Here is a 57,671-nt window from a genome sequence, read left to right as displayed (position 1 = left end):
AATAAATTCGTCTACCAAACTTTTCATTTATTAGCAGTATATCCTGAATTGAGCAGATAGCTAGTTGTTCGTCAGTTTGCCTATTAGTTATAAGCGTTTGTCTTGATGCCTGTTGCCAAATCCAATTGAGTTTAATTATGTAGGATTGTTAATAATTCGTCTTGTGTTTACGGTGCCAATGTGGGGATTTGAACCCCAGACCTACGCATTACGAATGCGCCGCTCTACCAGCTGAGCTACATCGGCAAAAATTTAAAATAAGAAAATTATTTTGAAAGTATCATTATGGAAGTACTAGGCTCTGTAAAGGAAAATTAATTTAATTTTTTGGTATTACTAACTAATTATAGATATCGTCATAAGCTATACGACTGCAAGAATCACGGCAATCCAGGAAAAATAATAAAAATACTATGTATTTTACTAGATTGCTTCATCAAAACTTATAGTTTTTCCTTGCAATGACGATATCTATAATTAGTTAGTAATACCAATTTTTCTTCACGAAACTAACAATGCGTCCTTAATATAGTTTTCGCATGGCATTATTGTGGTTCGTTTTCATAGCTGTACTATACCGTGGCAGCATGTTGTATGGTTTCGATGTCATTCCCGCATAAGGCTTGTCTGCGTAGATCAAAAAACGTGGTCGTGTCATCTAGTTGCTTGGGAACTAAATCCAGAAAAACAACTAAAAATATCAATATTATTGATATTTTTCACTGAATTCCGTAAATAAATCACGGTAGGCATTGCCTGCGTGGATCGAAAAATGTCCTATATGTCATTCTTAGCTAAAAGCAGGAATCTAGCATAAAGCAAGATAACCTACGCTTTTAATTTTAAAAATTTGCTGCTTTTATGTTTTTTTCCTGGATTCCTGCGATCAACGGAAGGCATTGTTGCGTGGATCGAAAAACACCCTCGGTGTCATACCGCGGCTTGTCCACGGTATCCAGAAAATAATAAAAAATACTAATTTTATTAGTATTTTTAACTGGATCCCGTGAATAAATCACGGGATGACAGAAAGAAATGATCCATGCGGGCAATGCTCCCGCGGGAATGACATATAAGGTCACCTACACCCGAAAAAAATATAACATTTTTTTAAAGCTCTCCGGTACTATTGGTCAAGCAACTAGATGACCAAAGGAAAAGCTGCTTCACGCAAACACAACGACCGTTTTAGAATGACATTTTACACTTTTTTCAGCTATGCAATAAAGCATAAAGCAAATTAGATTATAATACCACTAAAGATGTGTAGAAAATCTTAAATGGAAATGCTGCGTATCGTCGTATTTCTTCTTCTTAACCGCAAAACCCCAGTCCATTCTAATTGGTACAAAGCGTGTTACCCAAATAAACCCGAAACCAACTGAAGCTCTAAGTGATTTATCATTATAGATACCATTTGGGCTTTGATATTTCGCTTTATTTAATCCTACTCCCCATAAGCTTCCTAAATCCATAAATACCGCACCAGTTAAATTAAATTCTTCAGGTACTGGAGTTGGAAAGTTAAGTTCAGTAGAAAATGTATAATATCTTTTACCGCCTAAACCTTCATTAGTAACTTTTTCACGTGGTCCAACACCACCACTAGCAAAACCTCTTAAGCTATAATCACCTAAATTAAAGCGATCTGAAATTCTAATAACTCGTCCGCCAAGTGCTGCAATATCACCTCCAGAAGCAGATAGTTTTAAAGTAAGCTTATTTTGTATGAAAGATTTATAATATTTACCATCAACTTCATGTTTCAGATATTTATTATCACCTCCAATACCCGCATATTCTTGACTAACGCTTACTAAATAACCATTCTTCGCAATAATTTTACTATCTCTTTGATCATAAGCAATGGTGTGACCAATAGCAGAAGTAATAAACTTACCCATTTGTTCCTGTAAAAATATCGAGCTTGATGGAGATGGAGCACTCAAGGTATCACGTTTAATTAAATAATCTATTTCGTGACTTAAATCTTCCTTGATTTCATAACCTAAGGAAGTTTTACCACCTACAGAATGTTGTCTATATTTTTGATCTGTGTTAGAAAGTACACTCTGACCACGACCACTTTTATTGATAAAACCACTTACTCCTAAAGATAAATCACGATCTAAGAAATGTGGATCTGTAATACCACCATAATAGCTGGCAGTATTTTTACTCACTTGCACACCAGCATTAAGTATTTTACCTGTACCTACTAAGTTACGCTCTAAGAAAGAGAAGCGACCAAATACACCGCCTGTGGTGTTATATCCTAAATCAAAACCAACAGAAGAAGTAGATTTTTCATCAACCTCAACATTTAAGTCATATTTATCTTTAGTTTTCGCTTGAGCAAAAGTAATTCCTATCTTCTCAAAATAATCTAAATTTCTAAGATTACGTTCTCCTTTTTCAATATAAGAGCGGTTAAGTATGTCATCTTCTTCAGACTTAAACTCTCTTCTTATGACATGATCTTCAGTTTTAAGATTATTAATAATATTAATTTTATTGATATAAATCTTATCGGCTTTCTCTATAATAAATTTAATATTAATAGTACGATCAGGATTTTTTACAATATCAGGATAAACATTTACCGCTGGATAGCCTGCTGCTGTAAAATATTCTCCAATTTTATCAGCAATATTTTTAACTGTTTTCATATTGAAAACACTGCCTTGCTTAATATTGACAATCTTATTAACAGGAGTTATATCGATATTGGTTAATTTGCTCTCTATAGTAACATCACCAAAATTATATTTTTCTCCCTCTTCAAGAGAATATGTAAGAACGAAATATTCTTTAGTATTATTTAATTCAGCCGATACTGAAATTACTCTAAAATCTGCAAAACCCACTGATTGATAGAATTCTTTTAATAATTCTTTATCATATTCAATACAATCAGGTTCATAAGTATCATTACTATCTAAGAAACGAAACCAACGAGATTCTTTAGTTAAAACAATCGATTTAAGCTCTGAATCGCTATAATTCTCATTACCACTAAAATAAATATATTTAATACCGGTTTTTGGTCCTTCTGCGATATCAAAAATAACCTTAACTCTATAATTTTCTAAATCTTCAATTTTAGGCGTTACTATAGTAGCAAAACGCCCGCTACGTTTATAAATTTCTGATATTTTTTTTACATCTAATTCAATTTTAGCTTGGCTTAAAGACTCACCTGCAATTGTATAAATCTCTTTAGATAGCATATTAGCTTTTATTTTAGAGTTACCTCTAAACACTACGCTACTTATAAATGGAGTTTCAGTAACGCTAACAATTAAATTACCATCACTTGACATATTCATTTTGATGTTTCTAAAAAGTGAAGTAGCATATAAACGCTTTATTGCTTCGTCTTCTTTTACACTATTATAACTTTCTCCCGCTTTTAGCTTTAAATAGCTCTCAATAGTAGAGCGTTCAATTCTATGATTACCTTCTATAGTTATTTTACGAATAACTGAGTCTGCTAGGGAAATGTTATAATAAAAAATTGTTACTGTTAAAATTGCTAATTTAATAATTGACCTGATTATCACCTAAAACCTTCTTATAAGATTATTTAAAATTTTTACGTTAAACGTACACTATAGTAAATTATATTATCTAGAGCAAGTAAATCTACCCACTTAAGAGAATAAATTTTTTATATCGTTAGAAAAAGAAATTACAGTTAGAAAAATTATTATCATTATTCCTATTTGTAATAAAATATTTCTAGCTTTGATATTCGGTAATTTACCCGTCACGGCTTCATATAATATGAATACTAAATGACCACCATCAAGTACTGGTATAGGTAGTAGGTTAAGTAGTCCTAAATTTACTGAAAGCATTGCTATAAATAGTAAATACATCTCTATACTATGTTCTAAAGTTCTCCCTGATTCTTTTGCAATAGCTACCGGACCTCCTATTTCGCTTACTGATCGCTTTCCTACAATCATTTGTGATGCTGCTTTTAAAGTTACAGCCGATATATCTATAGTATCAGATATAGCCTCTGATAAGCTCGATAATATACCTACTTTAGTATGAACTGGTTCATTTTTAGCCATAATACCAATACGCAGTATTTTTCTAGCTTTTTCTACCACTACTTCTTCAGGCATTATACTAGCAGTAAATTCTTCACCTTTTCGCTCTATTAATAAAGTAGAAGAATTTAAACCGCCAATTAGTATTTCTTTTTGTACATCACTAAAATCTTTAACTAATTTATTATTAACTTTAATAATCCTATCACCCTCTCGTAAATTAGCTTTTTCTGCTGGTGATTCAGCTATTACCTCTCCTATTACAGGCTGAATTTCTACTTTACCAAGGCAAAAATAAAATCCGGCAAATATTATTATGGCAAGTAAATAATTAATTAAAGGTCCTGCTGCAACTATTAAAAAACGCTCAAAACAGGATTTAGCATAAAACGTTACTTTTTCATTTATTTCTTGCATTTTATCCATAATGTTTCGATCATAACCATAAATCTTAACATATCCCCCAAGGGGCAATAAACAAATTTTCCACCTAACCCCTTTTGAGTCTGTAATACCGATTAAATCTTTGCCGAAGCCTATCGAAAATTCTTCGATTTTTACATTAAAGAATCTTGCAACTGCATAATGCCCTAGCTCGTGGATAAACACCAAGATACTAATTGTTATAATAAATCCGACTATAGATAACATAATTTTTTATTATTAATATGTAGGTAGACAAAGTTTAATTTGGAAAAGAGAAAGGAGTCCATAAGTGCTAGGCACGAAGCATATACTTAATACACAAGTACCGCAGTACTTACAGAATGACGTGGTCAATTTTCCAAATTAAACGAGTATACAAATAAGTAGTTTTAAAGTATAGTATACTAAATTTAAAACTTTATTTCTTTTTATGAGTTCAAATAAAATCAATAAGAAGTCGATTGCACGTATTGCAGCAATACAAGCTATATATCAACATATGTTACGGAACAATGACAATATAGATGATATAATAGAAAATGTACTTTCTTTTTATCGCAACGATACTTCTATGACTGATTCACCAGTAAAAATATCACTAACTATAAGTCATTTTAAAATGTTGGTAAAGTTGGTATTTGAAAATATTGATAAAATAGATGAAATTATAAGTAATCATCTGGTAAATGATAAAAACCAAAATCATATACCTATTTTGCTACAAGCTTTATTACGCAGTGGTATATGTGAATTATTATTTTTTCCAGATATACCTGCTAAAGTAGTAATTAATGAATACACAGATATAGCAAATGATATGCTAAATGATCACGAAATAGGCTTTGTTAATTCTGTATTAGATAAAATAGCACACGAAAATAAAAGATTTTATGACAAATAATTTAAGCGGCTATAGGAATAAGTTTGTTAGAGTTAAAACTTCTAAAAAACGTACTGTTTCTTCTAGTAACTGGCTAAAGCGTCAGCTAAATGATCCTTATGTTGCAAAAGCACGTATTGAAGGCTTTAGATCAAGAGCTGCATATAAACTTCTTGAAATTCATGAAAAATTTAAAATTTTTACCCCAAATATGAAAGTAGTAGATTTAGGAGCAGCCCCAGGAGGATGGAGTCAAGTAGCTTCTAAACTTATTAAAGCCACTGATGGTAATTTAAAAAATAAAATAATTTCAGTTGATTTACTTGAAATTGAGCCAATTCCTGGAGTAGAGTCTTTTCAAAAAGATTTCTTTGAAAAAGATACTGAAGAATTGATTATACAAGCTTTAAAAGGCAAAGCTGATATAGTACTGAGTGACATGGCATCAAATACTATAGGTCATAAAGCTACCGATCATATAAGAACTTTACTTTTATGCGAGCAAGCTTTTGAGTTTGCTTTAAAAGTCTTAAACCCTTCCGGTCATTTTATTGCCAAAATCTTTCGTGGCGGAGCTGAAAATGAGCTTTTAAATAAAGTTAAACGTGAATTTTCTACCGTCAAACATTTCAAACCATCATCTAGTCGCAAAGAATCAACAGAAATTTACTTAGTTGCTTTAAATAAGAAATAAATTATTAACAATATTTAACTTAATAATTGACATTTATTTACTTATACTTTATGGTAGTTTTTACTCAAACTTTGAAAACCATGAAATATGGTAATTTAACTTAACAATGGAGAGAGTTAATGTTTTCTAAAATGTTTAATTATTTTGCTAGTAGCAGTGAAACACACCTTTATAATACTCAAGAATCAGCTATAAATTGTGGTCAGCATTTTGCTGAAGCAGCAGGTTATGCCGTAAAAACTTTACCACAAATTCTTTTAGGCCTTATTACTTTTAAAGAAATATCTGGGTCAGTAATGACAGGATATGCTTTTGGGTTTGCTTTACCAGAATTTGCAAAGGTAATAGTAAAAAGCCTTGCTAGTACAATATTTTTCCATCCTACAGCTAGTATGGTGGGTACTGTAGCGGTTACAGTAGCTGCTAATTCGGAAAATGTAATAGAGTGCATAAAAAATACTGCTCATGCATTATATGATGCAGGATCTACAGTTTATGAAGGTGCTTTATGTGCAGTAAACGGAGCAGCTGCAGCTGCAACTTTTGTTTATGATAATGTTTATAGCACCGACGTGCAATTATCAGGAAATGCTATAGAAGCTGTATTATAAGTTTTCTATCAATTAAGTAAGGTAAAATTAAAGTTTCTTTACCTTACTTAATAATTCCTCTCGCCCTTTCTTCAAAAGCTGTAATCATTTTTTCGGTTACTTTAATAAAATAGCTACCAACTAATTTCTCAAGCATTCTAGACTTCATTTCGAAATTAATAAAAAATTTTAGCTCAGTCCCTATAGGATGAGAAGTAAATTGCCAAGTACTTTTTAAATACTTAAAAGGACCCGAAATAGCCAACGTATTAATCAAATATTCTTTATCATCTATTATTTTATTAGTAACATGAGAACGATAACTTTCTGAAAAACCTTTCAGCTGAATCACAAGATCCGCAATGACTTCCTCGCTATTTTCTGAAATCACTCTGCTAGCTACACACCAAGGTAGAAATTTAGGATAAGATTTTATATCCCAAACTAAATTAAATAATTCTTGAGGTTTATAAGGTAAGATTTTTGTTTGTTCGAATGATGGCATTATAAAGTTCTTTTCTTTTAAAATAACAATTTTATACCACTTTTAAAAGAAAAGAGTAAAAGGAAATGATGACATAAATTTTAGAAAAAAATATTAATTGACTAATATTTTTTTTCTTGGTGGGATATATACAGTTTCATCATCTTCTGCATGTGAAATTTTTTCCAAAAGACCAATAAAACGTCCCTTATTAGGCACTAGTTTTACTATTGCCCAACCTTCTTCTATTGCTTGTTTTATTCGCTCTATATCAGCTTTGTGTTCTGAAAAAGATATAAATTTTTGTGTCTGATTTTCCATCTTGATCAATTAATATGTTAATAAAAATTAATAGTATAATAAATTTTTCTTAATAAATCAAATTAATTTTATTATTAGTTTGATTATAAATGAAATAAGAGCATGTTATTATGATTTAGTCAAGATAATCTAGTTGAAAATTAAAAGTTGCAGCATTAATTTTGTATTGTAATCAAATTTTATTGACTTTTGATCGAAAAAACCCTAAATATTTACATCTAAAATTAGAATTAGCAAAGATTATAAAAAAATATATTACTGACTATTATACTCTTAATTAGTAAGAATATATTCGCAAGGGAACAAATATCTAATCTTGTTACACCTGTTAGCTATTTTATAAATCATACATCACAAGTAAAAAAGATTAAAAGTAACTTAATCAAATAACCAAAGTTTTTCAAAAGAATTTTTAAATTGTATCACCTCGGATAAGGCTCATTTAGATGATGATATTTATAATATTTCCAAATTTGCTTTAATCACTAATATTGAGCCAAATGAAGATAACCCCACATTTGAAATATATTATGTTATAGCTGAGAAATATTAAAAATTAATGGATATACTAATAATTAAAGAATCTATTGACCAAGTTGCTAATAACTATATAAGTTCTGTACTTTCAAGCGTGGTAAAGTCACGCATTTTTAGGAACGCTAAAACAATATTAGGTAATATGGATATAATTACAAAAAACGCAGAAAAGTATATGACGAAATTTTATTTTTATTACATTAATATCATAATAGTAGCAAAATAAAGCATGTAATTAAACTTTTTATATAACTTTACATTTAAAAATTGACTTTTAGTAGAAAAACTATAAAATTTTTCCCTAAAATAGATGCACTGTTGTATGATTTTGGTTTTTCCTTTATCATTAAAGGATTTGGACGGCTTTGTTAAAAAACATCTATATCATTTTTAACTAGATTTTATTGCATGAATCAGTAGAGAAATGCGTCATACCATGACAATATTGCGTTATGATACCCAATCATCATGGGCTTGGCGAACAAAATGAGTCAATCCAGTCAAATATAATGTCATCTAATTGCTTGAGCAACCTTGTTGCATGATTCTAAAAAAGTTTTTATACATTCTTAGCAACGACGGAAAACAATTAAATAACATCTAGGATGCTTTTCTATCCACATAACAACAATGCACTAAAATAGATAAAGGTATTTAGTGAAACATACTATTATTAAGATAGTTTCTTGTATTATAGCATTTTGATTTTTCTTATTTTTAATATTTCAACCTATTATTGTTTAATATATTATCAGAAAAAAGAATATAAAGTGTTACTCAAAGCTTATGCAAGTAGTATATCAAGTTTACTTACACAAGACCTAGAGAATGCTCTTAATAGCTCTATACCAAATAAAGAATTCTTCCTATTTAAAGGTTTTGAAGTTATTCCCAAATTCAAGACTACTGTAAATTTAATTATAGTAAGTGCCGATTCTATAAAAGTAAGAAATAAAAAAGAAGAATACATATTTAATCTACACAAATTAAAAGAGATCATAAATAAAATATTTCCCCCTTTCATAATTTATAAATTAAGCTTGAATAATTACGACATATTTTCTGAAAGAATAACCATAGAAGATTATCTGACTGAAAGTAAACTTATAGAAGCAAATAACATTTTAAATTTAAAATTAGGTATTAAGAAAGATTCAAAATTTTATTTAGATGGAACATATTTATTACGGAGAAATATGTTAATTTGTATTATCAGCTCATTTTTAGTTCTTTCAATATTAGTATCTATATATTTTAAAATATATAATACCTTGCAACAAAATTTTAGGGTTTTACATCAAGAAATATATGAAGAAACAGAAATAAATACAGCATTGATAAATAACAATAAAGCCGATCATGACTTAAGAAAGCTTTTTATAAAAAAATTAACAGAAATATATTTAAAACAAGAATTAGGAGATACATACAATCCAAATGATTTTCCTTTTAAAAATCAACTTTTTCCTATAAACCTGACTGATTTGTCCCTTACTAAAATTAATATTGAAAATTTAATCAAGCTATTACAAGAATATTTTGCTCCTTATTTCGCTAAAATTGGTATTAGAACTACTAACGATATAAAAGACATTGAAATTAATTGCTCTCTTGAAGTTTTTTATCAATTAATATTTAGCTTGGTATTTAACTTGGTAAAATTTATAGATAGACAAAGCAATATTCCTCAAATAATTAAGATAGATTTTAACCAAGATAAAATTACTATTACTAACGATTGTTTTTCATTAGATGAAAGGAAAATGATTAAATTATCTGATATTATAATAGAAGAATATACAGATCTTTTTATTTTAAATTGCTATAAGATATTTAAATCGTTAAATGAACATAAATTTAAATATAATATCTTCTCGCATGATGACTCACACTTAATAGAAATAGTGTATCCTCCATTAAATAACTCTAATTTAAATACAGGGAAGATATTAGATTTCACTAAATATTTAAACAATAAAAACTAAATATCATATTGAATATTTTTCTTGGACACGCTGATGTAATATCCATTCAATAATTTTATTATCAATAGATTCATCAGGTGTAGGGCGGTAGTAATTAAATACTTCATTTAAGATTTGAGAAAATTCTGTTCAGAAACTATTAGATTTAATTTTTTTATTGTTTTTATTATCTCAGGCAATATTTTTTGAAATAAGATATAATCATCTTGACCAAGATAATCATTAACTTTAATATTAGGATTATATAAATCTTTAATTGAAACACCTAAAGTATCAGCTATTGTTTGTAGAATTTCCGCAGAAGGTTTTCTAGATATACCTTTAACAATATTATAAACACTATTTTTCTTTATAGCTTAATGCGATAAGATAGTGACTTAGAGTATGAGTTAGATTATACTAAATGAAAAACTTATGGCAAAGGCATATTCATACGATTTAAGAATACGAGTAATAAAAAGTTTAACAGATGGTAAAACAATAAAAGAGACTTCTGAGATATACTCTATTAGTAGGAAGACTATAATAGAATGGAAAAAATTAAAGAAACAAACCGGCGATATCAAAGCAAAAAGTGGTTATCATACAGGACATCGTAGAATAATAAGAGACATAGAAGGATTTAAAAAATTTATAGAATTAAATTTTGATAAAACCACCATGGAACTAGCTAACAACTGGAGTCAAAAAGTATCTGCAAGTACGATATCAAGATTGCTTAATAAATTAGGTTATAGTTATAAAAAAAACTTTTCTTCATCCCAAAAGAGATGTTGGTCTAAGGAATGAGTTTATATTGAAACTAAAAACTATAGACAAACAAGATTTAGTATTTATCGATGAATCTGGGATAGAAGATAATAGCTGTAGAGAACACGGGTGGAGCATTATCGGTCAAAGATGTTATGGTGAAAGGGGCTATCAATATAAATCACGGATTAGTATGATTGCTGGGGTGTCTGCCAAAGATATTATTGCCCCAATAATATTTGATGGGACATGTAATAAGGACATTTTTGAAACTTATGTACAAGAGATATTGATCAAAGAGTTAAAGCCTGGTCAGATAGTAGTAATGGATAATATTAATTTTCATAAAAGTACAAAAGTGAAAACGTTAATTGAATCTGTTGGTTGCAGTATTTTATTTTTACCAACTTACTCTCCTGATTTAAATCCTATTGAGCATTACTGGTTTAAAATCAAGAACGAAATAAGAAAAACTGTTTATAATTTTGAGCACTTTTTTGATGCGGTTTACTATGCTCTTGAAAAAGTCACTACCTTATCGCATTAAGCTATAACTCTGCCTTTCTCTCAAGTTCTGTAATTTGAATATTACGTTCCTTTATGAATTTATATAAATTCTTTTGCAATACTGTATCTGACATGAGTTTCAAATTATAGTTGTATTTTTATAACAAATTAAAATTTTCTTTGTAAAAATTAAAGAAATATTATAGTTGATATTTTATTTTAAACGTGGTTATTATAATTACATGTATATAATTAAGAAACATTATTGCTAAACCATAATCAGTTTAAATAAGTAAAAGCTAGCAACAACTTATCTTATAAATCCATATAAATTGATTATAAAACTAACAATACTATCCAGTTGAATACAAATGTAATATAAAAACATAAATTCATTATTTTTAAATATATTTTAGTCTTTGAAAAAAGCAAGAAGATAATCATACCCAAATATACCCTAGGTATAAATATATTGCATTTTGTTACGAGAATATAGAAAAACAGAATATCTATATATCAAAATTCACCTCAACTTAATTACTCACTATTTTTTTATGCCTTAGTAATTTAAGCTCTTACTTTAAAGGCACCAAATATAGACAATAAGGAGAATATTTTTGTGAATTCTATAAGAAATAATTTTCTTGGGGTTGGAAAAAATATAGACATAAATTTAAAAAATATTTTTAGACAAGTAAATGAAACAACCGAAATATTTAATACATTTCTTATAGATAAAAATTTTACTGATGAGTGGGATGATGAAGATGATTTTGATTATGGTGTATGGATAGAAGTTCCATTAATAGAATTAAAAGAAATCTAAATCAATATATTATCATGTCACTAGTTAATTTAATTTTTAAAGTAAATTTTTGAAAATTCCTTATACGTTAATGATAATTAATAATATAATTTAGTTAAACTATATTATTTAATTATGTCAAACGATAATTCTCAGGTTACCCCTCCTCTTTCTAAGCAACAATTATTTGCTTTTTTTGGTATGGTTGTCGGTATGTTTATGTCAGTGCTTGATATCCAAATTGTTGCAAGCTCATTATCCGTAATAGCAGCAGGACTTGCCGCTTCAAGTGATGAACTTTCTTGGGTTCAAACCTCTTATTTAATAGCTGAGGTTATCATAATTCCGATTACGGGATTCTTAGCAAGATTACTTTCCACTAGAATCTCTTACTTTGTTGCAGCTCTTGGGTTTACGATTATGAGCGTATTATGCTCACTTGCAACGAATATTGAATCAATGATTATCTTTAGAGCGTTACAAGGATTTTTTGGCGGTGCTATGATACCAACAGTTTTTAGCACTGTTTTTATAATTTTTCCGCCATCACAACGTCCTAAAATTACTATATTAATTGGGCTTGTTGTAACTGTTGCACCAACTTTAGGTCCAACACTTGGAGGGTATATTACAGAAATTTTATCATGGCATTTTATGTTTTTGCTGAATGTTATACCTGGTATTTTTGTATGTAGCGTAGTTTTTTTATATGGTCATTTTGACAAACCAAATTACAATTTACTGAAAAATTTTGATTTCCTTGGCATAGCTATTATGGCTTTGACTCTTGGTTTACTACAATACGTTTTAGAGGAAGGTAATAAAAAAGGCTGGCTTGAGGATAATTTAATATTATTTTTAAGTATTGCTGTAGCCTTAGGCTTTATTTTATTAATAATCAGAGAACTAACTTTTATAAACCCAATTTTAGATTTAAAAACATTTCTCTATAAAGATTTTACGTTTGGCTGTCTCTATTCTTTTGTTATGGGTATAGGATTATATGGAGCAGTATATATATTACCATTATTCTTATTTACCATAGCAGGTTATGATACTCTGCAAATTGGTGCTACTATGATGGTAACGGGAATAGCACAATTTTTATCAGCACCACTAGCTGGAAGAATGCTAGGAGCGGGCGTAGATTTACGGCTAATGCTGATTATAGGGCTTGGAGGTTTTGCCCTTGGATGTCACCTAAATAGCTTTCTGACACCTGATTCTAAATTTGCCGAATTTATATTACCACAATTCGTTAGAGGGCTTTCTTTGATGTTTTGTTTTATACCAACGAATAACATAGCTCTTGGCAATATGCCAAGGGATAAAGTAGGGAATGCAAGCGGTCTTTATAACCTCACTCGTAACCTTGGAGGAGCAGTAGGACTAGCAGTAATTAGTACTATACTAACTAATGATACTAAAATTTTTATGCAATATCTATCGGAAAACATCCCCTCCACTTCTATAATTGCAATGGAGCAATTAGATTCATACAACGCATTATTAAGCGGAAAAGTATTTAATCCAGAAAAAGCCTCATATTTATTATTGGCTAATAAAATAAATATGGATGCATTTGTAATTGCAATAAATAATATATTTAATATGATAGCGTTATTATTTATACTTATAATGTTGCTAATTCCTTTTACTTCAAATATCAAGCTATCAGGAAACACCAATGCCCACTAAAATTTCAATTATATTATATTTTACTTGGTTATTTTGGGAAATATGTAAGTCAGCTTTTTCAGTTATTAAAATAATTTGGCAAAGGAATATAGTTATAGAACCGGTTTTTGAATGGGTTGACGCAGAAGGATTAGAAGATATAGGTGAAATAATATATGGCAACTCAATTATTTTAACTCCTGGTACAGTGACGTTAGATATAAATAATAATATGTTATTAGTTCATGCACTCGATAAATCATCAATTGATGATTTACATAATGGTAAAATGATTAAAAGAATTTTGAGGATATGACATCAAATTTAAAATATAAACGGGTTTTGTTGAAAGTTTCAGGTGAAGCTTTAATGGGCGATAAGCAATTTGGTCATGATTATGATACAATAAAAAAGATTGCCGGAGATATTAAAGAGCTTATTGATTTAGGTGTAGAAGTTGCCATCGTAGTTGGCGGCGGAAATATTTATCGTGGAATTAATGCAGCATTGGTTGGTATGGATAGAGCATCAGCAGATTATATAGGTATGCTTGCAACTGTTATTAATGCTTTAACACTGCAAAATGTTATGGAAAGCCTAAACATCTATACAAGAGTTTTATCGGCTATTCCTATGATGAGCGTATGTGAACCTTATATTCGCCGCAGAGCTAAGAGACATATGGAAAAAAAACGAGTAGTAATTTTTGCTGGTGGTACTGGTAATCCATTTTGTACAACCGATAGTGCAGCAGTACTACGTGCAATAGAAATGAATTGTGATGTTTTGCTAAAAGCAACGCAAGTTGATGGTGTATATGATTCTGATCCGAAAAAAAATCCGAATGCTAAAAAATATTTCACTATTAACTATAAAGATGTTATAACTAACAACCTGCAAGTTATGGACATAGCAGCCATAGCAGTTGCTAGAGAAAATAACTTACCGATAAAGGTATTTTCAATAAAAGAAAAAGGTAATATTGCCAAAGTAGTTCAAGGGCAAGGTGAATATACATTAATCGAGGGATAATGTTTATCTTTTAAAAATTATTTTTTCATTTTATCGGGGATTCGTATCCTCACCTATTAGTATAGGCTGCGAGTAGTCACCCCTCAAAATAAAATCTAATTCTTAAAATACTTCACATTATATTAAAACATATGGATGAAAAATTATGGATAAAGTAACTCTTAAAAAAAATTTACAAGATAAGATGGATAAGGCTTTAAAGGTTTTAGATCATGAGCTTAAAGGGCTTCGTACCGGCAGAGCCTCAGTTAATTTACTTGATAGCGTAACTGTAGAAGCTTATGGTGATAGAATGCCACTTTCACAAGTTGCTTCTCTAACAACTCCAGATGCGCGAACAATTAATGTGCAGGTTTGGGATAAATCTATGGTATCATCAGTAGAAAAAGCAATCACAGTAGCAAATCTTGGTTTAACTCCATCATCAGATGGGCAATTAATTAGGCTACCTATACCTGCTTTAACAGAAGAAAGACGTAAAGAGCTTGCAAAACTTGCTCATAAATATGGTGAAGATACTAAAATTTCATTACGTAATATTAGAAGAGACGGAAATGAAGAGCTCAAAAAAATGGAAAAGGATAATATCATAGCAAAAGATGAACATCATAGTTTAGCAGAACAGGTGCAAAAACTAACTGACGAATATAGCAGCAAAGTTGATTTGGCGATAAAGCAGAAAGAGCAAGAAATAATGACTGTGTGATAATTCAATTGTCATAAGCTACGCGACTGCAAGGAGCGTGGCAATCTCATAAAGCAAACTCCTGAGATTGCCTCCGCCTTCTTCTGCGAATCTCCTCGCAATGACGATTTGGTATCAATGAAACAACCGAATAAAGAAAACAAAATAAATTATGATTACAAGAGAAGAAGTAAAAAAAATAGCAAAGCTTGCAAGGCTTAAATTTGAAGAAGATAAGGTAGAGGAATTCTCTAGCAGGCTTAGCTCTATAATGGATATGATTGATATTTTAAATGAAGTAGATTGCACCGATGTTAAGCCTTTAACTTCTGTTTGTGACATGCAAGCAAGAATGCGACCTGATGAAGTTACAAGCAAAGACCATTCAAATGAATTATTTGATAATGTTCAAGGTGCTAGCTGGCAGCTTGCTAAAGAAGTGAAATATTTTATTACTCCAAAGGTTGTTGAATAATATGACGGAATTAAATAAGTTAAGTGTAGCAGATAGCCTAAAAGGCTTAAAGAATAAAGAATTTACAAGTAAAGAATTAGTTAATGCTCATATTAAGCAAATAGAAAAACATAAAAACCTAAATGCTTATGTTACTGAGACTTTTGATTTAGCTTTAAAGCAAGCAGAGGCAGCTGATCAAAATTATGCCAAAAATCAGTCAAGAACTCTTGAGGGGATACCTTTTGCTGCTAAAGATCTTTTTTGCACAAAAGGGATTAGAACAACCGCTTGTTCTAATATATTAAGAGAGTTCATTCCTAATTACGAATCAGGTGTTACGCAGAATATTTTTAATAAAGGCGGGGTAATGCTCGGTAAAACCAATATGGACGAGTTTGCTATGGGATCAGCAAATATTACTAGCTGTTTTGGTAATGTAATTAGCCCATGGAAAGCAAGCGACGATAATGCTGATTTAGTTCCAGGCGGTTCCTCGGGCGGATCAGCTGCCGCAGTAAGCGGCTTTATGGCTACTGCTGCTCTTGGTAGTGATACAGGTGGTTCGGTACGTCAACCGGCAAGCTTTACCGGTTTGGTTGGATTCAAGCCTACATATGGATGCTGCTCAAGATACGGTATGGTATCGTTTGCAAGTTCTCTTGATCAAGCTGGTATATTTACCCGAAGCGTTTTAGATAGCACTATTATGCTTGAAGCGATGATGGGTTTTGATGAAAGAGATTCTACTTCTATTAAGGCGGAAGTACCGCAGCTACAACCAGCTGTCGGCAGTTCTATAAAAGGCATGAAAATAGGTGTACCTTTAAGCCTTGGAGAAGGCGGAATTATCGAACCTGATATTATGAAAATGTGGCACTCTACTATAGAGCTACTTAAGAATGCTGGTGCTGAGATAGTTGATATTTCTCTACCACATGCTAAATATGGTGTGGCTGTTTATTATGTTATAGCACCCGCTGAAGCTTCTTCAAACTTATCTAGATATGACGGCGTAAGATATGGGCTTAGAGTAGAGAAAGAAAATATGAGCCTAGATGAGATGTATGAAATAACAAGATCTTCCGGATTTGGTGATGAAGTAAAACGTCGTATCATGATCGGGACATATGTACTTTCTTCTAGCTTTATGGATGCATATTATTTAAAAGCACAAAAAGTGCGTAGGCTTGTTGCTGATGATTTTAATAATGCTTTTGCAAAAGTAGATGCTATTTTATTACCATCTGCTCCAACAGAAGCATTTAGAATCGGTGAAAAGCAAAATGACCCAACTATTATGTATTTAAATGATTTATTTACTATTCCTGCAAGTTTAGCAGGGCTGCCTTGTGTTTCAGTACCAGCAGGCTTATCAAATAGAGGACTACCACTCGGTATGCAAGTTATAGGTAAGCAATTAGATGAATATAATGTTTTAAGAGTAGCATCTGCCATAGAAACAGGTGTTAAACATATCAAATTTGAGCCGGTAGGGTTTTAGTTATGGCATATATTGAAGGTAATAGTGGAAAATGGGAGTATGTAATTGGGCTTGAAATTCATGCTCAAATTTCCTCAAAATCTAAGCTTTTTTCAGGCAGCAGTACAACATTTGCAGCAAGCCCAAATTCACAAGTATCCTATGTTGATGCGGCAATGCCAGGTATGCTACCAGTGCTTAATGAGTATTGTGTTCATCAAGCAATTAAAACAGGTCTTGGGCTTAAAGCAAAGGTAAATAAATATTCGGTATTTGATCGTAAGAATTATTTTTATGCCGATCTGCCGCAAGGTTACCAAATCTCTCAATTTTACTATCCGATAGTGCAGGATGGTACTATGGAAATACCAACAAGTACTGGTGAGCTGAAAACTATCCGTATTAATCGCCTGCATCTAGAGCAAGATGCTGGTAAGTCTATGCATGATCAATCACCGCATTATAGCTTTATAGATTTAAACCGTGCAGGTATTGGGCTTATGGAAATCGTAACTGAACCTGATATATCTTCACCCGATGAAGCAGCAGAATTTGTTAAGAAGCTAAGAAGCTTGCTTCGTTATGTTGGTAGCTGTGATGGGGATATGGAAAAAGGTTCGATGCGTTGTGATGCTAATGTGTCAGTAAGGCGTGCAGGTGAACCACTCGGGACAAGATGCGAAATTAAGAATATTAACTCAATTCGTAATATTGTCAGAGCTATAGAGTTTGAAGCTAAAAGGCAAGTAGATTTGATTGAAAATGGTGAATCTGTAATTCAGGAAACACGTTTATTTAATGCTGATAGCGGTGAAACAAGAACTATGCGTTCGAAAGAAGAAGCAGCTGATTATCGCTATTTCCCTGATCCGGATTTATTACCGGTTATTCTTTCTGATGAGCTAATAAATGAATTAAAAGAAAGTTTACCTGAGCTACCGGATGAGAAGATAGATAAATATATAACCAAATTCGGTTTAAGCAAATATGATACTGAAGTAATCGTAGCTGATGAGTCGGCTGCTAAATATTTTGAAGAAGCAGCAAATGAATGCGATCCTAAATTGCTTGCCAATTGGTTAATTAATGAATTATTTGGACAACTTAATAAAGCCTCAGCCGAAATAAGCGAGTGTAAAATTACGCCTAACGATTTTGCGAAATTAATCAAGTTGATAGAAGATAATACCATATCCGGTAAAATTGCTAAGACTGTTTTTGAAATTATGTTTGAAACCGGTAAAGCAGCTGATAAAATTGTAGAAGAGCAAGGGCTAGTACAAGTTTCAGACTCTAATGTACTAAATACTGTAATTGATGAAGTAATAAGCAAAAATCCTGATTCGGTTGAAGGATATAGAAATGGTAAAGATAAATTATTTGGCTTTTTCGTTGGTCAGGTGATGAAGAAAACTGGCGGCAAGGCAAACCCTGGACTTGTAAATCAGCTTTTGAAAGAGAAGCTTGGTTAGCATCATTGCAAGGATATGTACAGATCGAAAGATGTCATCTCGTGGCTTGCCCTTGGGATGACATACAATAAAAACCATTCAAATTTAAAATATTACTTTTTATGAAGTTTCTTAAAGTACTTTTATTATCTTTATTATTAATTTCTTGTGAAAAAAAAGAGCAAGAAGCAACTTTGATTGTTGGAACTTCAGCAGATAACCCACCCTATGAATTTATTCAAAATGGTGAAATTGTTGGGATTGATATAGATATTATCAACGCAATAGGCGAGCGTTTAAATAAAAAAGTTATCATAAAGAACTTTGACTTTAATGGCTTACTTGCAGCTTTGGTAAGCGAAAATATCGATATTGCAGTTGCAGAACTTTCAGTAACACCAGAACGTGCAGAATATATTAGTTTTTCCGATAATTATGCTACAGCAAAATTTGCTGTATTATACAGGTTAGAGGACAATGTACAAAGTATTGCTGATCTAGATAATAAAATAATCGGTGTACAATTAGGTAGTGTATTAGAAAAAAAAGCTGAAGAGCTTTCTAAAACAATGAATATTAAAGTTCATTCCTTAGCAAATAGTTTAATGTTAGTTGAAGAATTAAAAGCTAAAGTCGTAGATGTTATTATTTCTGAAGAGTTTCAAAATAAAAAGTTGCAAGAAGCAAATCCAAATTTAGCAAGCTATACTTTAGAAGAATTTTCTTCAGAATTTGCTCTAGGTTTGTCTAAAAACTCAGGATTAATTAAAGAAATTAATGAAACAATAGATTCATTAAAAAAAGATGGCACTATCAATAAAATTATGAAAAAATGGCTGGGACAGTAACAGAAAATCAATTTAAAGATGCTATGAGCTGTTTTCCTGCCGGAGTGACAATCATAACTACTAATTTAAACAATAAATTTTTTGGCTTTACTGCTAGTTCTTTTACTTCCGTATCTTTAAAACCACCATTAATATTATTTTGTCTTAATAAAAATTCTTTCAGCATAAAAAGTTTTGAAAAAAGTAGTAAATTTGCCATTAGTATTTTAGCAGACAATCAAGTTGATATTTCAGAACATTTTGCTAGGTCGCATACTGATAAATTTACAGATATTTCTTATGAGCTTGGTTCTGCTACTTCTTGTCCTTTGATAAATGGAGCTGTTTGTCATATAGAATGCCTAAAACATGCCACCTATGATGGTGGTGATCATATAATTTTTGTTGGGGAAGTAATAAATACTGCTATTAAAAACGATTTAAAACCTCTAATATATCATCATAAATCTTATACAAATTTAGAATAAAATTAACATGATAAATATAGGACTTAGCGGTGCTACCGGTAAAATGGGCAGAACTATCTTAGAAAGAATGGCGAATTTTAAAGATTGTAAAATCTCAGCAAAATTTAATAGCACCCATGATTTACACGAGCTAAATGATTTGTGTAAAAATTCTGATATAGTTATTGATTTTTCTACTCCTGAAATATTAGAAAAATTGGTTGATGGTGCTTTAAAATATGATACTAAATTAGTAATTGGAACTACCGGTCTTACTTCCTCCCACTTGAAACTTTTAGAAAAAGCAGCAAAAACCTTATCTATTTTATATTCTGCAAATATGAGTATAGGTGCTAATTTACTTGGTTATTTAGCAAAAGAAGCAACAAAAATATTGGATGATTACGATATTGAGATTTTAGAAGCTCATCATCGTGCTAAAAAAGATTCCCCCTCAGGTACTGCTATTATGCTTGCTGAAATGATTACAGCTGAAAAAGAACTAGATGTAAAATTTAACCGAGGTAATAAAACAAGAAGAAATAATGAAATCGGTATTTCTTCGCTTCGTGGTGGTAATGTACACGGCACTCATGAAATATTTTTTCTAGGCGATGATGAAACTATTACTTTAAAGCATGAAGCTCTTAATAAAAATTCTTTTGCCGATGGGGCAATAAGAGCGGCAATCTGGCTACAAGATAAACAAGCTGGGTTACATTCTATGGTCGATTTTTACAAAAATTTAATTAATTATCACTTGAAAAAGCCCGTTTAAAGGACTATATTTATATTATATAAACATAATCTTAAGGTTTCTTATGATCGATTATACAAAAACTTTGACAGCTTCATCATCTAAAAACAAAACTTTTGATGAAGGTCTTAGAAAATATATGCTTAAAGTATATAATTATATGGCTTTAGCATTACTACTAACCGGCTTAGCCGCAGTAACAACTATATCAGTTGAGTCCTTATATAATTTAATGTTCCAAACAGGTTTTGGAACGCTTATAATGTTTGCACCTCTTGGCATCGCTTTATATTTCTTTATGGGATTTGGGCGTATGAATTTACAAACAGCACAAATATTATTTTGGGTTTATGCCGCTTTAACAGGTATGTCTCTTGCATATTTAGCTCTTGTCTATACCGGCGAATCAATAGCTCGTACTTTCTTTATTTGTGCTTCTGTTTTTGGAGCAATGAGCCTATATGGTTATAGCACAAATAGAGACTTAACTTCTATGGGGTCATTTTGTGCAATGGGTCTTATAGGTATTATAATCGCCTCACTAGTTAATATGTTCTTAAAAAGCTCTGGTCTTTCTTTTGCTACTTCTCTTATAGGAATAGTTGTATTTATGGGTTTAATTGCTTGGGATACTCAAAAAATTAAATCTATGTATTACATGGCAGGAAATGATGAAACAGGACAAAAGCTTTCTATTATGGCAGCTTTCACATTATATCTAGACTTCATAAATCTTTTCTTATATCTAATGAGATTTTTAGGTAATAGAAGAGACTAAAATATACATTCATTTTATTTGACTCTTTCGCTGATAATCTTCCCCATAGCGGCATTATTGCGTGGATCAAGAGTCATCATTGCGAGGAAATTACGAAGTAATTAACAAAGCAAGGAAGTATAAAAAACGCTAACTTATAGCATTTTTTATTATTTTTTCTGGATTACCACGCGGACAATGCCGCCACATAATGATGATTATAGCCAATACTTCAAAGCAGAAGAGTATACCACGGATAAATAAACACTTCAAAAGTTGATATACGAAGATCAACTTGAAAAAGAGCAAGGAGTCTATAAGTCGAGGAGCGGAGCACTTAATACGTGAGCACCGCAGAACTTATAAGGCGACGTAGCCAATTTTTCAAGTTCATCGAGTATATAATTAAAAATCTGTTACTTTTTCTTTATGTTGCCAGTCACCATATCTTGTTGGCTCTAGACCTTTAGCCCCACCGATTTCTTTTGGCATTTCTTTTTCCTTTGGCAAATTTTCTTCTTCTAATATATTATCTTTTTTATTATCCATGACATTATTTATGAAATTTAATCGTATCTATATTAATAACCATCTAGCTGAAAATATCAAGGTAGAATTAGGAAGTGATCACACCCATTATATTAAAACTGTATTACGTCTTAAGGTAAATGATCAATTTCGAATTTTTAACGGCACGGATGGAGAATTCCTTGCACAGATTACGAAACTAGATAGAAATAACCTTACTATCATCATTCAAGAATGTTTAAGGAAAGCTTGTGCTGAATCTCCATTAACGCTTGCTATTGCTATAATAAAACAAGATAAATTAATGCTTGCGGTAAATATGGCTACGCAGCTTGGTGTAACTAAAATTGTTCCTTTAATTACTGAAAGATCCCAATTTAGATAAGTAAATATTGAGCGTTTGACAAAATGCGTTATTGAAGCAACAGAACAATCTGAGCGGTTAAGTCCTCCGGTAATAGAGCCTGCTATTTCTATACAGGATTATCTAAAAAAACTAATAATTTTGTGCTATATGCAAACGAACATGAGAAAGAAGAAAATTCTATATTAAAACTTAACAAAGATATTACTGATATTTCTATTGTGATTGGACCAGAAGGCGGATTTACCAATGACGAGATTGCTTTACTTGCCTCATATAACAACACACATTCTATAAGTTTAGGAAAAAATATTTTACGAGCTGAAACAGCCGCCGTAGCAGCCCTTGCTCAAATACGGTTAGTTAAATATCATTCCTATCTGGGTGGGAATAACACTAAGCTTTAAATAAGCATCCGTGGTTATTGCAGAAATTACATAGGAACTATACTACTCCAATAAAAAAGCAATCCTATTTCCTATTGTAACATCAATATATTTTGTAGTAACAGGAAGCCCTTTGATCTCCATTTCTACATAGGTATCTTGTTTTGGAGGGATTTTTGCTTTGAGCTTTGTAATAGATACATATTCATCTAGAGCTCTATTATTACCATCTATTGCCTTAACCTTAATTAGAGGATTAGAGATTAAATAATCAGAGTTATTAGACAATTTGTAAAACATTTTAACAACCCCTTCACGATGCGAACTTCCTAATTTAATTTCCTCTATTTTTAGCTGATCATATTTGCTCAAGAATTTAAAACTATCTAGCAGTAATACAGCTAAACAAAAAATTATAAAGCTAGTCCATAATAATGGAAAGACATTATATTTTTGCTTAGGTGGAGTATATGGTAAAATCACTGGTACGTTTGCAGAAAATTGATTACCATATCCATTTTTAACAGGTGTTTTTACGGCTTCAAATTTATCTTCATCAAAATCACTTAATTTACTGGTATTATAATCTAATTTTTGATACCAGATGTGCCTACATTTAGAGCATTTAACTCGTCGTCCGTTAACACCTATTTGATTATTTGAGACAATAAATTTTGTTTGACAATTGGGACAACTAATATACATAGTAAGTTTTTTATATTTGACTTCATGATAAAGTTATTTATGCTTTTTAGCAATATAACAGTTAAAAATTATGTTCCCACACATCAAAGAAATTGAAGAAGCTTGGCAAATAAAGGACAAGCTATTACAAAATTCTGCAAAACTTTCAGCATTAAAAAAAATATTGCACGATGTCATAGAAAGCCTAAATAAAGGTACTATTCGTGTTTGTGAAAAAACTGATAATGACTGGCAAGTCAATGAGTGGGTCAAAAAAGCAATCCTTTTATATTTTATGACGACCGAATCACAGCTTTATAATAATAATTATAATAGTTGGTATGATAAAGTTGCTCCTAAATTTGCTTTCGATGCCGAGCCTCACCAATTTAAAGAGGCTGGCATACGCAAAGTCCCGGGATCATTTGTTAGAACCGGCACATATATTGCTAAAAATGTCGTTATTATGCCGTCTTTTATCAATATAGGTGCTTATATAGATGAGGGAACAATGATTGATACATGGGCTACTATTGGTTCATGTGCTCAAATCGGTAAAAATTGCCATATTTCAGGTGGTACTGGAATCGGCGGAGTATTAGAACCTTTGCAAGCAAAACCTGTTATTATCGAAGATAATTGTTTTATTGGGGCAAGATCAGAAATCGCTGAAGGGATTATAGTAGAAGAAGGAGCAGTAATTAGCATGGGCGTCTTTATTGGAGCTTCTACAAAAATAGTTTACAGAGATAGCGGTGAGATTATATACGGCAGAGTACCAGCTTACTCTGTAGTAGTGCCAGGGGTATTACCTAATAAGGAAGCAGGTAAACCAGGGCTTTATTGTGCTGTAATCGTAAAACAGGTTGATAAAAATACGAGAGCTAAAGTTAGTATTAATGAATTGTTAAGGAGCTAAAAATGTCATAAAATACTATTATACCTGCTAATAGAGCTTTTACTTTCACTGAAGAAGATGTGATTTATACTTTACATAATACTTTTGATAAATCTTTAGCATTAAATGATCAAAAAAAATTCTTATAACAAAAGATTAGATATAGCTAAAGATTACTACCAAAAATGATACTATCCCATTCAATGATAAAATTAATACAAGCTACGCCGAAATAACTAAGTCGTCATTAGGTGATGAATTTATAGGCAATGGCGTTGGCTTTGATCAAAAATCGGTAGATAAGGTTGGAAATGTTTTATGGAAGTTATATGTAATAGTTGAGATTTTATCTTACATTTAGTAAAATAAATTAATTATTAAATGGAGATAAGAAATGAACTTAAATCAAAAAATAATAAAGCCAAAATTAGGATTACTAGAACTCGCTAAGAGTCTTGGTAGCATATCATCAGCATGTAAAGCGATGGGCTATAGCAGAGATAGTTATTACAGATTTAAAGAACTGTATGAAACTGGTGGTGAAGAAGCGTTGTATGAAATTAGTCGAAGAAAGCCAATAATAGCCAATAGAGTTGATCCAGCGATAGATAGAGAAGGCAGTAATGGATATGGCAATAGAATATCCAGCATATGGTCAGCTAAGAGTATCAAATGAGCTTAAGAAGAGCGGTATACTTGTATCACCTGGAGGAGTGAGATCAATTTGGTTACGTAATGATTTAAACAATATCAATAAAAGGCTTAAAGCATTAGAAGCAAGGATGGCTCAGGATGGTATTGTACTTACTGAATCTCAGTTACAAGTACTAGAGAAACGACGTAGCGAAAAAGAAGCCCATGGCGAGATTGAGACACAGCATCCAGGTTATCTAGGATGCCAAGATACATATTATGTAGGAAATTTTAAGGGTATAGGTAAGGTTTATTCTCAGGTATTTATTGATAGCTATAGCAGAGTAGCTGATGCTAAACTATATACTGATAAAACAGCTTTAACTGCTGCTGATATGCTTAATGACCGCGTGTTACCATGGTATGAAACTCAAGGCATACCAATACTTCGTATTCTGACAGATCGCGGGTCAGAATATAAGGGAAATATAGAGCATCATGCTTTTGAATTATTTCTAAGTATCGAAGGTATAGAACATACTATAGTAAATTAAGTTGAGGTTTGAGTATAGGGATGATATATATAAAGGAAAATGCCAAGATCATATAGTCAAGATTTTAGAAAAAGAGTTATAGGATATGTAGAAAGAGGTAATAGCTGCAATAGCACTGCGATAAGATTTGAAATAGCAGCAAACACAGTAAGGAATTGGTATAAGAGATATAAGTCCGAAGGACATTATTTAGCAAGAAGAATAGGAGGCAAAAAAGGACGGGTAACAAGTCAAGATGTTGAGTTGTACGTGAGTTCTAATCCTAATTTCACATTATTAGAAATGGGTACGTATTTTAATATGAGTTCTGTGGGTGCGTATTATTGGTTAAAGCAACTAGGTTTTAGCTATAAAAAAAAGACTTTTCCTACTTGGAAGCAAGTCAAGAAAAGCGAGATAAGTACCAAGAGGTCATAAAAGATACACCAATAGAACATCTTGTATATATTGATGAAAGTGGTATTGAGATAAATATCTGCAAAGATAGAGGATGGGGCAAAAAAAGCGAAAAACTTATTGGTAAAAAAAGCGGTAAATATTACAACAGAACAAATATCATAGCTGGTTATGTTAATAAAGAGTGTATAGCACCGATGATATTTAATGGAACATGTAATAGACAATTATTTGAAAGTTGGGTTGGAGAATTTTTAATAAAAGAGCTAAAACCTGGACAAGTTGTAGTGATGGATAACGCTGCTTTCCATAAGTCTCAAAGGACCAAAGAACTAATAGAATCAGTAGGTTGTAGGATAATATTCTTACCACCTTACTCCCCTGATCTAAATCCAATAGAGAAATTTTGGGCCAATATGAAGCGATGGATTAAAGCTACAATTACTCAATTTGATCAATTATATAATGCTTTAATTCAATTCTTTAATACGCAAACTTCAACTTAATTTACCATATTACTAAAGCATATTCTCCTCAAACAAATGGTATGTGTGAACGTTTTAATAAAACTATGAAACAAGAATTCTTTGATACAGCTATGCGGAAAAAGATTTATACTGATCTTGATGATTTACAATTAGATCTTGATATTTGGTTAGAGCATTTCAATAATGAGCGACCACATTCAGGAAAATATTGTTATGGTAAAACGCCTATGCAAACTTTTAAGGATAGTAAGAAATTAGCTATTGAAAAGAACAATGAAATCTTATATCTTGAATACTCATCTGACAGTCATAATTTATCAGATATTCAGATATAATTTTTATAGTGTCTGTAAGATCAAATCTTGACTTCTACAAGTTAGACTAGCTACAATATTAATCTAGGGACTATATAGCTATGCAACATTAGCCCTTTATTGGTCAGATAAATATTTTCCTTTAATCTAATTAAATCTAATTCTTGATAATGGTTAAGGCTGCTAATATCTAAAATATTTTCTAATTTTGCATCTATTTTCTGCTCCAATGCAGAAATATTTATGCCATCTTTAAGGCGTAAACCCATCATCAAAATTTCTTCAATAATTTCTTGCTTAGTTAGCTTAACATTGGTTTGAACACCATTATTCTTATTATTAACTGCTTCTAACCATTTTTCCGGCTTATGCCACATCATAATTGCGGATACTGAACTAGGATTTTCAATTATTCTACTGTGAGCACCAGGACCTATACCTAAATAATCATTATAGTTCCAATAGGTTAAATTATGTACGCATTCCTGTCCTTTTTTAGCATAATTAGATATCTCATATCTAAAATATTTTTGAGACTCTAGATAATCATTCGTCCACTCATACATTTCAGCAGCCATATCAGAATTTGGAAGAATTAAATTACCATCATGAAATAATTTATAAAACGGCGTACCTTTTTCAATAGTAAGCTGATAAAGAGAAATATGCCCTGTAACAAGCTCCATTGCTTGCTTTAGCTCTTGCTGCCAATCTTTTAGTTCCTGACCACTTCGAGCATATATTAGATCAAACGAAACTCTAGGAAAAATTTTATTAGCGGATTCAATCGTTTTAATAGCCTGCAAGGAATCATGAGTTCTGCCAAGCTTTTTTAAGTCATGCTCTCTTAAAGATTGCATACCAATCGAAACACGATTAATACCTGCCAACTTAAATGCTTTGAATTTCTCTGTCCCAAATGAAGTTGGGTTAGCCTCTAGTGTTATTTCTGTTCGCTTATCTATTCTTGCAAGCCCACTAATTTTATTTATTATCCCCTCAACAATTTTGGGGTTCATCAAAGAGGGAGTACCGCCACCAAAAAAAATAGATCTTACATATTTATTTTGAATAATATCTTTAAAATATTCTATTTCTTTCTCATAAGATTTAAGCCAATTATCATCATCTATACTATTCGCTATATGGGAATTAAAATCACAATAAGGACATTTAGACAAACAAAAAGGCCAATGAATATATATGCTTAAATCATTCGCCTTAACTTCTTTCATAAATATAACTTATTTTAACTACTTAATTTCTGCTTTTGATAATTTAGTAATTTTTATAACAGACTCTAAAGAAAACCCTTCTTTCATCATTTCCTTTGCCATAGTAATTTTTTCTTCTTGTATTTTAATATTAACTAGCTTTACTGCTTCCGCTTTCGCTTCTGCTTTTGCTTCTTCCTTTCCTTGTTGCATCCAATGCTGAGCTATACTTTTCATAATGTTCTCTCTTTTTTTAGGATTTAATTTTGATTTAAGTAGTTTTTCTACTTCTATTATATCACTTTGCTTAATCTTGGTCAAAGTGTAGCATAAAATTAGTTCTATGTATTTAATAAGTATCTAAAATGATGCATAGTTTTAGATATTGTAAGGAGGTAACGATGGTGGTCAGGTTATTAATATAATTATAATTAATGAACCGTGCCCCGATATGTTACTCCTTACTTCCTTTGGTTCCGAACAATCAATAGAGCAAGGGGTTATTCACTTGATCTTAATGGTTGATCGTGAATAACCCCTTAGCTCGTACATAGAACAGGAGAGAAAACATGACAAAGAATATTTTTATAGGTATAGATGTATCTGAGGATACTTTAGATATATGGTTACACCCGTTGAATAAATATAAAGTTTTTGATAACAACCAAAAAGGAATTAATGAGCTAGTCGAATATATAGCGGATTATAATATTGCTAAAATTGTAATTGAAGCTACCGGAAGACTTGAATATGAAGCAGCAAATACTTTACAAAAAGTTGGATATTTAGTCTCAGTAGTTAATCCTTATTTTACATCAGCGTTTAGAACTATGAGAGGTAAGTTTACCAAAACCGATACTATTGATGCACAAATGTTAGCATTATTTGCAGAAAAAATGAATCCTGAATCTAGAAAAGTGGCGAATGAAATAGAAAAAGAATTAAAAGAGCTTACAGCTAGACGTAACCAACTAATTACTATGATAGTATCTGAACGCAATCGCTTACGTAGAGTTACTAATCAAAAAATAATTAATAGTATAAATAGTGTTATTAATTTACTTAATGATCAAAAAGAAGAAGTGGAAAAGCTTATATTATATCATATTTTAAATATAGAAAGTTATAAAGAAATATATAATTTACTTATTACTATCCCGGATATTGGCTCGATTATAGCAATAACCTTAATTACAGAGTTGCCAGAGCTTGGTAATTTAAATTGTAAACAAATTGCTTCTTTAGTAGGAGTAGCACCTCACTGTAAGGAAAGCGGTAAAACAAGATTTAAAGCAAAAACTAAAGGTGGTAGGAAAACGGTACGGGCGGCATTATATATGGCTGCTGTTACATCTGTAAGATGTAATCCCGCAGTTAAACCTTTTTATAAAAGACTTGTAGAAAAGGGAAAAGCTAAAAAATTAGCTCTTACTGCAGTAATGAGAAAAATAGTAATAATTGTCAATAACATTGTTAAAAACAAACGACCTTGGCAAAACCAATATAAAATATTCTCTTGACTTCTCGAACACAATCATCTATGTGATCAATACCAATATCAACTTTAGCAAATTTAGGTAAAAGATCAGATACCTCTTCCCACCTTTTTAACAGATCACGTTCGTGAATATGCTTCATAAAAAACTGTAATATTCCTGACCATGCTTTTTCTTTCAATTTTTCGTCCGGAATATCATGAACATTGATTAATTGATAATCACCGCTCCATGTAGCTTTTACAAGTTCACTATTTTCAAATAGTTCCCATAGATTTCGTGGAGTATTATATTTTTGTACACCGTTATAAAATATCAAAGGATATATGAAAGGAAACTTTTTGCTTTTCGTTGATTTCTTATGGTATTCAGCAATTTTAAACATATACCGAAATAACCTCAAAGCCATATCATACTCAGGCGTGCTTTGATGTTCTAAAAGTAAATACAAGTAACCTTTTTTCTCTCCAAACCTAGTGGAAAATAAAATATCTACTATAGATTTCTTGAGTCTTTTATCTACAAAACTATCTTTTTCCATTTTTAGCTTTTCGAGGGAAATCAAGTTTTGTATATGGGGAGGTAAGTGCATCTCAAAAAACTCTTTAGAAACTAAAGGATTTTCAAATGCACTTCGGATAATTTCGTCGTGTTTAGGCTTTGTAGACACTTATAATCGTTTACTATTAATACATAGCGAATTAACTTGGACTCGGGATAGTTAATTTAAACGTGAGACTGCGGAACGTATACTTAATACGTGAGCACAGGCGAAACTTGCAAAATTGACTGTCCCGAGTCCAAGTTAAAAAACTATAAAAGGCATTATATACATTTTCTATTAATAGCACAATAATAATATTGTTTTTTTAATTAAAAGTAGTAATTCGCTTTTAAGAGAACAACTTTCCGAGTCCACTACGAAGCAAGTTTTTAGGGTTCATGTTGCTTGCTTTTTTCATCATATCACTTACTTGCTTGAATTGTTTTAATAAAATATTTACTTTCTGTACTGTAGTTCCGGCACCAAAAGCTATACGTTTTTTGCGAGAAGCATTAATAATATCAGGATTTCTTCGTTCTTTTAGAGTCATAGATAAAATAATTGCTTCTTGATGCTCGATTATTTTACTATTTAACTTTGATTGATCTATTTGATTCATAATCTTACCGCTACCAGGAAGCATACTAAGTATACTACCAAAACCACCCATCTTTTTTATACTTCTCATTTGTTGTAGATAATCATTTAAATCAAACTTACCTTTTTTTAATTTAGCTACTGTTTTTTCTGCTTGTTCTCTATCTACTATACTTGCTGCTTTTTCAACAAAGGAAATAATATCTCCCATATCAAGTATTCTAGATGCTATACGCTTAGCATCAAATTCTTCTAAATCGGTTAATTTCTCACCACTGCTTAAAAACTTAATTGGTCTTTGCGTAATATATTTTACGCTTAATGCTGCACCGCCTTTAGAGTCACCATCAATTCTTGACAAAATTAACCCAGAAATTTTTAGCTGCTCATTAAAGCTACTAGCCGTAACTACTGCATCTTGCCCTGTCATACTATCGATTACTAACAACGTTTCGGTTGGCTCTACTAGCTTTTTAATCGCTATTGCCTCATTCATCATTTCTTGATCAATTTGCGTTCTTCCGGCAGTATCATAAATTACCACATCATATGCCGATAATTTAGCTTCAGCCATTGCTCTTTTAACTATATCAAGAGGCTTCTCACCTTTAACAATTGGCAGTGAATTAATTTTTACCGAATTTGCAAGTATCTCTAACTGCTCTTGTGCTGCCGGTCTATAAGTGTCAAGAGAAACTAATAAGACTTTTTTATTCTGGTTTTTAAGACGTAATGCTAGTTTACCGCTTGCTGTAGTTTTACCACTACCTTGCAAGCCTACCATTAAAAGATTTACCGGCGGTTTTGCATTTAGATTTAGTTTTATTTCATCTTCACTAGAGGATAAAATATTTATCATCTCTTCATGAATAATTTTAATTATCATCTGCCCGGGCGAAACAGATTTGATAACTTCCTGCCCTAAGGCTTTTTGTTTAACTTCTGCTACGAAATTTTTTATTACGGTTAGAGCAACATCTGATTCTAAAAGAGCAACTCTTATATCCCTCAAAGCAGCATCTATCTGCTCTTCAGTTAGAAATCCTGAACTTACTAACCGATCAAAAATCTTCGTTAAATTTTGCGTTAAAGTTTTAAACATAAAAATACATATTTGAATCAAGTTTTAATCTAATATATTTCTCTAAACATATTTTGGCAATAATAATATTTGTGGCTTTTATGTAACATGTTAGTTTTTTGATAAAAATATATACTTTTAAAAAACCTTATAAATTAAAGCAATATTATGTAAAAATATCTTAAAATGAGATAAAGATTATTTTAAATTATAAAAATATTAAGATATATTAATGATTTAAATACTAAATAACTAAACAACCCTCAGCTATAAGCTGAGGGGTTATAAAGTGGAATCGATTAGAAATCGATCATCATTCACAGGTTCACCTTCCTGTTCATCAATATAGTGCTGCATCATTTCATCAGTTATATTACCTGAACTGACTGCCATATAGCCCCTAGCCCACAAATGATTGCCCCAAAATTGTTTTCGTAAATGAGTAAATTCTTGCAATAAAATTCTTGAGCTAATGCCTTTTAAATACTGTACTAACTTGCTAAGAGATATTTGCGGCTTATATGAGATAAACATATGTACGTGATCACATGATATTTTCCCTGAAATTATATGTACTTCATGTTCCATACAAATCTGCCTCAGTAAATCTCTAGTCCTTTCCGATACTTTGCCTATCAATATTCTCTTCCTATATTTTGGTATCCATATAAGATACACTTTTAAATCATACTGACTATGACTATTCTTTCTATAACTTCTCATATTTCTTGATATAAATTCATTGCTAAAGCAATTTCATTATATCTTCCCTTCGCCTAAAGGCGAGGGATTTTTGATCCCCGAAGGGGGACATTAATATACAGCTTATAATGCTCGCTTAAAATTTTAGATCAAACTTAAATTATGAGGGCTATATGATTGCTAAAATTAAAAGTCTTTGTTATTTTTTGATAAGGAAAAAACCTATATTCTTTAGGTCAGTACAAAAAAGCCCTAAATGCTTTTGACGAAGCAGCTAAATTAAACCTCACCTCTGATATTTCTCGCTACCAAAAAAACCTTAAAACAAATAAAAATTGCTGAAGCTGCCTTAAATAACAAACAAAAATCTGAAAAACTTACAAATAACCAAATAAATCGACAACTTTCTAAACAGCTGGAAGATATGGAAAGTAAATTTCAAACTTTGCAAAAACAAATATCTGATTTACATAACAGTACTAAGTTAAAAAGTGCAGTAGCAGCTTTTAATGAATCCGAAACTGAAAATTTGGTAAAAGAATTACGACAAGAAGTAATAGAATTAAAATATCCTGATTATAAAAACGAAATGTTCTTTCAGTTTACAGAAATGCAAGAGCAAGTTACCAAGCTTCAAGACCAATTAGAAGAGCATGGAGAAAAAGCTGAGCAAGATAGAGTTAGATTAAGAAAAAACAGCAATCAAATGAAAGGATTGCAAATACAGATATATAACTTGGAAAGTAATACCTCAGCACAAGTTATAGACCTACAAGTTCAAGTAAATGAAATGTAATAGTTGAGATTTTATCTTACATTTAGTAAAATAAATTAATTATTAAATGGAGATAAGAAATGAACTTAAATCAAAAAATAATAAAGCCAAAATTAGGATTACTATAGTAAATTAAGTTGAGGTTTGAGTATAGGGATGATATATATAAAGGAAAATGCCAAGATCATATAGTCAAGATTTTAGAAAAAGAGTTATAGGATATGTAGAAAGAGGTAATAGCTGCAATAGCACTGCGATAAGATTTGAAATAGCAGCAAACACAGTAAGGAATTGGTATAAGAGATATAAGTCCGAAGGACATTATTTAGCAAGAAGAATAGGAGGCAAAAAAGGACGGGTAACAAGTCAAGATGTTGAGTTGTACGTGAGTTCTAATCCTAATTTCACATTATTAGAAATGGGTACGTATTTTAATATGAGTTCTGTGGGTGCGTATTATTGGTTAAAGCAACTAGGTTTTAGCTATAAAAAAAAGACTTTTCCTACTTGGAAGCAAGTCAAGAAAAGCGAGATAAGTACCAAGAGGTCATAAAAGATACACCAATAGAACATCTTGTATATATTGATGAAAGTGGTATTGAGATAAATATCTGCAAAGATAGAGGATGGGGCAAAAAAAGCGAAAAACTTATTGGTAAAAAAAGCGGTAAATATTACAACAGAACAAATATCATAGCTGGTTATGTTAATAAAGAGTGTATAGCACCGATGATATTTAATGGAACATGTAATAGACAATTATTTGAAAGTTGGGTTGGAGAATTTTTAATAAAAGAGCTAAAACCTGGACAAGTTGTAGTGATGGATAACGCTGCTTTCCATAAGTCTCAAAGGACCAAAGAACTAATAGAATCAGTAGGTTGTAGGATAATATTCTTACCACCTTACTCCCCTGATCTAAATCCAATAGAGAAATTTTGGACCAATATGAAGCGATGGATTAAAGCTACAATTACTCAATTTGATCAATTATATAATGCTTTAATTCAATTCTTTAATACGCAAACTTCAACTTAATTTACCATAGAACTCGCTAAGAGTCTTGGTAGCATATCATCAGCATGTAAAGCGATGGGCTATAGCAGAGATAGTTATTACAGATTTAAAGAACTGTATGAAACTGGTGGTGAAGAAGCGTTGTATGAAATTAGTCGAAGAAAGCCAATAATAGCCAATAGAGTTGATCCAGCGATAGAGAAGGCAGTAATGGATATGGCAATAGAATATCCAGCATATGGTCAGCTAAGAGTATCAAATGAGCTTAAGAAGAGCGGTATACTTGTATCACCTGGAGGAGTGAGATCAATTTGGTTACGTAATGATTTAAACAATATCAATAAAAGGCTTAAAGCATTAGAAGCAAGGATGGCTCAGGATGGTATTGTACTTACTGAATCTCAGTTACAAGTACTAGAGAAACGACGTAGCGAAAAAGAAGCCCATGGCGAGATTGAGACACAGCATCCAGGTTATCTAGGATGCCAAGATACATATTATGTAGGAAATTTTAAGGGTATAGGTAAGGTTTATTCTCAGGTATTTATTGATAGCTATAGCAGAGTAGCTGATGCTAAACTATATACTGATAAAACAGCTTTAACTGCTGCTGATATGCTTAATGACCGCGTGTTACCATGGTATGAAACTCAAGGCATACCAATACTTCGTATTCTGACAGATCGCGGGTCAGAATATAAGGGAAATATAGAGCATCATGCTTTTGAATTATTTCTAAGTATCGAAGGTATAGAACATACTATTACTAAAGCATATTCTCCTCAAACAAATGGTATGTGTGAACGTTTTAATAAAACTATGACACAAGAATTCTTTGATACAGCTATGCGGAAAAGGATCTACACTGATCTTGATGATTTACAATTAGATCTTGATATTTGGTTAGAGCATTTCAATAATGAGCGACCACATTCAGGAAAATATTGTTATGGTAAAACGCCTATGCAAACTTTTAAGGATAGTAAGAAATTAGCTATTGAAAAGAACAATGAAATCTTATATCTTGAATACTCATCTGACAGTCATAATTTATCAGATATTCAGATATAATTTTTATAGTGTCTGTAAGATCAAATCTTGACTTCTACAAATGAAAATGGTAAAAGAGATCAAGAAGATAGAGATAAACTGAATGAAAATACTCAGCAACTGAAAGACCATAATTTGATTTTGCAAAATACAAACGCTATAGATAAAGCAAAAGCTGATGAATATATTAATTATTTAAAATTAGAAGAACCTTTATTATATATTTATTACAAAACTTTTTATTGGACTATACATGGCTTTTTTCACGCTCATCGCATTTTAAGCACAGATTTAATAACATATAACACTGACTACGCAGAAACTAAAAAGACAAATATTTAAATAATACCAAAGCAACAATTGATAAAGTACATATTATTACAAAGCATATACCTTTAGTAAGTAATTTTACCGAAATTGCAAACGATATAACTCATTTAGTACATGATGTTGTCAAAACTAAAAAGCTTAAAGATATTACAAATACAATCATTGATGTGGCTGAAAGCTATAACACTATAGAAAAGCTAGATAATACCTTACTAAATTCTGCCATTTTCATTACCGATAATAGAAAAGAACAGATTTTAAATTTGGAAGATCATTTTAATAATAATCTGCCAAAGCAAAATAATGGGAACTTACTAAAAATTAAAAATTTAAAAAAACTAATAAACTTTGAATCTTACCCTAATCTATAAACGATCAAATAGCAAAGCTAGCTGTTCAAGATACAGTATTATTAATATGCAAATTACTTAATAATAATCCAGATATTATTAATTGTACTAAATCAATATTACAAACTGATAATTTTAAAGCCTCCATTGAAACTAATATAGATAATATTCTATTATTTGAAAGAAATATAGAAACAATAGGCAATACCGTACTTAGTAACACCATATTTGATGAATAGATATAGCTTAATGCGATAAGATAGTGACTTAGAGTATGAGTTAGATTATACTAAATGAAAAACTTATGGCAAAGGCATATTCATACGATTTAAGAATACGAGTAATAAAAAGTTTAACAGATGGTAAAACAATAAAAGAGACTTCTGAGATATACTCTATTAGTAGGAAGACTATAATAGAATGGAAAAAATTAAAGAAACAAACCGGCGATATCAAAGCAAAAAGTGGTTATCATACAGGACATCGTAGAATAATAAGAGACATAGAAGGATTTAAAAAATTTATAGAATTAAATTTTGATAAAACCACCATGGAACTAGCTAACAACTGGAGTCAAAAAGTATCTGCAAGTACGATATCAAGATTGCTTAATAAATTAGGTTATAGTTATAAAAAAAACTTTTCTTCATCCCAAAAGAGATGTTGGTCTAAGGAATGAGTTTATATTGAAACTAAAAACTATAGACAAACAAGATTTAGTATTTATCGATGAATCTGGGATAGAAGATAATAGCTGTAGAGAACACGGGTGGAGCATTATCGGTCAAAGATGTTATGGTGAAAGGGTCTATCAACATAAATCACGGATTAGTATGATTGCTGGGGTGTCTGCCAAAGATATTATTGCCCCAATAATATTTGATGGGACATGTAATAAGGACATTTTTGAAACTTATGTACAAGAGATATTGATCAAAGAGTTAAAGCCTGGTCAGATAGTAGTAATGGATAATATTAATTTTCATAAAAGTACAAAAGTGAAAACGTTAATTGAATCTGTTGGTTGCAGTATTTTATTTTTACCAACTTACTCTCCTGATTTAAATCCTATTGAGCATTACTGGTTTAAAATCAAGAACGAAATAAGAAAAACTGTTTCTAATTTTGAGCACTTTTTTGATGCGGTTTACTATGCTCTTGAAAAAGTCACTACCTTATCGCATTAAGCTATATTTACCGCTTTTTTTACCAATAAGTTTTTCGCTTTTTTTGCCCCATCCTCTATCTTTGCAGATATTTATCTCAATACCACTTTCATCAATATATACAAGATATTCTATTGGTGTATCTTTTATGACCTCTTGGTACTTATCTCGCTTTTCTTGACTTGCTTCCAAGTAGGAAAAGTCTTTTTTTTATAGCTAAAACCTAGTTGCTTTAACCAATAATACGCACCCACAGAACTCATATTAAAATACGTACCCATTTCTAATAATGTGAAATTAGGATTAGAACTCACGTACAACTCAACATCTTGACTTGTTACCCGTCCTTTTTTGCCTCCTATTCTTCTTGCTAAATAATGTCCTTCGGACTTATATCTCTTATACCAATTCCTTACTGTGTTTGCTGCTATTTCAAATCTTATCGCAGTGCTATTGCAGCTATTACCTCTTTCTACATATCCTATAACTCTTTTTCTAAAATCTTGACTATATGATCTTGGCATTTTCCTTTATATATATCATCCCTATACTCAAACCTCAACTTAATTTACTATATCATACAAAGTAAGAGTAATCAAGACAGAGGCAGATAAATAATCAGTATTCTCGGTAATAATCATGAATAGCACTAATAGAGTTAATGTAAACCTTCAGATTTGATCTGACATATTAAGATTGAAATTAGATGAGTTTGTGGGTATGTAGATAACTGAGAAGTTATCTATCATATCCATAAACTAAATATAAAAATCAATTAATAGGAAAAATATGTCAAACTATGATCAAAAAATAATCAAACCTAAATTAGGATTATTAGAACTTGCAAAACAACTAGGCAGTGTTAGACTGCGTGTAAAGTAATGGGCTATTCAAGAGATAGCTTTTACCGATTTAAAGAACTGTATGAGACAGGAGGAGAAGCTGCACTTACAGATATAAGTCGTAAGAAACCTATACTTAAGAATCGTGTATCAGAACATATAGAACAAGCAGTAATAAATCTTGCTATAGAAAACCCTGCTCTTGGTCAGCTTCGTGCTAGCCAAGAGTTATTGAAACAGGGTATTATAGTATCATCTAGTGGGGTGCGTTCTATTTGGCTACGCAATGATCTTGAGACCTTAAAGAAAAGACTAAAGCGTTAGAAGCTAAATCCGCACAGGATGGTATCTTGCTTACAGAAGAACAACTAGCTGCTCTAGAAAAAGCAAAACAAATTAAAGAAGCACATGGTGAAATAGATACGCAGCATCCAGGGTATCTTGGTTCACAAGATACATATTATGTAGGTAATATGAAAGGTGTAGGTAGAATCTATCAACAAACATTTATTGATACTTATTCTAGAGTTGCTATCTGTAAACTTTATACTGATAAGACCGCAATAACATCTGCTGATATTTTAAACGATAAAGTGATACCGTTCTTTAATAATCATGAAGTGCCGCTACTGAGAATCCTATCAGATAGAGGAACAGAATATTGTGTCAAGGTAGAAAGTCATGCTTTTGAGTTATATTTGGCTATTGAAAATATTGATCACACTAAAACTAAAGCTAGATCTCCTCAAACTAATGGAATATGCGAAAGATTACATAGAACTTTAAAAGATGAGTTTTATGATATTGCATTCCGTAAGAAGATTTATAACTCATTAGAGGATTTACAGATTGACTTAGATCAATATTTAAACAAGTATAACAACGCAAGACCTCATTCTGGAAAGTTTTGTTATGGAAAAACCCCTATGCAAACTTTCAAGGATAGCATCAATATCGCTAAAGATAAGTCTATTAATTCTTACTTATCTGACAGCTCTCTTGCTGCTTAATCAATCATTGTCTGTCAGGTCAAGTGTAGTGTTTTACATATCATGTGAAGTACATTCAGCAGGTATACAAGACAGAGATGGTACTAAAAATGTAATAATCAAGGCAAAAGCAAAATATCCTAGTATTATCAAATTTTTTGCAGATAGTGGTTATGCTGGAGCATTACAAATTTGGTGTTTTTTAACTGTAAGAGCATTACTGACAATTTCTCGTAAAATTGTTGATCAAGTGGGGTTTAAAGTGATTCCCAAGCGTTGGATAGTTGAACGTACTTTTGGCTGGCTCAATAATTTTCATCGTATGAGTAAAGACTATGAGCATAACTATAAAACTTCTGAACATATTATTTATATCAATATGATTACACTTATGCTTAAAAAATTGACTAAACCTTAATTTCAAGACAGGCTCTTAGATTATATCTAATTTCATTAATAATTTTTCTTCATCTATTTCATTAAATTTTTTTGCCATCTTTATTGTTTCTTGATGGTTTGTTAAATTAGCATTTCTGACCAAATATTTTTTGATATTTTTACATTCTGCTACTTCTAACGGATTCCATGCTAAATTAAGAAAAATAAGAGTAGTATTTGTTTTTAAAACTTTCTTAATCTTGCTTGCTCCTATTTTATCTATATCGTTATTCCCAAGGTCAAGACCAATAAGAGTTTTATTAAGCTTAAGCAGTTTCACAAGCTCTATAGCTCCGTTTGTATTTATTTTATTACCGAATAAGTCAAGTTGGATAATATTAGTATCATTTGCTAATAATTCAGAGATTTCTTTAACATCTTTATTTGTTAGGTTTTTCTCAGCAAGATTAAGAATATCACTTCCGTTTTTTTAATTTATTGCTTCTTCTATAAAATCTTTTTCTTCTAAAAACTTTATTAAATTATCCATATATTTTGAGTTATATTATTATATTTACATGCTTCTTTATCTATTTAAACCTTAGATTGTATCAATCAAATTCATATTCTTAAGGCTATTATAGCTATTTATATTATATTTGCAATGATATTAATATAATTTTCTCTACTTTTGGTTTACAGTTGAATAGAGTATCAAAAATTATAAATTATCTTATAAATAGTGAGATAAAACAGGAAACTAAAAAAGACTTACAAATAAAGAATTTAGGGGGAAATTTACAAGTTAAAAGTGGAGATCTTCTATGTATTTATAACACGTGGTACCCGCGACCGGACTTGAACCGGCAAGAGCTTACGCTCCACGGATTTTAAGTCCGTTATGTCTACCATTCCATCACGCGGGCAATATAAATATAGCTACTATATTTTGCTAAGTGGACAGATTAATGAAAAAAAGAAAAAAAAGCAAGAACTTTTATTTATTAATTACATAATAATAAAAGTCCAATGTAGGTAAATCAAATTTTACTATAATATATTAACTAAAATAGTGACAAAATAGTAATAATATGATCTAATTAACCTTAGAAAGTAATACTTTCTTTTGCATGTTATTGACAAATGCCGCAAGGTAAGCTAGTTTTGCATAGTGAATTTTTTATTAATCTTAATATTAAATGTAAGTCTGATCTTTAATTTTTTATTAAGCATAATTTAAATTCCAATAAGCAATTTCTATCTAAAAAGGTTTTTATGACTACAAATATAGTAGGTAAAGTTAAATGGTTTAATCCGACGAAAAATTTTGGATTTATTGAACAGGAAAATGGCGGCAAGGATGTGTTTGTACACAGATCTGCCGTAGACGCAGCAGGTCTTGCAGGTCTTAATGAAGGACAAGATGTAGTTTTTGATCTTGAAGACAAGAATGGTAAAATTTCTGCAGTTAACCTCAGAATTAAATAAATATATTTGTACCAAAAACAGCTATCCAAAGTTTTTAAATTTTGGATAGCCTCGTCACCTTTTACAACAAAATATTAGATATTTTGTTTTGTCTTATAATAACCTTATACATGTCTTAAGCATTGGAATGGTTTAATGCTTAAAAGTAAAAAAATATCATAATTATGGTATTATTAACAAATAATTTTAAAGCTAATTAAAATTTTTATTTGCTGTAAATTATAAGATTTTTTTGAAATAGATTCGCTATTACTTCGAATCAATTAAAGCTATTTTGTTGATGATGCTATAGATAATTTAATGGCTGCTATTAGTATATTTTTGTAATACAAAGATACTAAAGTCATTATTTTTTGCTGTGAGTTATTTTTATACAATCAATAATGTGCATATTTTAACTTAAACTTTATTGGATTATATAATGAAAAATTTTAATTTACCTGAAGAATTAACTACTACGCTTGAAGCGATGAAGATAACAGAGCCGACCGAAATACAAAAACAATCGATTCCGGTTGCTATTGCAGGTTCTGATATACTTGCTTCTAGCCAAACTGGTTCAGGCAAGACTTTAGCTTACTTGTTACCGGTGATTAATGCATTTATTAAAGATAAAACTACTACTTTAATATTAGTGCCGACAAGAGAGCTTGCAACACAAATCTGTTCTACCTTAAACAAAGTAACTACATCTTTTAAAATAAATAATGCAGTTTTGATAGGTGGTGAACCTATGCCTAAACAATTTATGCAATTAAAGAAAAATCCTAAAGTAATTATAGGAACTCCAGGACGTATTATTGATCATTTAAATCGTGGAAGCCTAAAAATTGATCGTATAGGTATAACTGTACTTGACGAAATGGATAGAATGCTAGATATGGGTATGAAAGAGCAGTTAGAAGAAATCAATAAATTCTTGCCGGAAAAAAGACAAGTTTTAATGTTTTCTGCTACCATGCCAAAACATATTGTCTCTCTTTCACAAAAATATTTAAATAATCCTGTACGTATTACAGTAGGTGCTACTAATAAAGCAGCAGCAGAAATAAAACAGGAGTCAGTACATATTACAGATAAAGAAAAATTTACTGAATTAAATAAGCAGCTTGGTGATAGAGAAGGATCAGTAATCATTTTTGTAAAAACAAAACGTTCTGCTGATCAGTTAGCTAAAATGTTAAGATATGAAAATCATAAAGCAGAAGCTATACATGGTGATTTAAGTCAGCGTCAACGTGATAGAGTAATTTTATCATTCCGTAAGTCAAATCATAGAATAATGGTAGCAACTGATGTGGCTGCTCGTGGTCTTGATATTCCGCACACTCAGCACGTAATTAATTATGATTTACCGATGTGTCCGGAAGATTACCTGCATAGAATAGGTAGAACTGGTAGAGCTGGTGCTAAAGGTAATGCATTGTCATTTATTTCACCTGATGATGTGGTTAGATGGCGTGCTATTGATCGTTTAATAAATCAAGGAGAATCTACTCCTAGAGAGAGCTTTAGAAGTAACAAAAATAATCGTAAAAGATCATTTGGTAATAATAGAAGAGGCGATAACTCTAATAAAAGATTCGGTTCTGGCAATAAGAGAAGTTCTGAGAGTAATAGTAATAATTACGGTCAAAGAAGAAGTAAAGTATCTTAAGAGAAAAGTCTGTCATCCCGCAACTTATTTGCGGGATCTTAGGATACAGACCTCTGTAATCAAAGAAAGAGCATGACGCTTTCAATCAACTTAATAACACATATTATAAGAGGATAAATTCATAATTTCTAATTTTTCACGATTACAAAATATATATAGTATTTTATTTATATTATTTATTTCTCTTCCTGGTGGTTTAATTTATCTACTTACCGGTTCGACGCTTTCTTTTTGGCTTCGAGAATCTGGTTTTGATAAAATTACCATCGGTCTTTTTAGTCTGGTTAATTTCATTCACATATTTAAATTTTTATGGGGCACATTACTTGAAAAAATAAGCTTTATACCCTCATCTAGTCGTGGATATAAATATTGTTTAATCTTTTCACTGCTTAGCTGTATTTGTTGCGTATATATTCTAACTGGCTTTAATCCCACTACTAATTTTATATCATTCTCTTTGTGTTTGATAATTCTAGCATTTTTTTCCTCTATTTATGATATGCTTTTGCAATCTTCCCAAATGCTACTTATTACTAATGAAAATTGGGGAATAAGTGAGGCAGCTTGCACTAGTGGATTTAGGATCGGTATACTTATATCAGGTTCTGGTGCATTATATTTATCAACTATTATATCTTGGCAAGAAGTTTATCGCACTATGGCGATTTTATGTGTGCCGTCATTATTACTAATTATTTTCTATCCGCTAAAATTTAAAGAAAAAATAGCTGTTAATAATTTTGATAGATTTTGGCACGCTTTTTATGATTTTATCAAAAAGCCTAAATGGTTAATAATTGTTGGCTTTATGCTTCTATATCGCTTGCAGGATAATTTTCTTTCGGTTATGCCAAATATGTTCTATCTTGATATCGGATATACAAAAAAAGATTTAGCTTTTGGATATAAGGCTTTTGGTATGTGTGCTACTATAGCTGGAGGATTTATAGGCGGTTTTCTATGCCGAAAATATGAATATGCTTATATTTTTAAAAGAGTATTGGTTTATCATGCTTTATCTAGTATAACTTTTTTATTGCTCTATTCTTACAGTCAAACTATTACAACTCTTTATATAGCAGTCTTTTTTCAGGAATTTACCAAAGGGCTAACTATGTCGCCATTTTTTTCTTACCAATTAAGATGTTGTAGCTCTAAATATTGCATAACGCAGATCGCCTTGATTACGTCTATTGCTTATATTAGTACTGTATTGTTTGGAAGTATTTCCGGTTACGCCGCTACTTACTTAGGCTGGGGATACTTTTTTGCTATTGCAGGTTTCTGTTTTATACCAGCATATATTCTAATCAGATATTTACCTAGAGTATAACTTTGATACTTCAAGATTTGGTAAGCCAAATTTCGAGATTCGTCTTTGCTCACGCACTATTTATACGCCTAGCTTAGCTCACCGCTTATTGACTTACCAACTTTTGAAGTATCTTCAGTATATAGATTTTTTTATCAATGTGTGCTTTTGCGGCTTTTTGAAGTAATGTAATCAGGGCTGGATCATCAATTTCTTGATGTTTTTCAAAATTATCTTCAATATCTTGTTCGTAAGAATCTAATTTAATGTTCATATATTTAATACTTAAAATTTATTGCTCACATATTATATTGTAAAAATAGCCTTAGTAAGTTATAATAACAAGCAAATTTATTAAAGTAATTTTACTATGTTTATTCAAACTGAAGATACCCCAAATCCTGATGCAATAAAGTTTTTTCCTGGGCAAGAAATAAGCAGCAGTCAGCCTGTATTTTTTAGCGAGCTTGCCGAAGTAAAAGGCAGAAGTAAACTTGCAGAATCGTTATTTAATATTAATAATGTAAAATCAATATTTTTCGGTAGTGATTTTATAACTGTTACTAAAGAAGCTGAAAGTGATTGGCAAGTGATAAAGCCAGAAATTTTAATGGTTATTATGGATCATTTCGTTGCGGGCTTTCCAGTATTTGAAGAAAGTGCTAAAGTAGATGCTGTAATTCTTGAGGGGCTTTCAGAAATAGAAAAGCAAATTATCGAAATTATTGAGACAAGAGTGCGTCCCTCTGTTGCACAAGATGGAGGTGATATAATTTATAAAGGTTTTGAAAATGGTGTAGTAAAGCTAGCATTACGTGGTGCATGTCTTGGTTGCCCAAGCTCTACTATTACCTTAAAAAACGGTATTGAATCGATGCTGAAACATTTCGTACCGGAGGTTATAGAAGTTGAAGCTGTTGAAGAGGAATAAATTTCTTTTCTTTGAGGAATCGTATTTACACGATTCTTTAAAGAGGCTTTAAAATAATGAATATTCAAGGTGGAAAGCGGTTCCCATCTTGAATATAAATTTAGTTTTATCTATTCTTCTTTCGCGTCATTAATTATATCATCTTGATTCCAAATAACATACTGTAACTTAACATCTTTTGGAGCATAAACTACAATAGGTAATTTGCTATTATATCGTATAAATGCTTTATCACCCAAATATACATTTACAGGCTGCATAGTTGCTTTTACGCTCGGGCATGCCATCATTGTACTCATGGCATGATTGCCAGCTGTGATTAAGTAATAATTATATCCCCATCCACTTAAAGTTTTTTCCTCTAGCTTACCGCCAAACCAGACATGATTACAATCTTTCATTGCCTCTTTTGTAGCTTGTAATTTTACTTTTAAATTTTCTTCATTAGGCTTATTAGGTAAGTAAATTACATAACGTTTTTGATCGTTGAGAGGTTCAGGGTAGGGTGCAATATCCTTTAACGATTTATTAGTATCAGCTAATAAATTAGTGCTAAGAAAGCATAGTATAAAAAATGATATAATCTTATTTGTCATAATTGTTAACTCAGTAATATAGTTAATTTAGTTGGATTCAGTATAATCAAAAGTATGTTGATAAACTTCATTAATAGGAAGCCCTATTGCATTAATATCAAATTTAAGCGACGGTTCAACTCTACTACTTGCATTATGAATTCTAAAATTAATACTAAAACCACGATTAAACACGATAGTTTTAGAATAAATTCCTCCGTTCTTGGTATTTATAGCATAAATATGGTTAGGATAATTAGTCTTTTTGGTGTTAAGAGTATTATTAAAATTATATGCTTGAATAATAACTCTATTTGAACCGGAGCATATTACTTTATAAAAATCATATTTCCCTACTAAATACGATACTAGGGCTTTGCAGACATTATTAGTTTTTTCCTCGTTAATAGAGCAAAGTTTAGTAATTTCATCAGACCAAGCATTAAGTATAGGCCAGTAGTATTTGTTAGCTTTATTTGATAAGTTTTCCCATAATGCAGTTTTTTTAGAATGAGTTCTAGTTTGTCTTAATTCTTGAAATAATGGTTTTATAATACTCCAATATTCACTACTACAACCATTATCATCAAGTCCCCATTTTTTTACAAAGTCAATTGAATCTGAAAGTCTAGAGTGTTTTAATGCTTGATGATTTGTTTTACAAGATATGCCTATGGTAATATTTTGACCTTTAATCAAGATATCTCTAACATCACCTTTTCTTCCTGCAGAACTATTGTTAAATTCAACTGTCCCGCCTTGTTCAATTCTTAGTGATTTGATTTCTTTTCTTATAATATGGTCAATAGATATTTTGGCTGCTTTAGCAAATTCTAGTTGTTTTTTAGTGCTAATTAAATTGTAAGCTTTTTGAGCAAGGTTTGCAGCATTATCGTTTTTAATTGTAAATCCTGTTAATTTTGATATTTCTAATATTATTGCCCATTCAAAGGCTTGTCCATTATTGGTTTGTATTGACATTAGAGTACATGCTATTTTTATAAATATATTGTATAGATATAATATAAAAATACAACTCAAAGTTCAATAATAGCTAAGTCTTTTTTAATTGTTTTAGCTATATGGTAGGCAAGCTCTACAGGGACAGCATTACCTATCATTTTATAACCATCTTTAAGATGGTTATAAATAAATTTATAATCATCAGGAAATGTTTGAATTCTTGCACACTCACGTATGGTTAATCGTCTATATGTATGTTCTTGTCCTTTAACAAATTCCCGTTTTTCCTGACCAGCAATTTTAATCATTTTGGGAGCTTGCGGGTGAAAAGGAATATGTCTATAAGTAGCTAGAATTGTAAAAGATTGCTCTTCCCAGCTTCTAACTCGGTTTCTTGACATAAAAATAGGAGAATAACCTGTATCTAAAAATTCATGGTTATTTATTGAATTAGTTGTTCCGATTTCTAAATTAGCTAAATCACCTATAGCTTGATTTAAATTAACTTTAGTTTTTAAAGGTTCAGGAAATTGAAATTTTTTGTTTAACGATTGATGATAACCAATAATAAAAACCCGTTCACGATCTTGCGGGACTCCATAATCGCTTGCTTTTAATAACTTCCAGCTTACTTCATATCCTTCTTGCTTGAACATATCTATTATATTCATAAAAGATTTTATATTTCTGGAATGAATTATACCATGAACATTTTCTGCTACAAAAAATTTTGGTTTTACATAACGAATTATCCTAATTTGTTCATGAAATATAAGACCTCTTGGGTCTTCTAATCCACGTTTTGCCCCTGCTTCTGACCATGATTGACAAGGAGGTCCGCCAATAATACCTGTTATTTTTTGAGGTATATCTTCGTTTGGTACGTTTAAAATAGAACGCTCATCAATTTTAGTATCAGGAAAATAGCTTCGATAAGATGGGGTAATAGTTTTATCATATTCATTTGCCCAAATAGTTTTAAAACCAGCTTTTTTAAAACCAATATCCATTCCCCCTGCACCCGCAAATAATGAAATTAATGTAAGGTTAGATTTGTCTTTCATTTTAGTAAAAGTTTTATATTAATCCCGTTTTTTTCTTAAAAAAGCTGGTATATCGTGAATGTCAGATTCTTTAGTATCTTCATCGGGCATACTAACTACAACATTTTTTCGTTCTGGGATTTGATTATTATTTTGTGTTCGCAGAGACCCCCACATTCTTACAAAGAAAGATGATTTGGGAGTTTCTCCAGCATCATTAGTAAGACTTACCTTTGGTTCCATATCGTCGTTGATTGGATTAGGGGCTTGGTCTAGAGAGTCAGCAATTTCTGCTTCGTCGTTACTATAGCTGTTAAAATTAGGAATTTCTTCAATATGAACAGGTTGATCTCCTTGAATAGATTGAGCTCTAAGTTTTGTATCCTCATCTTCTTTGGTAGATAAATCGATAGCACTAGAATTAACAGGTTTATAAAGCGGTATTTTATCTGCATCAATACCTGTTGCAACAACTGATACTCTAATAATCCCTTTTAGTTCAGGATTAAATGTTGAACCAAAAATAATATTAGCATCTTTATTATTTACTTCTTCTCTAATTCTATTAGCAGCGTTATCGACTTCAAATAAAGTCATATCTGGACCGCCGGTAATATTAATTAATACACCCCTAGCACCACACATTGAGCTATGATCAAGTAACGGATTAGAGATTGCAGATTCTGCTGCTTTAGTAGCTCTATCCTCACCGCTAGCCTCGCCTGTACCCATCATAGCTTTGCCCATTTCGCTCATAACAGCTTTGATATCAGCAAAGTCAAGATTGATAAGACCTGGCATAATCATTAAATCCGTGATGCCTCTAACGCCTGCATGCAGTACATCATCTGCCATTTTAAAAGCATCAGCAAAAGTAGTTTGCTCGTTAGCAATACGAAATAAGTTTTGATTTGGTATCACGATTAAAGTGTCAACAAATTGTTGTAAATCTATAATTCCTTTATCGGCAGTTTTCATACGATGTCCGCCCTCAAAATGAAAAGGCTTAGTTACTACTCCAACTGTTAGAATTCCAAGTTCCTTAGTAATTCGTGCAATAACTGGTGCAGAGCCAGTACCAGTACCGCCGCCCATGCCTGCCGTAATAAACACCATGTTACTATTTTCTAGATAATTGCGAATTTCATTTTCTGATTCTTGGGCAGCTGCCCCTCCAACTTCAGGGGCAGCTCCAGCACCAAGACCTCTAGTTGTGGAGACGCCCAGCTGTATTTTGTTTTCACAGCGAGAATATTCTAATGATTGTGCATCAGTGTTAGCTACTACAAAATTAGCTCCTTGCAGGTTAGCACCAATCATATTATTTACTGCATTACTACCTGCACCCCCAACACCAAAAACTGTAATACGCGGTTTTAATATTATATTTTCTGGTGCTTTTATGTTTATTAAAGCCATGATAATCGTTTATTTATATTATTATGATTTAAGTATAATAGAAGATTTAGAAATTTCCATAATCTTTTAAGAAAATTTATGAATGCTACCAGTCAAGATTAGTTTTTGCAGCAAGTTCTATCGCTTGTTCTATATTAAACTCTTGACCTAAAGGAAAAACAGCATAAGGATTTTCTATATTTCCATTAAATCCTAGTTCTCCTAAAACTAAAGCTGATGCATCACAAGAAAAATCACTAGCCTCACCTTTTACGCTATTCGCAGCATCATTAAGTGCAGAATCTGTAGACCATTGATACCATATTGTAGTATGTGGGTTATATAATTCTTTAACACCTGAAACGCCATATTTTTCAATTTGCTGAGCTATTTTTAAAGCATTTTCGTCTTGTGCTTCAATTTTGGGCTTAAGTGTTTCGAGAGTATTGCTTGCTCTTTCAAGGGGACGCTTGTGATATTCATTAAATGTATCAACTACTTTATTATGCAAATCACATATTGCTTCATAATCTTTCTTAACCTTATCATTTTCATCAAACGCTTAATATTTATATCAATCCATCTATCAGGTCCGGTAACTACTATTTCATTTTTAAAATTTAATGTGATATTTTTTGTGTTATAAGCTATATCTGCTAGTTTAGCAGATATTTTTGGTAAATCCAGAAAGTTATATACACCATGGTACAATGTAACATGGCATTTATTATGTTGATGCTCAAGACCTTGCGGTACTAGTTGTTTAGCAAGTTTTGTATTTATATCTATAAATTGTTGTGCTACTTCAGAGCTTGGTAAGATAGCTATCGCATATTCAACATAAGGATCTGTCATAAATTAACTCCATATAACATTATATCTTTAATGTAATAGGTTTTATTTAGATTAGCAACTTTTGTTTGAAATGTTTAATAGCGGAACAGCATTATGATGTTATTGTGTGGATCGAAAGTCGTCATCAATTTAGTGTTGCTGTATGGCTTGAAAAATACCCAGTATGTCATTCCTGAGTGAGGCTTACTTGCGTGGATCAAGAAAGGCATTTTATGTCATTCCTGTGAAAGCAGGAATCTAGAAAATAAACTAAACATATCAATAAATTTGGTATGTTGAACTGGATCCCGCGATCAAGTCGCGGGATGACAAGAACTGATCCACGCAACAATATTTTACCTAAGTAGGTAGGTTTTCTATTCATCTTCTACCTTCGTCTCTAAGTTCTTTTATAGTATATGGTGCTAGTGTTTTATCTTTATTAAATTCCATTATTTGTTCAACTATATCTACTGTTTTTATTTTTGGTTTTTGAGTTATTGGTAAAAACAGCAACCGGTGTATTATGCTTACAAATATTAACTTTATTAGATAAATTTTGCTTCATATAATATAGACTAGCTTAATATTAGCCTATTTATGATATCTTGTAAAGAGAATTACGTATTACTTATACAACCTAAGATTGTTTAACCATTTTTTCAGTTACTACTATTTTATCGAATTCTTGTTCTGATAAAAGATCAAGTTTTTTTGCAGCTTCTTTTAAAGTGATTCCGTGCTTATGAGCTTCTTTAGCAATTTTAGCGGCATTATCATAACCTATATGCGGATTAAGGGCGGTTACAAGCATTAGAGATTTATCACGTAGCTCATCAATGCGTGATATGTTAGGCTCTATTCCATCGATGCAATGAGTAACAAAGCTATTTACGCTATCTGATATTAGCTCGATAGATTGTAAAATATTATATATTATTACCGGTTTAAAGACGTTAAGTTCAAGATGCCCGTTTGAGCCAGCAATAGTAATTGTAACATGATTGCCCATAACTTGAGTGCAAACCATTGTTAAAGCTTCAACTTGCGTAGGGTTTACCTTGCCAGGCATAATTGAAGAACCAGGCTCATTTTCTGGTAAATGCAGCTCACCAAGACCGCATCTTGGACCTGATCCAAGCAATCTTATATCGTTTGCTATTTTCATTAGACTTACGGCTATAGTATTAAGAGTCCCTGAAAATTCTACAAGTGCATCATGGCTAGCCAAGCTTTCAAATTTATTAGGTGCTGTTTTAAAAGGTTGTTTTGTAAATTCTGCCACTTTTTTAGCAAATTTTATATCAAATCCTTTATGCGAATTGATACCTGTTCCGACTGCTGTTCCACCTTGAGCAAGCAAATAAACTTTTTCTAATGCATTTTTTATTCTCTCTAAAGCATATTCTATTTGTGTAATATATCCGGAAAATTCTTGCTTAAGTGTTAGGGGAGTTGCGTCTTGTAAATGAGTGCGTCCAATTTTTATAATATTTTCCCAATCTTTTGATTTATCTTGTAAAGCTGTGAGTAAATTATTTAAAGCCGGTATTAGTTTTTCTTTGGTTGCAAGTACGGTTGCTATATGCATAGCCGTTGGGAATGAATCGTTTGATGACTGTCCTTTATTGACATGATCGTTGGGATGTACAGGAGATTTACCACCTTTTGTACCGGTTAGCTCTTCATTTGCAATAGAGGCGATTACCTCATTCATATTCATATTTGTTTGCGTTCCAGAGCCTGTTTGCCAAACTCCTAAAGGAAAATTATTGCTAAATTCACCATTTAAAATTCTGCTTGCAGCTTTGTCTATACTTTCAGCTATTTTAGGTTCTAGATCACCAAATTCGAGATTAACTTTTGCAGCACATTTTTTTAATATAGCAAGGGAGCGGATTAGAATTTCTGGCATTTTTTGTTTGCCTATTTTGAAATTTTCTAATGATCTTTGTGTTTGTGCTCCCCAATAAAATTTATCCTCTATTTGAATTTCGCCAAAAGAGTCGCTTTCTGTTCTATAGTTTGTCATAAATCGTTAAATGTTATATAATTATTTATCTTATTCATAAAATGATCACTGATAGCTTTTAAATCTAATTGCTCGGATAATTTAGCAAAACTATAGTATAATTTATCTTTAATGGAAGCTTTTTTTAAATTTTTAGCAATAAATCCGATTGTGTTTTCTATCATGATATCACGATTAAAACTATAAAATTTTTGCCAATTTTCGTCACATGTTTGTTTAGGTGATCGAGGGTAATCTGTATGTAATGGTTTAGCAATTACTGCTTTACCTTGATATACTTCAAGTAGTGTATCGCTAATTAATTTTTCATGCTTTAAATTATTAATTACTTTATCAAAAAAATTGCTTAGAACAATATTTGTAATCTCTTCTTCTTTAGATTCATTTAAGAATATATTGAGTTGCTTTTCAAAGCTCTTAATAATTTGTTTGTTTTGTAATATATTTTGTGACATAACGCTACCGATTAGAACCAAATTAATAGTAGTAACGTGAGAATTAGTATAAATTTTATCTTAATACTGAAAAAATAAAGAATAATGATAACGCAAACAGTTTTACGTTATCATTTTAGTAAATATATATATACTTATTAAGTAGACTAAATATTTATATGAAAGTAAACAAAAAACAATATTTGATTTGTTAAAAATATTTCAACTTTGTTAATGATCCCATAATGAGTGAAAAATTATAGAAGCAGCATTCGATACGTTAAGGCTGTCTACTTTATCAGAAATAGGAATTTTGGCTAAATGATCACAATTTTCTTGAACCAATCTTCGCATGCCTTTATCTTCCGAGCCAAATACTAAAGCTACTTTATCTGAGATTAATTTATCGGTAAAATAATCATTGGCTTCTCCGGTTAGCCCTATAACCCAAAAACCGTGTTTTTTTAGGTAATTTATACAAAAGTTTAGATTGGTTACTTTAATAATTTTTATTAATTCTAAAGTTCCACAAGCTGCTTTAGCTATAGTGCCATTTTCATTCGGCGAATTATCTAATGGTAAGATTATAGCATCCATATTAAAAGCTGCTGCACTGCGAATAATTGCCCCAATATTTTGTGGATCAGTTATTTGATCAAGAATTGCAATCTTACATTTTGGATTTTTTATGTTGATATCTTCTATATTATAGGAAAAAATTGGCTTAACTTTAGCAGCTATTCCTTGGTGAGTTTGGTTTTCTAGTAATTTAGATAAAACATCATTATTAACAATTTTATAAGGCTTGGAACTTATTAATTTTTTATTTGCATCAAAGATCATTTGAGTGCATAAAATATCCTCAATTTGACGTTTTGGATTGTTAAGAGCTGAAAATACAGGATGTTTTCCATAAATATAGTAGTAATTTTTAGAATCCAGCTTTTTATTTTGCATGTTATTGAAAACCTTTGGTAATTTGTTCTTGACAGAAACTACTATTTATTATAGAAAATTACAACTAAATAAATGTGCAAGCTGCTATTTGTTTATTTGATGATTCGGCGAGAAGTTTTATTAAGTCCTAATACTAATTTATATTGTCTTTTAAAGTGTATTAGTCTATTTAATACAGTAAAGTTCTTTAGGAGGGGTGGTCGAGTGGTCAATGGCAGCAGACTGTAAATCTGCCCGCGTAAGCGTTCGAAGGTTCGAATCCTTCTCCCTCCACCACTTGAATGGTTCAGGGAAGCGTATCATTTTTTAAACTTATCATTTTATATCATAAATTATATTTAAAAATAAAATATAATCGTGTATAATTGTAAGTCTGAATAAAATTGGTGTTAGTTGCGGGTGTAGCTCAATGGTAGAGTTCCAGCCTTCCAAGCTGGCTGTGTGGGTTCGATTCCCATCACCCGCTCCATTAAATATAGTGGTGACAAATAAATTTAGCAAAAAACGCACTTTAAATTAACTTGTATTAAACTTAAAAAATTGTAAGAGAGTAAAAATATGGCAAAAGCAAAGTTTGAAAGAACCAAACCGCATGTTAATATCGGTACTATCGGTCACGTGGATCATGGAAAAACTTCTTTGACAGCAGCAATAACAATGGTGCTTGGAAAAGATAATAAAGATATTAAAGTTAAAAAATATGATGAAATTGATGCCGCTCCTGAGGAAAAAGAAAGAGGTATAACAATATCAACTGCTCACGTAGAATATGAAACTAAAAGTAGGCACTATGCACACGTAGACTGTCCAGGACATGCTGACTATGTAAAAAACATGATCACAGGTGCTGCTCAAATGGATGGTGCTATATTAGTTGTTTCTGCTGCTGATGGTCCAATGCCACAAACTAGAGAACATATATTACTAGCAAAGCAAGTTGGTGTGCCTAAAATGGTAGTGTTCTTAAACAAAGTTGATATGGTTGATGATGCTGACCTACTGGAATTAGTGGAAATGGAAGTAAGAGAGTTATTATCAAAATATGATTTCCCTGGTGATGAGATACCAATAATCAGAGGTTCTGCTCTTCAAGCTTTAGAAGGAAAGCCTGAAGGTGAAAAAGCTATCCATGAATTAATGGATGCAGTAGATAGTTATATACCACAACCTACTAGAGAAACTGAAAAGCCTTTCTTAATGCCTATCGAAGATGTGTTCTCTATTTCAGGAAGAGGAACAGTTGTAACAGGTAGAATTGAAGCTGGTAAAATTAAAGTTGGTGAAGCCGTTGAAATAGTTGGAATAAAAGACACTCAAACTTCTACATGTACTGGTGTTGAGATGTTTAAAAAACTTCTTGATAGTGGTGAGGCTGGAGATAACGTTGGTATATTATTACGTGGTATAGATAGAGAAGCTGTACAAAGAGGACAAGTTCTTGCAAAACCTGGTAGTATAACACCTCATGATGAATTTGAAGCTGAAGTATACGTACTTAGTAAGGATGAAGGTGGACGTCACACTCCATTTACCAATAACTATCGTCCACAATTCTATTTTAGAACAACAGACGTTACAGGTACAATAGAATTACCGGCTGATAAACAAATGGTTATGCCTGGTGATAATGCTACTTTCAAAGTTAAGTTAATTTATCCTATTGCTATGCAGCAAGGTTTAAAATTCTCGATTCGTGAAGGTGGTAGAACAGTAGGTGCTGGTGTAGTTTCTAAAGTAATTAATTAGTCTATTTTATAAATACCTATTATTTTTTAATAATAGGTATTTATGTTTTAAGATGTAAAAACATCTTGCTGTTTATAATTAAGGTTTGTTAAATGAAAAATAAAATCAAAATTCGTTTAAAGTCATTTGATCATCGTAGTCTCGATCAGGCTACTAAAGAGATAGTTAGTGCTGTTAAAAGAACATTCGCAAGTATTAGTGGTCCTATTCCTTTACCTAGAAAAATTCAAAGATTTACTGTAAATAGATCTCCCCATGTGCATATAAAATCAAGGGAGCAATACGAAATTAGAACACAAAAAAGATTATTGGTTATAGATGATCCAAATCCATCAGTTGTTGATGCTTTAAGTAAAGTTGATTTAGCAGCGGGTGTTGATGTAGTGATCGAATTAGAGAGTGGGGAGTAATGAGAACCGGAATAATTGCTCAAAAAGTTGGGATGACTAGTGTTTTTAATAATAATGGGAAGAGAGTTCCATTAACACTAGTGAAAGTTGATGATTGCCAAGTAGTAGGACATAAAATTGTTGAAAAACATGGTTATAATGCTTTAGTTATCGGGATAAAAGATAAAAAAATATCTAGAGTAACTAAGCCTATGAAACAAGTTTTTGCTAATGCTAAAGTATCTCCTAAAGCTAAATTAAAAGAATTTAGAATCTCTGAAGATAATTTTATTGATATAGCAGCAAGTTTAGAAGTAGATCATTTTACGGCAGGACAATTTATAGATGTAACAGCTACTACTATAGGTAAAGGATTTGCTGGTAGTATGAAGAGACATAATTTTAAAGGGCTTAAAGCTTCTCACGGTGTTTCAATATCGCATCGTTCGCATGGTTCTACTGGTCAAAGACAAGATCCGGGAAAAGTCTTTAAAGGTAAAAAAATGGCTGGACATATGGGGTGTAGTCAAGTTACTATCCAAAATTTAAAAATATTTGCAATTGATAAAGAGCAAGGACTTATTATGATTCAGGGAAGTGTCCCAGGACATAAAGGTTCATATATTTCAATAAAAGATGCAATAAAGAAGATTTCAATAACTGCATAAAAATAACTATTTGTATAAAAGATTTTATATAAGACTGTATAGGTTGAAAAAATGAAAACTAAAATGTTAAATCTTGCTAATGAAGAAGTTGGTGAGGTTAGTTTAAACGAAGATATATTTGCTGTAGATTTTATTAGGGATGATATAATAAAGCAAGTTGTTGATTGGCAGCGAGCTAAAGCAATGGCTGGTACGCATAAAACTAAAACTGTATCAGAAGTATCCGGTACTACAAAAAAACCTTTTAAGCAAAAAGGTACAGGGAATGCAAGACAAGGCTCTTTAAGATCTGTACAAATGCGTGGTGGTGGTGTAATTCATGGTCCTGTAGTACGTAGTCATGCAACTAAATTACCTAAAAAAGTACGAAAACTTGGTTTAATCCATGCTTTATCCGAAAAATTTTCTGAAGGAAAATTACTAGTCATAGATTCTTTAAAATTAGAAACGCCTAAAACCTCTAATCTTGTTAATATATTAAACAAGTTTCAAGGAAAAAGTTTCTTCGTAATAGATGGTAATGAAGTAGATGTTAATTTTTCTTTAGCAGCACAAAATATTTATAATACAGTAATTGTTCCGCAAATAGGTGCAAACGTCTATGACATAATAAGACATGAATATGTATTATTATCACAAGAAGCAGTGAATGTTTTAGAAGAGAGGTTAAAATGAGTTCTTATAAATATTACGATTTAATTAGAAGACCTGTTATTACAGAAAAAACCACACTTCTTTCAGAACAAAATAAATATACTTTTTATGTAGATAAGCTTGCTGAGAAGCTTGCTGTTAAAAAAGCCATAGAAGAAATATTTAAAGTAAAAGTAAAAAAAGTAAATATCTTAAATGTTAAAGGTAAAAAGAAGAGATTTAAGGGAGTTATCGGGCGTCAAGTTGATAGGAAAAAGGCTGTGGTAACATTAGAAAAAGATCATAATATTGATTTTGCCGGAGGAATTAAATAAATGGCTTTAAAAAGTTTTAATCCAATTACCCCTTCTTTGAGAGAGTTAGTTCAAGTTGATAGAACTAGTTTATGGAAAGGTAGACCTTTTAAGGCTCTAACTAAAGGGATATCTAAAACAGGTGGAAGAAATAATCAAGGTAGAATCACTTCTTGGCAAAGAGGTGGTGGGCATAAAAGGCTATATCGTGTTATTGACTTTAAGAGAAACAAACTAGATATTTCTGCTATAGTTGAAAGAATAGAATATGATCCTAACAGAACTGCTTTTATTGCTTTAATTAAATATGAAGATGGTGAGCATGCTTATATTCTAGCTCCACAAAAATTAGTAGTAGGGGACAAGGTAATATCAAGCAAAGATGCAGATATAAAAATTGGTAATTGTTTGCCTTTAAGATATATCCCTATAGGTACTACTTTACATAATGTTGAAATGAAAGTTGGTAAAGGTGGTCAAATTGCAAGATCAGCAGGTACGTCTGTAGGTTTAGTAGGTAAAGATTCAGGATATGCACAAATTAAATTAAAGTCTGGTGAATTTAGATTAGTACCTTTAGATTGTATAGCTACGATAGGTGCGGTGTCTAACCCTGATCAAAAAAATATTAACTTAGGTAAAGCTGGTAGAAATAGATGGCTTGGTTGGAGACCTCATGTAAGAGGTGTTGCAATGAACCCTGTAGATCATCCACATGGTGGTGGTGAGGGTAAAACCTCTGGTGGGCGTCATCCAGTTACTCCTTGGGGATTCCCGACAAAAGGTAAAAAGACGCGTAAAAATAAGCGTACTTCTAAGTTTATTATAAAGAAAAGAAAGTAAATTAATTAGGTATTAATTATGGCACGTTCGGTGTGGAAAGGACCT

The 57,671-nt window shown here is 31.4% G+C and carries 64 protein-coding genes, 4 tRNA genes and 7 pseudogenes (1 of these 75 running past the window's edge); 46 read left to right on the top strand and 29 right to left on the bottom strand.

The window, feature by feature from the left end:
- Positions 1–173: 173 nt before the first annotated feature.
- From ACICQC_RS07790 to rseP, 3 genes are all read right to left on the bottom strand, one after another.
- Positions 174–246: transfer RNA gene (locus ACICQC_RS07790), tRNA-Thr, on the bottom strand.
- 1,010 nt (positions 247–1,256) lie between these two features.
- A complete protein-coding gene (gene bamA / locus ACICQC_RS07780) occupies positions 1,257–3,563 on the bottom strand; it encodes an outer membrane protein assembly factor BamA (RefSeq protein WP_395476591.1) in 2,307 nt (768 codons plus the stop codon).
- A 90-nt stretch (positions 3,564–3,653) separates the two neighbouring features.
- The gene (gene rseP / locus ACICQC_RS07775; RefSeq protein WP_395476590.1) at positions 3,654–4,712 is read right to left on the bottom strand and encodes an RIP metalloprotease RseP; all 1,059 of its coding nucleotides are present in this window, start codon (positions 4,710–4,712) and stop codon (positions 3,654–3,656) included.
- A 205-nt stretch (positions 4,713–4,917) separates the two neighbouring features.
- Between rseP and nusB the strand changes: the two genes are divergently transcribed.
- From nusB to ACICQC_RS07760, 3 genes are all read left to right on the top strand, one after another.
- Positions 4,918–5,388, top strand: a complete 471-nt coding sequence (gene nusB / locus ACICQC_RS07770) for a transcription antitermination factor NusB (RefSeq protein WP_395476589.1) — start codon at positions 4,918–4,920, stop codon at positions 5,386–5,388.
- Positions 5,378–6,061 (top strand): RlmE family RNA methyltransferase, encoded by a 684-nt coding sequence (locus ACICQC_RS07765; RefSeq protein WP_395476588.1) that lies wholly within the window; start codon positions 5,378–5,380, stop codon positions 6,059–6,061. Before nusB ends, ACICQC_RS07765 begins: the two co-directional genes overlap by 11 nt.
- A 119-nt stretch (positions 6,062–6,180) precedes the next feature.
- Complete coding sequence (locus ACICQC_RS07760) at positions 6,181–6,672, top strand: hypothetical protein (protein WP_395476587.1); 492 nt, start codon at positions 6,181–6,183, stop codon at positions 6,670–6,672.
- Between the two features lie 43 nt (positions 6,673–6,715).
- Here ACICQC_RS07760 and ACICQC_RS07755 read toward each other — a convergent pair whose 3' ends face one another.
- Together ACICQC_RS07755 and ACICQC_RS07750 are read right to left on the bottom strand one after the other, a co-directional pair.
- Complete coding sequence (locus ACICQC_RS07755) at positions 6,716–7,156, bottom strand: type II toxin-antitoxin system RatA family toxin (RefSeq protein WP_395476586.1); 441 nt, start codon at positions 7,154–7,156, stop codon at positions 6,716–6,718.
- Positions 7,157–7,249: 93 nt separating this feature from the next.
- Positions 7,250–7,456, bottom strand: a complete 207-nt coding sequence (locus tag ACICQC_RS07750; protein ID WP_341792573.1) for a DUF2674 domain-containing protein — start codon at positions 7,454–7,456, stop codon at positions 7,250–7,252.
- 1,307 nt (positions 7,457–8,763) lie between these two features.
- Here ACICQC_RS07750 and ACICQC_RS07745 point away from each other — a divergent pair.
- Complete coding sequence (locus ACICQC_RS07745) at positions 8,764–9,978, top strand: hypothetical protein (RefSeq protein ID WP_395476585.1); 1,215 nt, start codon at positions 8,764–8,766, stop codon at positions 9,976–9,978.
- Between the two features lie 107 nt (positions 9,979–10,085).
- Here ACICQC_RS07745 and ACICQC_RS07740 read toward each other — a convergent pair whose 3' ends face one another.
- The gene (locus ACICQC_RS07740) at positions 10,086–10,295 is read right to left on the bottom strand and encodes a hypothetical protein (RefSeq protein WP_395477687.1); all 210 of its coding nucleotides are present in this window, start codon (positions 10,293–10,295) and stop codon (positions 10,086–10,088) included.
- 97 nt (positions 10,296–10,392) lie between these two features.
- Here ACICQC_RS07740 and ACICQC_RS07735 point away from each other — a divergent pair.
- The 13 genes from ACICQC_RS07735 (at position 10,393) to ACICQC_RS07675 (ending at position 21,651) form a co-directional block, all read left to right on the top strand.
- Positions 10,393–11,275, top strand: a protein-coding gene (locus ACICQC_RS07735; protein WP_395476584.1) for an IS630 family transposase whose coding sequence is annotated in 2 segments (ribosomal slippage) — positions 10,393–10,719 and positions 10,721–11,275 — 882 coding nt in all. Because the reading frame shifts where the segments join, the coding sequence is not laid out codon by codon here.
- A gap of 579 nt (positions 11,276–11,854) precedes the next feature.
- Positions 11,855–12,061, top strand: coding sequence for a hypothetical protein (locus ACICQC_RS07730; protein WP_395476583.1), 207 nt, complete (start codon positions 11,855–11,857; stop codon positions 12,059–12,061).
- A 114-nt stretch (positions 12,062–12,175) separates the two neighbouring features.
- Complete coding sequence (locus tag ACICQC_RS07725; protein ID WP_395476582.1) at positions 12,176–13,738, top strand: DHA2 family efflux MFS transporter permease subunit; 1,563 nt, start codon at positions 12,176–12,178, stop codon at positions 13,736–13,738.
- Positions 13,728–14,033, top strand: coding sequence for a Na+/H+ antiporter subunit E (locus tag ACICQC_RS07720; protein ID WP_395476581.1), 306 nt, complete (start codon positions 13,728–13,730; stop codon positions 14,031–14,033). Before ACICQC_RS07725 ends, ACICQC_RS07720 begins: the two co-directional genes overlap by 11 nt.
- Positions 14,030–14,749, top strand: a complete 720-nt coding sequence (gene pyrH / locus ACICQC_RS07715; RefSeq protein ID WP_395476580.1) for a UMP kinase — start codon at positions 14,030–14,032, stop codon at positions 14,747–14,749. Before ACICQC_RS07720 ends, pyrH begins: the two co-directional genes overlap by 4 nt.
- A gap of 145 nt (positions 14,750–14,894) precedes the next feature.
- Positions 14,895–15,455 (top strand): ribosome recycling factor, encoded by a 561-nt coding sequence (gene frr, locus ACICQC_RS07710; RefSeq protein WP_395476579.1) that lies wholly within the window; start codon positions 14,895–14,897, stop codon positions 15,453–15,455.
- A gap of 151 nt (positions 15,456–15,606) precedes the next feature.
- Positions 15,607–15,909 carry an Asp-tRNA(Asn)/Glu-tRNA(Gln) amidotransferase subunit GatC gene (gatC, locus tag ACICQC_RS07705; RefSeq protein ID WP_395476578.1) on the top strand — a complete coding sequence of 101 codons (303 nt, stop codon included), beginning with the start codon at positions 15,607–15,609 and terminating at the stop codon, positions 15,907–15,909.
- 1 nt (position 15,910) lies between these two features.
- Complete coding sequence (gatA, locus tag ACICQC_RS07700) at positions 15,911–17,392, top strand: Asp-tRNA(Asn)/Glu-tRNA(Gln) amidotransferase subunit GatA (RefSeq protein WP_395476577.1); 1,482 nt, start codon at positions 15,911–15,913, stop codon at positions 17,390–17,392.
- Between the two features lie 2 nt (positions 17,393–17,394).
- A complete protein-coding gene (gene gatB / locus ACICQC_RS07695; protein ID WP_395476576.1) occupies positions 17,395–18,843 on the top strand; it encodes an Asp-tRNA(Asn)/Glu-tRNA(Gln) amidotransferase subunit GatB in 1,449 nt (482 codons plus the stop codon).
- 101 nt (positions 18,844–18,944) lie between these two features.
- Positions 18,945–19,670 carry an ABC transporter substrate-binding protein gene (locus ACICQC_RS07690; RefSeq protein WP_395476575.1) on the top strand — a complete coding sequence of 242 codons (726 nt, stop codon included), beginning with the start codon at positions 18,945–18,947 and terminating at the stop codon, positions 19,668–19,670.
- Positions 19,655–20,137 carry a flavin reductase family protein gene (locus tag ACICQC_RS07685; protein ID WP_395476574.1) on the top strand — a complete coding sequence of 161 codons (483 nt, stop codon included), beginning with the start codon at positions 19,655–19,657 and terminating at the stop codon, positions 20,135–20,137. Before ACICQC_RS07690 ends, ACICQC_RS07685 begins: the two co-directional genes overlap by 16 nt.
- Before the next feature lie 7 nt (positions 20,138–20,144).
- A complete protein-coding gene (gene dapB / locus ACICQC_RS07680) occupies positions 20,145–20,894 on the top strand; it encodes a 4-hydroxy-tetrahydrodipicolinate reductase (RefSeq protein ID WP_395476573.1) in 750 nt (249 codons plus the stop codon).
- A 43-nt stretch (positions 20,895–20,937) separates the two neighbouring features.
- The gene (locus ACICQC_RS07675) at positions 20,938–21,651 is read left to right on the top strand and encodes a Bax inhibitor-1/YccA family protein (protein WP_395476572.1); all 714 of its coding nucleotides are present in this window, start codon (positions 20,938–20,940) and stop codon (positions 21,649–21,651) included.
- A 384-nt stretch (positions 21,652–22,035) separates the two neighbouring features.
- Here ACICQC_RS07675 and ACICQC_RS07665 read toward each other — a convergent pair.
- Positions 22,036–22,161 (bottom strand): annotated as a pseudogene (locus ACICQC_RS07665) (DUF1674 domain-containing protein); the annotation flags it as partial.
- 28 nt (positions 22,162–22,189) lie between these two features.
- Here ACICQC_RS07665 and ACICQC_RS07660 point away from each other — a divergent pair.
- Positions 22,190–22,929 (top strand): annotated as a pseudogene (locus ACICQC_RS07660) (16S rRNA (uracil(1498)-N(3))-methyltransferase).
- Between the two features lie 42 nt (positions 22,930–22,971).
- Here the strand turns inward: ACICQC_RS07660 and ACICQC_RS07655 are convergent.
- Entirely contained in the window at positions 22,972–23,613 is a 642-nt protein-coding gene (locus ACICQC_RS07655; protein WP_395476571.1) for an MJ0042-type zinc finger domain-containing protein, read from the bottom strand.
- Between the two features lie 70 nt (positions 23,614–23,683).
- Here ACICQC_RS07655 and dapD point away from each other — a divergent pair, with 70 nt between their 5' ends.
- From dapD to ACICQC_RS07630, 5 genes and pseudogenes are all read left to right on the top strand, one after another.
- Entirely contained in the window at positions 23,684–24,511 is an 828-nt protein-coding gene (gene dapD, locus ACICQC_RS07650) for a 2,3,4,5-tetrahydropyridine-2,6-dicarboxylate N-succinyltransferase (protein ID WP_395476570.1), read from the top strand.
- A 373-nt stretch (positions 24,512–24,884) separates the two neighbouring features.
- Positions 24,885–25,665 (top strand): annotated as a pseudogene (locus ACICQC_RS07645) (helix-turn-helix domain-containing protein); the annotation flags it as partial.
- A gap of 51 nt (positions 25,666–25,716) precedes the next feature.
- Positions 25,717–26,094, top strand: coding sequence for an IS630 transposase-related protein (locus tag ACICQC_RS07640; RefSeq protein ID WP_395476240.1), 378 nt, complete (start codon positions 25,717–25,719; stop codon positions 26,092–26,094).
- Entirely contained in the window at positions 26,049–26,579 is a 531-nt protein-coding gene (locus ACICQC_RS07635; RefSeq protein ID WP_395476342.1) for an IS630 family transposase, read from the top strand. Before ACICQC_RS07640 ends, ACICQC_RS07635 begins: the two co-directional genes overlap by 46 nt.
- Before the next feature lie 11 nt (positions 26,580–26,590).
- Positions 26,591–26,896, top strand: a pseudogene (locus ACICQC_RS07630) (integrase core domain-containing protein); the annotation flags it as partial.
- Between the two features lie 50 nt (positions 26,897–26,946).
- Here the strand turns inward: ACICQC_RS07630 and hemW are convergent.
- Together hemW and ACICQC_RS07620 are read right to left on the bottom strand one after the other, a co-directional pair.
- The gene (hemW, locus tag ACICQC_RS07625; protein ID WP_395476569.1) at positions 26,947–28,110 is read right to left on the bottom strand and encodes a radical SAM family heme chaperone HemW; all 1,164 of its coding nucleotides are present in this window, start codon (positions 28,108–28,110) and stop codon (positions 26,947–26,949) included.
- A gap of 18 nt (positions 28,111–28,128) precedes the next feature.
- Positions 28,129–28,326 (bottom strand): transposase, encoded by a 198-nt coding sequence (locus tag ACICQC_RS07620; protein ID WP_395476568.1) that lies wholly within the window; start codon positions 28,324–28,326, stop codon positions 28,129–28,131.
- Between the two features lie 332 nt (positions 28,327–28,658).
- Between ACICQC_RS07620 and ACICQC_RS07615 the strand changes: the two genes are divergently transcribed.
- On the top strand, positions 28,659–29,609 hold the full coding sequence (locus tag ACICQC_RS07615; protein ID WP_395476380.1) for an IS110 family transposase: 951 nt from the start codon (positions 28,659–28,661) through the stop codon (positions 29,607–29,609).
- Positions 29,610–29,625: 16 nt separating this feature from the next.
- Here the strand turns inward: ACICQC_RS07615 and ACICQC_RS07610 are convergent.
- The 3 genes and pseudogenes from ACICQC_RS07610 to tnpA all read right to left on the bottom strand — a co-directional run.
- A pseudogene (locus ACICQC_RS07610) lies at positions 29,626–30,255 on the bottom strand (Rpn family recombination-promoting nuclease/putative transposase); the annotation flags it as partial.
- Positions 30,256–30,478: 223 nt separating this feature from the next.
- Positions 30,479–31,828, bottom strand: a complete 1,350-nt coding sequence (gene ffh / locus ACICQC_RS07605; protein ID WP_395476567.1) for a signal recognition particle protein — start codon at positions 31,826–31,828, stop codon at positions 30,479–30,481.
- Positions 31,829–32,089: 261 nt separating this feature from the next.
- The gene (tnpA, locus tag ACICQC_RS07600) at positions 32,090–32,530 is read right to left on the bottom strand and encodes an IS200/IS605 family transposase (protein ID WP_395476566.1); all 441 of its coding nucleotides are present in this window, start codon (positions 32,528–32,530) and stop codon (positions 32,090–32,092) included.
- A 403-nt stretch (positions 32,531–32,933) separates the two neighbouring features.
- Between tnpA and ACICQC_RS07595 the strand changes: the two genes are divergently transcribed.
- The 6 genes from ACICQC_RS07595 (at position 32,934) to ACICQC_RS07570 (ending at position 36,052) form a co-directional block, all read left to right on the top strand.
- Complete coding sequence (locus tag ACICQC_RS07595; protein ID WP_395476565.1) at positions 32,934–33,305, top strand: hypothetical protein; 372 nt, start codon at positions 32,934–32,936, stop codon at positions 33,303–33,305.
- A 154-nt stretch (positions 33,306–33,459) separates the two neighbouring features.
- A complete protein-coding gene (locus tag ACICQC_RS07590; RefSeq protein ID WP_395476240.1) occupies positions 33,460–33,837 on the top strand; it encodes an IS630 transposase-related protein in 378 nt (125 codons plus the stop codon).
- Positions 33,792–34,322 carry an IS630 family transposase gene (locus tag ACICQC_RS07585; protein ID WP_395476334.1) on the top strand — a complete coding sequence of 177 codons (531 nt, stop codon included), beginning with the start codon at positions 33,792–33,794 and terminating at the stop codon, positions 34,320–34,322. Before ACICQC_RS07590 ends, ACICQC_RS07585 begins: the two co-directional genes overlap by 46 nt.
- A gap of 54 nt (positions 34,323–34,376) precedes the next feature.
- Complete coding sequence (locus ACICQC_RS07580) at positions 34,377–35,372, top strand: IS481 family transposase (protein ID WP_395476564.1); 996 nt, start codon at positions 34,377–34,379, stop codon at positions 35,370–35,372.
- A gap of 27 nt (positions 35,373–35,399) precedes the next feature.
- On the top strand, positions 35,400–35,693 hold the full coding sequence (locus tag ACICQC_RS07575) for a hypothetical protein (RefSeq protein ID WP_395476563.1): 294 nt from the start codon (positions 35,400–35,402) through the stop codon (positions 35,691–35,693).
- Positions 35,694–35,848: 155 nt separating this feature from the next.
- The gene (locus tag ACICQC_RS07570) at positions 35,849–36,052 is read left to right on the top strand and encodes a hypothetical protein (RefSeq protein WP_395476562.1); all 204 of its coding nucleotides are present in this window, start codon (positions 35,849–35,851) and stop codon (positions 36,050–36,052) included.
- 25 nt (positions 36,053–36,077) lie between these two features.
- On the opposite strand, the gene ACICQC_RS07565 is transcribed toward ACICQC_RS07570, so the two are convergent.
- Positions 36,078–36,257 carry a hypothetical protein gene (locus ACICQC_RS07565; RefSeq protein WP_395476561.1) on the bottom strand — a complete coding sequence of 60 codons (180 nt, stop codon included), beginning with the start codon at positions 36,255–36,257 and terminating at the stop codon, positions 36,078–36,080.
- Between the two features lie 78 nt (positions 36,258–36,335).
- On the opposite strand from ACICQC_RS07565, the gene ACICQC_RS07560 reads away from it, so the two are divergent.
- Positions 36,336–37,218 (top strand): IS630 family transposase gene (locus ACICQC_RS07560; protein WP_395476242.1). Its coding sequence is split into 2 segments (ribosomal slippage): positions 36,336–36,662 and positions 36,664–37,218, totalling 882 coding nucleotides; the frame shifts between segments, so codons are not numbered across the junction.
- On the opposite strand, the gene ACICQC_RS07555 is transcribed toward ACICQC_RS07560, so the two are convergent.
- Both ACICQC_RS07555 and ACICQC_RS07550 read right to left on the bottom strand, forming a co-directional pair.
- A complete protein-coding gene (locus ACICQC_RS07555) occupies positions 37,207–37,389 on the bottom strand; it encodes a hypothetical protein (protein WP_395476560.1) in 183 nt (60 codons plus the stop codon). The genes ACICQC_RS07560 and ACICQC_RS07555 overlap by 12 nt on opposite strands.
- Positions 37,344–37,721, bottom strand: a complete 378-nt coding sequence (locus ACICQC_RS07550) for an IS630 transposase-related protein (RefSeq protein ID WP_395476240.1) — start codon at positions 37,719–37,721, stop codon at positions 37,344–37,346. Before ACICQC_RS07550 ends, ACICQC_RS07555 begins: the two co-directional genes overlap by 46 nt.
- Positions 37,722–37,986: 265 nt before the next feature.
- Here ACICQC_RS07550 and ACICQC_RS07545 point away from each other — a divergent pair.
- Positions 37,987–39,049 (top strand): annotated as a pseudogene (locus ACICQC_RS07545) (IS481 family transposase).
- A gap of 28 nt (positions 39,050–39,077) precedes the next feature.
- Positions 39,078–39,446 carry a transposase gene (locus ACICQC_RS07540; protein ID WP_395476559.1) on the top strand — a complete coding sequence of 123 codons (369 nt, stop codon included), beginning with the start codon at positions 39,078–39,080 and terminating at the stop codon, positions 39,444–39,446.
- A 15-nt stretch (positions 39,447–39,461) separates the two neighbouring features.
- On the opposite strand, the gene ACICQC_RS07535 is transcribed toward ACICQC_RS07540, so the two are convergent.
- Positions 39,462–39,746 (bottom strand): hypothetical protein, encoded by a 285-nt coding sequence (locus tag ACICQC_RS07535; protein ID WP_395476558.1) that lies wholly within the window; start codon positions 39,744–39,746, stop codon positions 39,462–39,464.
- A 500-nt stretch (positions 39,747–40,246) separates the two neighbouring features.
- Positions 40,247–40,332, bottom strand: a tRNA-Leu gene (locus ACICQC_RS07530).
- 349 nt (positions 40,333–40,681) lie between these two features.
- On the opposite strand from ACICQC_RS07530, the gene ACICQC_RS07525 reads away from it, so the two are divergent.
- The 3 genes from ACICQC_RS07525 (at position 40,682) to ACICQC_RS07515 (ending at position 43,887) form a co-directional block, all read left to right on the top strand.
- Complete coding sequence (locus ACICQC_RS07525; RefSeq protein ID WP_395476557.1) at positions 40,682–40,894, top strand: cold-shock protein; 213 nt, start codon at positions 40,682–40,684, stop codon at positions 40,892–40,894.
- Between the two features lie 421 nt (positions 40,895–41,315).
- Positions 41,316–42,551 (top strand): DEAD/DEAH box helicase, encoded by a 1,236-nt coding sequence (locus tag ACICQC_RS07520; protein ID WP_395476556.1) that lies wholly within the window; start codon positions 41,316–41,318, stop codon positions 42,549–42,551.
- 121 nt (positions 42,552–42,672) lie between these two features.
- A complete protein-coding gene (locus ACICQC_RS07515; protein ID WP_395477685.1) occupies positions 42,673–43,887 on the top strand; it encodes an MFS transporter in 1,215 nt (404 codons plus the stop codon).
- An 85-nt stretch (positions 43,888–43,972) separates the two neighbouring features.
- Here the strand turns inward: ACICQC_RS07515 and ACICQC_RS07510 are convergent, their stop codons facing one another.
- Positions 43,973–44,140, bottom strand: a complete 168-nt coding sequence (locus ACICQC_RS07510) for a hypothetical protein (RefSeq protein ID WP_395477782.1) — start codon at positions 44,138–44,140, stop codon at positions 43,973–43,975.
- Between the two features lie 96 nt (positions 44,141–44,236).
- On the opposite strand from ACICQC_RS07510, the gene ACICQC_RS07505 reads away from it, so the two are divergent.
- The gene (locus ACICQC_RS07505; protein ID WP_395476555.1) at positions 44,237–44,797 is read left to right on the top strand and encodes a NifU family protein; all 561 of its coding nucleotides are present in this window, start codon (positions 44,237–44,239) and stop codon (positions 44,795–44,797) included.
- A 110-nt stretch (positions 44,798–44,907) separates the two neighbouring features.
- Here the strand turns inward: ACICQC_RS07505 and eco are convergent, their stop codons facing one another.
- The 10 genes and pseudogenes from eco to rlmB form a co-directional block, all read right to left on the bottom strand.
- The gene (eco, locus tag ACICQC_RS07500) at positions 44,908–45,393 is read right to left on the bottom strand and encodes a serine protease inhibitor ecotin (protein ID WP_395476554.1); all 486 of its coding nucleotides are present in this window, start codon (positions 45,391–45,393) and stop codon (positions 44,908–44,910) included.
- A gap of 27 nt (positions 45,394–45,420) precedes the next feature.
- Positions 45,421–46,353: a HaeIII family restriction endonuclease gene (locus ACICQC_RS07495; protein WP_395476553.1), complete on the bottom strand. Its 933-nt coding sequence runs from the start codon at positions 46,351–46,353 to the stop codon at positions 45,421–45,423.
- A gap of 56 nt (positions 46,354–46,409) precedes the next feature.
- Complete coding sequence (locus ACICQC_RS07490; RefSeq protein WP_395476552.1) at positions 46,410–47,399, bottom strand: DNA cytosine methyltransferase; 990 nt, start codon at positions 47,397–47,399, stop codon at positions 46,410–46,412.
- A gap of 18 nt (positions 47,400–47,417) precedes the next feature.
- Positions 47,418–48,797: a cell division protein FtsZ gene (ftsZ, locus tag ACICQC_RS07485; RefSeq protein WP_395476551.1), complete on the bottom strand. Its 1,380-nt coding sequence runs from the start codon at positions 48,795–48,797 to the stop codon at positions 47,418–47,420.
- A gap of 85 nt (positions 48,798–48,882) precedes the next feature.
- Entirely contained in the window at positions 48,883–49,287 is a 405-nt protein-coding gene (locus tag ACICQC_RS07480; protein WP_395476550.1) for a hypothetical protein, read from the bottom strand.
- On the bottom strand, positions 49,272–49,631 hold the full coding sequence (locus ACICQC_RS07475; RefSeq protein WP_395476549.1) for a hypothetical protein: 360 nt from the start codon (positions 49,629–49,631) through the stop codon (positions 49,272–49,274). The genes ACICQC_RS07480 and ACICQC_RS07475 overlap by 16 nt, the downstream gene beginning before the upstream one ends.
- Positions 49,632–49,991: 360 nt before the next feature.
- Positions 49,992–50,178, bottom strand: a pseudogene (locus tag ACICQC_RS07470) (type II toxin-antitoxin system Phd/YefM family antitoxin).
- A 72-nt stretch (positions 50,179–50,250) separates the two neighbouring features.
- A complete protein-coding gene (gene fumC / locus ACICQC_RS07465) occupies positions 50,251–51,642 on the bottom strand; it encodes a class II fumarate hydratase (protein ID WP_395476548.1) in 1,392 nt (463 codons plus the stop codon).
- Positions 51,639–52,097 carry a hypothetical protein gene (locus tag ACICQC_RS07460; protein WP_395476547.1) on the bottom strand — a complete coding sequence of 153 codons (459 nt, stop codon included), beginning with the start codon at positions 52,095–52,097 and terminating at the stop codon, positions 51,639–51,641. Before ACICQC_RS07460 ends, fumC begins: the two co-directional genes overlap by 4 nt.
- Positions 52,098–52,307: 210 nt before the next feature.
- Entirely contained in the window at positions 52,308–53,033 is a 726-nt protein-coding gene (gene rlmB, locus ACICQC_RS07455; protein WP_395476546.1) for a 23S rRNA (guanosine(2251)-2'-O)-methyltransferase RlmB, read from the bottom strand.
- Between the two features lie 190 nt (positions 53,034–53,223).
- Between rlmB and ACICQC_RS07450 the strand changes: the two genes are divergently transcribed.
- The 9 genes from ACICQC_RS07450 to rpsS all read left to right on the top strand — a co-directional run.
- Positions 53,224–53,309, top strand: a tRNA-Tyr gene (locus ACICQC_RS07450).
- 119 nt (positions 53,310–53,428) lie between these two features.
- Positions 53,429–53,502 (top strand) — tRNA-Gly (locus tag ACICQC_RS07445).
- A gap of 89 nt (positions 53,503–53,591) precedes the next feature.
- A complete protein-coding gene (tuf, locus tag ACICQC_RS07440) occupies positions 53,592–54,779 on the top strand; it encodes an elongation factor Tu (RefSeq protein ID WP_395476545.1) in 1,188 nt (395 codons plus the stop codon).
- 92 nt (positions 54,780–54,871) lie between these two features.
- A complete protein-coding gene (rpsJ, locus tag ACICQC_RS07435; RefSeq protein WP_395476544.1) occupies positions 54,872–55,189 on the top strand; it encodes a 30S ribosomal protein S10 in 318 nt (105 codons plus the stop codon).
- A complete protein-coding gene (rplC, locus tag ACICQC_RS07430; RefSeq protein ID WP_395476543.1) occupies positions 55,189–55,836 on the top strand; it encodes a 50S ribosomal protein L3 in 648 nt (215 codons plus the stop codon). The genes rpsJ and rplC overlap by 1 nt, the downstream gene beginning before the upstream one ends.
- A 51-nt stretch (positions 55,837–55,887) precedes the next feature.
- Entirely contained in the window at positions 55,888–56,511 is a 624-nt protein-coding gene (gene rplD, locus ACICQC_RS07425) for a 50S ribosomal protein L4 (RefSeq protein WP_395476542.1), read from the top strand.
- Positions 56,508–56,804 (top strand): 50S ribosomal protein L23, encoded by a 297-nt coding sequence (rplW, locus tag ACICQC_RS07420; protein WP_011477719.1) that lies wholly within the window; start codon positions 56,508–56,510, stop codon positions 56,802–56,804. The genes rplD and rplW overlap by 4 nt, the downstream gene beginning before the upstream one ends.
- Entirely contained in the window at positions 56,805–57,626 is an 822-nt protein-coding gene (rplB, locus tag ACICQC_RS07415) for a 50S ribosomal protein L2 (RefSeq protein WP_395476541.1), read from the top strand.
- Positions 57,627–57,644: 18 nt separating this feature from the next.
- Positions 57,645–57,671, top strand: the start of a protein-coding gene (gene rpsS / locus ACICQC_RS07410) for a 30S ribosomal protein S19 (RefSeq protein ID WP_011477717.1). Its footprint extends 252 nt past the window's final position; only the first 27 of its 279 coding nucleotides appear in the window; its start codon is at positions 57,645–57,647; its stop codon lies off the right edge, out of view.

This window comes from Rickettsia endosymbiont of Pantilius tunicatus, from assembly GCF_964291875.1.
Classification (GTDB): Bacteria; Pseudomonadota; Alphaproteobacteria; order Rickettsiales; family Rickettsiaceae; genus Rickettsia.
This window is presented reverse-complemented; position numbering and strand designations above follow the sequence as displayed.

Coding starts and splice junctions, on each gene's coding strand:
- rseP (WP_395476590.1), bottom strand. CDS start 4,712: ATGTTATCTATAGTCGGATTTATTATAACAATTAGTATCTTGGTGTTT.
- nusB (WP_395476589.1), top strand. CDS start 4,918: ATGAGTTCAAATAAAATCAATAAGAAGTCGATTGCACGTATTGCAGCA.
- ACICQC_RS07765 (WP_395476588.1), top strand. CDS start 5,378: ATGACAAATAATTTAAGCGGCTATAGGAATAAGTTTGTTAGAGTTAAA.
- ACICQC_RS07760 (WP_395476587.1), top strand. CDS start 6,181: ATGTTTTCTAAAATGTTTAATTATTTTGCTAGTAGCAGTGAAACACAC.
- ACICQC_RS07755 (WP_395476586.1), bottom strand. CDS start 7,156: ATGCCATCATTCGAACAAACAAAAATCTTACCTTATAAACCTCAAGAA.
- ACICQC_RS07750 (WP_341792573.1), bottom strand. CDS start 7,456: ATGGAAAATCAGACACAAAAATTTATATCTTTTTCAGAACACAAAGCT.
- ACICQC_RS07725 (WP_395476582.1), top strand. CDS start 12,176: ATGTCAAACGATAATTCTCAGGTTACCCCTCCTCTTTCTAAGCAACAA.
- ACICQC_RS07720 (WP_395476581.1), top strand. CDS start 13,728: ATGCCCACTAAAATTTCAATTATATTATATTTTACTTGGTTATTTTGG.
- pyrH (WP_395476580.1), top strand. CDS start 14,030: ATGACATCAAATTTAAAATATAAACGGGTTTTGTTGAAAGTTTCAGGT.
- frr (WP_395476579.1), top strand. CDS start 14,895: ATGGATAAAGTAACTCTTAAAAAAAATTTACAAGATAAGATGGATAAG.
- gatC (WP_395476578.1), top strand. CDS start 15,607: ATGATTACAAGAGAAGAAGTAAAAAAAATAGCAAAGCTTGCAAGGCTT.
- gatA (WP_395476577.1), top strand. CDS start 15,911: ATGACGGAATTAAATAAGTTAAGTGTAGCAGATAGCCTAAAAGGCTTA.
- gatB (WP_395476576.1), top strand. CDS start 17,395: ATGGCATATATTGAAGGTAATAGTGGAAAATGGGAGTATGTAATTGGG.
- ACICQC_RS07690 (WP_395476575.1), top strand. CDS start 18,945: ATGAAGTTTCTTAAAGTACTTTTATTATCTTTATTATTAATTTCTTGT.
- ACICQC_RS07685 (WP_395476574.1), top strand. CDS start 19,655: ATGGCTGGGACAGTAACAGAAAATCAATTTAAAGATGCTATGAGCTGT.
- dapB (WP_395476573.1), top strand. CDS start 20,145: ATGATAAATATAGGACTTAGCGGTGCTACCGGTAAAATGGGCAGAACT.
- ACICQC_RS07675 (WP_395476572.1), top strand. CDS start 20,938: ATGATCGATTATACAAAAACTTTGACAGCTTCATCATCTAAAAACAAA.
- ACICQC_RS07655 (WP_395476571.1), bottom strand. CDS start 23,613: ATGTATATTAGTTGTCCCAATTGTCAAACAAAATTTATTGTCTCAAAT.
- dapD (WP_395476570.1), top strand. CDS start 23,684: ATGTTCCCACACATCAAAGAAATTGAAGAAGCTTGGCAAATAAAGGAC.
- ACICQC_RS07640 (WP_395476240.1), top strand. CDS start 25,717: ATGCCAAGATCATATAGTCAAGATTTTAGAAAAAGAGTTATAGGATAT.
- hemW (WP_395476569.1), bottom strand. CDS start 28,110: ATGAAAGAAGTTAAGGCGAATGATTTAAGCATATATATTCATTGGCCT.
- ACICQC_RS07620 (WP_395476568.1), bottom strand. CDS start 28,326: ATGAAAAGTATAGCTCAGCATTGGATGCAACAAGGAAAGGAAGAAGCA.
- ACICQC_RS07615 (WP_395476380.1), top strand. CDS start 28,659: ATGACAAAGAATATTTTTATAGGTATAGATGTATCTGAGGATACTTTA.
- ffh (WP_395476567.1), bottom strand. CDS start 31,828: ATGTTTAAAACTTTAACGCAAAATTTAACGAAGATTTTTGATCGGTTA.
- tnpA (WP_395476566.1), bottom strand. CDS start 32,530: ATGAGAAGTTATAGAAAGAATAGTCATAGTCAGTATGATTTAAAAGTG.
- ACICQC_RS07595 (WP_395476565.1), top strand. CDS start 32,934: ATGGAAAGTAAATTTCAAACTTTGCAAAAACAAATATCTGATTTACAT.
- ACICQC_RS07590 (WP_395476240.1), top strand. CDS start 33,460: ATGCCAAGATCATATAGTCAAGATTTTAGAAAAAGAGTTATAGGATAT.
- ACICQC_RS07580 (WP_395476564.1), top strand. CDS start 34,377: ATGGGCTATAGCAGAGATAGTTATTACAGATTTAAAGAACTGTATGAA.
- ACICQC_RS07565 (WP_395476561.1), bottom strand. CDS start 36,257: ATGGTGTTACTAAGTACGGTATTGCCTATTGTTTCTATATTTCTTTCA.
- ACICQC_RS07550 (WP_395476240.1), bottom strand. CDS start 37,721: ATGCCAAGATCATATAGTCAAGATTTTAGAAAAAGAGTTATAGGATAT.
- ACICQC_RS07525 (WP_395476557.1), top strand. CDS start 40,682: ATGACTACAAATATAGTAGGTAAAGTTAAATGGTTTAATCCGACGAAA.
- ACICQC_RS07520 (WP_395476556.1), top strand. CDS start 41,316: ATGAAAAATTTTAATTTACCTGAAGAATTAACTACTACGCTTGAAGCG.
- ACICQC_RS07510 (WP_395477782.1), bottom strand. CDS start 44,140: ATGAACATTAAATTAGATTCTTACGAACAAGATATTGAAGATAATTTT.
- ACICQC_RS07505 (WP_395476555.1), top strand. CDS start 44,237: ATGTTTATTCAAACTGAAGATACCCCAAATCCTGATGCAATAAAGTTT.
- eco (WP_395476554.1), bottom strand. CDS start 45,393: ATGACAAATAAGATTATATCATTTTTTATACTATGCTTTCTTAGCACT.
- ACICQC_RS07495 (WP_395476553.1), bottom strand. CDS start 46,353: ATGTCAATACAAACCAATAATGGACAAGCCTTTGAATGGGCAATAATA.
- ACICQC_RS07490 (WP_395476552.1), bottom strand. CDS start 47,399: ATGAAAGACAAATCTAACCTTACATTAATTTCATTATTTGCGGGTGCA.
- ftsZ (WP_395476551.1), bottom strand. CDS start 48,797: ATGGCTTTAATAAACATAAAAGCACCAGAAAATATAATATTAAAACCG.
- ACICQC_RS07475 (WP_395476549.1), bottom strand. CDS start 49,631: ATGACAGATCCTTATGTTGAATATGCGATAGCTATCTTACCAAGCTCT.
- fumC (WP_395476548.1), bottom strand. CDS start 51,642: ATGACAAACTATAGAACAGAAAGCGACTCTTTTGGCGAAATTCAAATA.
- ACICQC_RS07460 (WP_395476547.1), bottom strand. CDS start 52,097: ATGTCACAAAATATATTACAAAACAAACAAATTATTAAGAGCTTTGAA.
- rlmB (WP_395476546.1), bottom strand. CDS start 53,033: ATGCAAAATAAAAAGCTGGATTCTAAAAATTACTACTATATTTATGGA.
- tuf (WP_395476545.1), top strand. CDS start 53,592: ATGGCAAAAGCAAAGTTTGAAAGAACCAAACCGCATGTTAATATCGGT.
- rpsJ (WP_395476544.1), top strand. CDS start 54,872: ATGAAAAATAAAATCAAAATTCGTTTAAAGTCATTTGATCATCGTAGT.
- rplC (WP_395476543.1), top strand. CDS start 55,189: ATGAGAACCGGAATAATTGCTCAAAAAGTTGGGATGACTAGTGTTTTT.
- rplD (WP_395476542.1), top strand. CDS start 55,888: ATGAAAACTAAAATGTTAAATCTTGCTAATGAAGAAGTTGGTGAGGTT.
- rplW (WP_011477719.1), top strand. CDS start 56,508: ATGAGTTCTTATAAATATTACGATTTAATTAGAAGACCTGTTATTACA.
- rplB (WP_395476541.1), top strand. CDS start 56,805: ATGGCTTTAAAAAGTTTTAATCCAATTACCCCTTCTTTGAGAGAGTTA.